Below are 48677 nucleotides of genomic sequence, written 5' to 3' on the forward strand. Positions count from 1 at the left end.
CTTTTGCTTCGTTTTCTTTGCACAAGCAAAGAAAATGAAGTCGCCCTTTAGGGCGAAACCTAAATTTTAGATAAGAAATAATTTAGCTAAAAGTTTTATAATTGACTTTGAGACCGCACATAATGTGCGGTCATTTTTTCCATAATTATTTAGTAATAACAAAAAACTATGAATTCAAAAACTCATCTCGGTCATACGGCACGTAAACGTTTTGGACAAAATTTCTTAAATGATGATCACATCATTCAAAGTATTGTGGCAGCTATTAACCCACAAAAAAGCGATTTTCTGATTGAAATCGGGCCAGGGCTTGGCGCATTAACTGAACCAGTTGCCGAACAAATCGATCATCTTACTGTTATCGAATTAGATAGAGATCTAGCGGAAAGATTACGCCACCATCCATTTTTACAGCAAAAATTAACGGTAATTGAACAGGATGTAATGCGTTTTGATTTTCAACAATTGGCAACAGACGCTAAACAACCATTGCGTATTTTTGGTAATTTACCATATAACATCTCTACGCCATTGATGTTCCATCTATTTCAATATCACGATGTAATTCAAGATATGCACTTTATGTTGCAAAAAGAGGTCGTTAATCGTCTTTGTGCAGGAGCAAATAGTAAAGCTTATGGCAAATTAACCATTATGGCGCAATATTTCTGCCAAGTGATTCCTGTATTAGAGGTGCCGCCAACAGCTTTTAAACCAGCACCAAAAGTTGATTCTGCGGTCGTGCGTTTGGTTCCTCATAAAGTGTTGCCACATCCAGTAAAAGATCTCTATTGGTTAAATCGCGTATGTACGCAAGCCTTTAATCAACGCCGCAAAACATTGCGTAATTCATTAATGGATCTCTTTACTGCAGATCAACTTACCGCATTACAAATCAATTTAACCGATCGTGCCGAAAATCTAACAATTGCAGATTACGCTCGTTTAGCAAACTGGTTAGCGGATAACCCTCCACAACACGCAGATGATAGTAAGGCGGAATTTGAGGAATAACGATGGAATACGTAACACTGATCGTGGGAATTGTATTTATTCTCTGGGGTGCCGATCGTTTTACTGATGGCGCTATCGCCCTTGCTCGTCGCTTCCAAATCAATGAATTAGTCATTGGTTTAACCATTGTTGCCTTCGGTACATCGCTACCAGAATTTATCACTAGTTTTTGGGGCGCTTTTAGAGGTAATTCTGGCGTATCCGTCGGTAACATTATCGGTAGCAATCTTTTTAATACCTTAGTGATTGTTGGTGCCAGTGCATTAGCGACACCAATTATCATTAAGGCAAGCTCTGTCAAAAAAGAGATTCCTTTTGCCCTCCTTGCTTCGATAGCTTTTATCTTGTTATGTTTCGATAAATGGTTAAATCAACAACCAATTGATTATATTTCTCGTGCTGATGGTTTAATTTTATTGCTCTTTTTTGCAATTTTCTTGAGTTACACCTTTTCTGCTGCGAAACAACAAGATGCGAACGAAGAAAGCGAAGTTCATACACCACCATTAACGTTAACAAAAGTCGCTTTTTATTTAATTATCGGTTTGGCTGTCTTAATCTGGGGTGGTGATCTCTTTGTTTCCGGTGCAATTCAAATCGCCCATAATTTTGGCATTAGTGAAGCTGTAATTGGTTTAACCATTGTTGCTGCCGGTACTTCATTACCCGAATTAGCAACATCTGTCTTTGCAGCAAAAAAAGGTAGTTCTGATTTGGCTATTGGTAATGTGGTAGGTAGTAATATTTTTAATATTTTCTTTGTTATGGGTGCTTGTGCGGCACTGTTCCCATTACCTGTTGGCGATATTTCTTACCTTGATTTTGCAATGCTAATTATCAGTACTCTCTTACTGTGGTGGTTTGCGGCAACAGGAAGAAAAATTTCACGTATTGAAGGCATTATCTTATTAGCGAGTTATGGTTGTTATCTCGCTTATTTACTCAGCACGCTTTAGGAGGTGTGATGGCAACCTATATTGTTGGCGATCTACAAGGCTGTTTTGACGAATTACAATTGTTATTACAACAAGTGGAATTTAATCCGACCGCCGATAAACTCTATTTAGTTGGAGATTTAGTTGCCCGCGGTGATCAATCGCTTGAGTGTTTGCGTTTCGTAAAATCACTCGGTGCTGCCGCGCAAACTGTATTAGGCAATCACGACTTGCATTTATTGGCGACTGCTTATGGTATTAAAAAAGTAAAAGCGAAAGATCGAGTTGATGCGCTGTTTGCAGCACCTGATTTCAACGAATTAATTGATTGGCTGCGCCATCAACCACTGCTAATTGATTGTTCTCAACAGCAAGGTTTTGTCATCACTCACGCAGGAATTAGCCCAGAATGGGATTTAGCTACTGCCAAACAGTGTGCGCATGAAGTTGAACAGGTGTTACAACAAGGCGATTACAAACAACTATTAACGGAAATGTATAGTGATCAACCAGATCATTGGGAAGATTCACTTTCTGGCATCGATCGTCTTCGTTATAGTATTAATGTGTTCACCAGAATGCGCTATTGTTTTACCAATAAACATTTAGAATTTGCTTGTAAATTACCACCCGCCGAAGCACCTGACAACTTAAAAGCTTGGTTTGAGCTAACTAATCCACTTTATCAACAAACCGCTATCTTGTTCGGACATTGGGCTAGTTTAATCGGTTACCCAACACCTAAAAATATCTATGCCCTTGATACTGGCTGTGTTTGGGGAAATTATATGACAATGTTACGTTGGGAAGATAAACAATTTTTTACGCAAACCGCAATAAAAGACTATATCAAGTAAAAGCAGAAAAAATAAAGCCGCTGATAATAAGCGGCTTTTTCATCATTTGTAATCTTACAAATTATTTTACAGCGTCTTTTAATGCTTTACCTGAAACAAAGGCTGGAACTTTAGTCGCTGGGATTTTGATTTCTTTACCAGTTTGTGGGTTACGACCTGTACGTTCTTGACGTTGGTTAACTTTGAATGTACCGAAACCAATTAATTGTACTGGGTCACCTGCTTTAAGGCTTTCTGTAATTGCTTCTAAAGTTGCTTCCAATGCTTCTTTAGACGCTTTCTTACTTAAGTTAGTGCGTTGTGCAATTACGTCAACTAATTCAGTCTTGTTCATAAATAATTACCCTCTATAAATTTACTATGGTTATAAATTGAATAGATTATCTCTGGTTCAATTTCTTTATCGAAAGCCGAGATAGCTTTAATTGGTGAAGATCCGTTATTCCACCCCAGCTCAAGCCTTGTCATGAGCCAACAGATTAATCTAACTTTCATCAGATTAAAAGCAATTTATTATTAAAATTAGAAAAAAGTCACATTAATTGTTTATTTCAACCCCGATATTACTGATTTTTGTGGCTCGGATCTCATTTTTTAGCCCATTAATCACCTCAACATCACGCTTTTCTAACGCATTTAAAGTGCGATAAATTTGCCATTGCACATCTAATTCATCAGTAATCAACGGATTTTCTTTTAATTCTTTTTCATCTAATTCACGATTCTCTTCTGTTTCTAATAATGCAACCACCGTTTGCAACGAAATCACACTTACTTTTACTGCTTGTTCTAGCGCTTCTCCCGCAATAATCGTGTGCAATAAATCTGATAGTGCTTCGCACGCATCCACCGCTGGTACAATACCAAAAAAGTCATAATCGTTAATATCGGGAATCACTGTTTCAAATTTCTCTAACTGATGTTCAAAATTAATTTTGGCATCTTTAACCGTTAAATATTCCCAAACTAAATTTAAAATATTGTGATAAACCTTTGCCTGCTGCGGTTGTTCCGTAATCTGACAAAACATTGCAAAATTTGGATACATACGTTCACATAAGCAAGCCATAAACACCATTTGCTGCCAACTTTCTAAATTGGCTAAACGTTTTTGAATCGGGTTTCTCATATGCTTTCCTTATACTGTTTTATACGGTTTCGAATAATGATGGATTGCATCAACGAACACTTTTGGACTTTCTACTGGTACATCTTGATGAATTCCATGTCCTAAATTAAAAACATGACCAAAACCTTGTCCGTAACTCGCCAAAATTTGTTTCACCTCTTGTTCTATACGAGCTGGCTCCGCATATAACACGCTTGGATCCATATTACCCTGTAAAGCGACTTTATCACCCACACGAGCTTTTGCTTGCGCAATATCAATCGTCCAATCCAAACCAATTGCATCACATCCTGTTGCCGCAATCGCCTCTAACCACAAGCCGCCACCTTTGGTAAATAAAGTAACTGGTACTCGACGCCCTTCATTCTCACGAATCAAACCTGCAACAATTTTCGCCATATATTGCAATGAGACTTCACGATATTCGTGATGTCCTAACACTCCACCCCAAGTATCAAACACCATCACCGCTTGAGCACCAGCTTTAATTTGTGCGTTCAGATACAAAATCACACTATCAGCCAATTTATCTAACAAACGATGCAATAATTGTGGTTCACAATAGAGCATTTTCTTAATTTTCGTGAAAGTTTTACTTGATCCACCTTCCACCATATAAGTTGCCAATGTCCAAGGGCTACCTGAAAAACCGATTAATGGCACTTCTCCCTGCAATTCACGACGAATCGTTCTAACTGCATTCATCACATAACCCAGCTCATCTTCAGGATCTGGGATCGGCAATTGCTCCACATCTGCCATCGATACAATAGTTTTCTCAAATTTCGGGCCTTCACCAGCGCCAAAGCTGAGTCCCAATCCCATTGCATCAGGAATGGTTAAAATATCAGAAAACAGAATCGCTGCATCTAACGCATAACGACGTAATGGCTGTAACGTAACTTCACAAGCTAACTCTGCATTCCGGCACAGCGACATAAAATCACCAGCTTGCGCTCTTGTGGCTTTATATTCTGGCAGATAGCGTCCCGCTTGACGCATCATCCAAACCGGCGTCATATCCACAGGTTGACGTAATAATGCACGTAAATAACGATCATTTTTCAATTCAGTCATAAATTTATTTTTCCTCAGCACAAAGTGCTAATGTTGCTTTAATTAGTTTGCGCGCAATTGTCCCTTCCGGCGGTAATTCTGGTAAAGCGGCATCATAACGGAACCATTTTGCATCATGAATTTCACTATCTTGTAAATGAATATCACCACTTTCATAATCCGCTAAAAAACCCACCATTAATGAATTAGGAAATGCCCAAGGTTGGCTACCAAAATAGCGGACATTTTTCACCTTAATGCCAACCTCTTCCAAAATTTCCCGATGTACTGTTTGTTCTAAGTTTTCACCGACTTCGACAAAGCCTGCTAATGTTGTGTACATTCCACCAATATGGCGTTGATGATTGGCAAGCAAAATCTCTTTACCACGTCTTACTGCTACAATAATCGATGGACAAATCACCGGATAATGGCGATAACCACATTTTGGACATTCCACTGCAAATTCATCCGTTGGCAAATAATTACGTTCCCCACATCTGCTACAAAAACGGTGAGTTCCATAAAAATAATTTAGGGCAACGCCACGATTTAATAGGTTAAATTCTGTTTCATCACGATATAGCTGAGCACGTAGGGAAACGTATTCTCGCTGCTGATCATTTGGTATTTCTGCAATTAACCATAAAGGTTGCTGACGAAATTCACCGATAACACAACCTTGTAAACCAACGACACTACACTCTTTAGCATTCCCAAAAGGCAATTCTCCTGCTTGTAAATAGAGTGCTGATCCCTGTGTTAATAACCAATAACCTTGATCTGTTTCTTGAATAGTCTGCATCATGATTTATACCTCTTTTTTTGATCAACGTGCGACCCTTCGTTAAGACGAATTTTTACCAGCGGTTATTATAGCGGAATTTCCTTTATTGCTCGGTATTTTTCACACCAATTTCTATATTCATTCAAGTTAAAAATAAGGCAAGGCAAAACAACATAACAAAGTATTAATTGCAACGAACGACTACAAATTATTCAATGCATTAATCACGCGAATTTCTTCAAACAAATCTAATTCATTTAACGTAATTGATCGCAACTGTAATAGTTGTTGATCTAATAATCTTTGTCGTTGTGTTCCTGCTAACAGCGGTGAATCAGGAGTAAACCATTCTCCTTGCCGTAACAATGCTAAATTACCAATACTGCAATCGGTAATTTTTCCTTGTTGAATAATCAAAATTTCATCTGCACCTTGTCGCTGCTGATACAGTGCATTTAATTGCTCGCGATTACAATATTTAAAGCGGTAATCCAACTGTTCACAAACTACAGGTTGAAAACGCTTAAATTGACGGCGTTGATAGGGATAAAAGGCGATCTGATAATCCTGTTGATTGTAATCAATACGACAACGCACTAACCCTTGTTGATATTGTGGCGGAATTTTTACAATATCCGCAAAATTAAATGCTTGATAATGAGTAGAGTAAAAATGTTGCAACGTGCGCTGATAACGAGCTTGATGGTAGGTCAGATTTTGGATTTCCCCATCTTGGATGGCTAACGTTTCAAAACATAAAAACATAAATCAGCTCTTTTTAGTTGGAATATACACTTTTGCCAATAATTCTTCATATTCACTTGCTAGCGTACTATGGCGAGTAATACCTCCACCGCTACGGAATTGCATGCCTGTCGCAGTCTGTTCAATATAACGAATAATTACCGCACTTTCTAAACAGTTACCATCAAAATAACCAAACACTCCAGTGTAAAAACCTCTTGGCTGCTGTTCTGCTTGTTGGATAATTTCAACTGTTTTCTCTTTTGGGGCGCCGCTAATCGAACCAGCAGGCAACATTCTCTTAATTAACGCCAATGGATCATCACGCCAATGCGGCGTTAAATCACCGCAAATTTCTGAACTCGTTTGCCAAATTGCTCCACGTTCAGTTTCAATTAATTCACTATAACGAAAACGTGATACTTGAATATTGCTTGCCACCATCGCTAAATCATTACGCAGCAAATCAACAATCGTATTATGTTCCCATTGTTCTTTTTGTGAGGATAACAATTGTGCCTGTGCATTAGGCAAACTTGCATCAATTGTCCCTTTCATTGGATAGGTATAAATTTTATCATCCTGAATACGCACAAAACATTCCGGAGAGAAACAGACAAACTTATCCTGATATAACAATTTATAAGGCGCAGCACTCGCCGTAAAAATATCCACTAAACTGTAATTGGTTTCGATTTTAGTTGGATAAGTGAGATTTAATAAATAACTGTTACCTCGTTGGATCTCAGACTGTACTAAATTAAATCCTCTCTGATAATCGGCGAAATTTATTGCTTTTGTTGCTAATGACAATGGTGCTTTTGGTTTCACAAAAGTATCCGGTACATTATTTACACCATGCAAATCAAAATAGATCCCTTGTTCTGCTGCCGCTGATAACGGTATAACAATCTGTTGTTGCTGTTCAAAATCGATTAAAAAGAAAAATGGCGCTGTCATAATCAACTAAAATTAAGCTAAAAAAGGAGCACAACACTGCTTAAATTTTTTACCAGAACCACACAAACAAGGCTGTTTCATTGTTAATTTTATTGGTACTGTTGGATCGAGGAAATACCACTGATTAGCGATTTTCACAAAAGCAGATAATTCATGATGATCCATACGTTTATTTTCTTGTAAATAGTAAGCTTTAAATTCAACTAAAGCATGAGCTTTATCTACTTCTGGAATAAATTTTAATACGTCTAAACCGTCCCATTTAGTATTAACTGACCATTGTTGCAATGCCTTACGATTTAACAATGCTTGCTGTGCTGGAACAGTAGTCGCTACGATATAATCAATTTCAGTTAATACAAATGCTGCATAACGCGAACGCATCAATTGTTCTGCATTTTCTGCAATCTTACTTCCTTGATGTAATGACTGACAGCAATCGACATAAGTTAAACCTGATTGACATGGACACTGCATAGCTGCTTCCCTATATGTTACTTATGATAAAAAGAGTGTGCGTAGGATACGGGAAATTCCAATGAAGAGAAAGGATTAATCTTGGGATAATCAAAAAAACAAAACCCCAGTCAAATGACTGAGGTTTTTAATGTTTCTAGAATAATTAGAAATTATTCTGCAACAATGATTACGTTTAATGAAGCAAACACTTCGCCATGGAATTGGAAACGAACTTCGTGTTCACCAAGGGTACGCAATGGGCCAGTAGGAAGACGAACTTCGCTCTTCGCAACTTCAACGCCTTTCGCTGTGATTGCATCTGCAATATCACGTGTACCAATAGAACCGAATAAACGTCCTTCATCACCTGCTTTAGAAGCGATAGTTACTGAACCTAATGCTTCAAGTTTTTCAGCACGGTCAAGCGCAGCAGCTAATGCTTTCGCTGCTTTTTCTTCTAATTCAGCACGACGAGATTCAAAATATTCTACGTTTGCTTTGGTTGCCATAACTGCTTTACCTTGTGGGATTAAGAAGTTACGTGCATAACCAGATTTTACATTTACTTGATCACCAACATTACCTAGGTGAACAATTTTATCTAAAAGAATGACTTGCATTACCGTATCCTCTCTTGTTAATTACTGATGATTGTCAGTGTACGGTAACAACGCTAAGTAACGTGCACGTTTGATTGCACGAGCTAATTGGCGTTGGTACTTCGCACGAGTACCGGTAATACGGCTAGGGACAATTTTGCCGCTCTCTGTAATGTAGTTCTTTAATGTAGCGATATCTTTATAATCGATTTCAACTACATTTTCCGCTGTGAAACGGCAGAACTTACGACGACGGAAATAACGTGCCATGTGGCTATTCTCCTAATCTATAAATTCGATTTGCTCGGCATGTAAGACCAATTGGTCTAAACCTTGACTAGTTTTATGTGAATGGATAAATCCTGATACACACACCTTACTGCCGACCGTAATGCCTTGAGTTTTACTTGTTAATTGATGACCACTAAGTTGAATAGGGATTTTGCACCATGCTTGCCTAGCTAATCCAGCTTCTTGCTGTTGGGAACGATGTTCCAGCCAAAATTGGCAATGCGCTATTCCACTTGGGCTTTGATGTCGTTTTGGTTGAGAAACTACTGTTCCAATCAACGAAAAACGATTATCAATCTTCAAATTACTCTTCAGCATCCTCAAAATCGTTGTTATCAACATCAGCTAAAGCTTTACGATCATCTTTTGCTTTAACCATTGGGGACGCTTCGGTTACGGCGTGCTTAGTACGAATAATTACGTTACGAAGAATTGCATCGTTGTAACGGAAAGTTGTTTCAAGCTCGTCGATGACTTCTTGCGGTGCTTCTACATTCATTAACACATAATGTGCTTTATGTAGTTTATTAATTGGGTAAGCCAATTGACGGCGGCCCCAATCTTCTAAGCGATGAATTTGACCACCAGCTTCTTTTACAGAACCTGTGTAGCGTTCAATCATGCCAGGTACTTGTTCACTTTGATCTGGGTGAACCATAAACACGATTTCGTAGTGACGCATTACTGCTCCTTACGGGTTAATCAGCCTCCGACTATAGACCAGTCGCCAATCTGCGGAAGCAAGGAACGAAAAAACGGAACGACTGTGAGGTCGCAAATTGTACTCAAATCCAATTAAAAAGCAAGTTAAAAAACTATTTTAATGCTAAAAGCTGCCACATTTTTGTAGCAACTTGCTCGGTAGTAATTTGCGCCATTAAATCTTTACCATACACCTTCGTACCCCACGCTAATTCTTGCCATGATTTGCGATATTGCTGCGCTGCATTTTCATCATAAACAGATACCACATTATCAACATCATAATATGGGCCAGTACGTCTTGGATTATGGCAAGCATAAAGTCCTAATACACGTGTTCCGGCCATTGTAGCCATATGTGCTGGACCAGAATCAGGCGTAATCACTAAATCGACTTCTGCAAAAAGTGCCACTAATTGCTGTAACGAAGTTTTACCTGCTAAATTTGTGAGAGGTAACGGACATAACTGACAGATTTGTTCTGCCACTTGCATTTCATGCTTACTCGGTGAACCAGTAATAATGACTTGGATATTTTTCTCTGCGGCTAAACACGCTATTTCAGCATAACGTTCTACCAGCCAATCTTTCTCTTTTTTACTGGAACATGGCGAAATAGCAATAGTTTGCCGATTAGTATCAATAAAGGTTCTTACATATTCTCGATCTACATTACTGATCGGAAAACGCCAACTCGGTTGTTGAATAGGCACACCGATGTATTCAGCAAAGCTCAAAAAACCATCTAACACGTGATAACCTTTAGCTTGCCCAACTTTTCTATTAGTGAATAACCATTGCCCTTCTTTAGCACGCTGACGATTAAAACCAATACGATATTTAGCACTAATACCTAATGAAAGAATAGAGGCGCGAATTGCTACCTGCATATCTAATAGCGCATCAAATTTATAAGGACGTAACTTTTTCCATAAGGCCAATACACCTCGCCATCCCTGCTTTTTATCAAAAATGACAAACTCAATGCCAGGAACATCTTTGAGCAATTGTGCTTCCACTTTACCAATCACCCAAACAATTTTAGTACTAGGATAATAGGCTTGGATCTGTTGCACTGCCGCTAACGCATTACAAACATCACCAATTGCAGATAAACGAAGAATACATAGTGATTGTGGCGGTTGAGAAAATAAGCTCATAGAAATTCTTCTCGATATGTTAAAATTGCCGCTTATTTTAATCCAAAAAAGCGATCGTTCGCAGTATAACGAGGATAAAAATGAGCCAAATTCACTATTTATTCAATGCCCATTTAACCGAAGCTCAATTAACACAGTATTTCTCACCACAATATTGGCAACAACAGCAAAAAATTTTAGGTTCTGCTAAAGGACGCGGTACTACCTATTTTTTAGACAGCCAGCAAGAATTGGGCTATCGAGCGGCATTACGCCATTATTATCGTGGCGGTTTATTTGGCAAGTTTATAAAGGATCACTTTTTATACTCACAATTGGCTAATTGTCGTAGTTTTGCTGAATTTACCCTATTACAACAACTGAAAGAGAAAGGATTACCTGTTCCTACTGCGATTGCTGCTCGTGTTAAACGTTCTGGATTTTGTTATCAAGCTGATATTTTGATTGAGCTCATTGAAAATGGGCAAGATCTGGTAGCAATTTTGCAGCAACAAACATTACCTGAAAATTTATGGCAGCAAATTGGGAAATTAATTCGTCAATTACATAATCAACAAGTTTTTCATAGTGACCTTAATGCTCATAATATTCTGCTGCAAACGATTGATAATCAACAAAAATTATGGCTATTAGATTTTGATAAATGCGGTTTTCGGGAAGGTAACGAATGGAAAGCCGCTAATTTGCAGCGGCTTTATCGTTCATTTCAAAAAGAGATCCAACGCTATCAAATTCAATTTAGTGAACAAAATTGGCAAGCGTTGCTAACTGGCTATCATGCCAATTGAGAGATTTTCGCAAAAACACTTGCTGGCACTAATTTTTGAATATCCCCTTTATGTAGCAAAATTTCTCGCACCATCGTAGAAGAAACATATGACCATTTTTCTGATGGTGGGAAAAATAAGCTTTCCACGCCGTTAGTCAATAAACGATTTAAATGTGCCAATTGTAATTCATAGTCAAAATCGCTCGATGTTCTTGCACCACGAATAATGCCCTGAATATTTTTTGCTAAAATTAAATGCGCCAATAGACCATCAAAAGCAATCACCTCAACATTAGTTAAATTCGCTGTTGCCGCTTGTACCATTTCCAAACGTTGCGCTAAGCTAAACATAGGCTTTTTGCTTGGGCTGGCCGCAACCGCTACGATTAATTTTGGGAATAATGCTGCAGCACGATTAATAATATCTAAATGACCATTAGTAATAGGATCAAAAGTCCCTGGATAAATCATTGTTATCATTTGCTATTCACCTAAATAAACATCCAATAAGTGTAATGTGCGCTGTAATGCACCCCGATTTTGCTGTAAAAAAGAAAAACCTTGCTTACCATAATGTTCGGCAATGGCAGGTTGTGAGAGATATAAAGCAACTTGCTGTTGTAATGATTCAATATTGCTTTCTACCAACGCGACACCTTCAAGTTCCGCTAGTTTTTCATAAATCTGTTTAAAATTAAAAATATGCTTTCCTGAAATCACTGGCAATTGAAACAATAGTGGTTCAAGCGGATTATGCCCACCACGCTCAATTAGACTCCCACCAACAAAGGCAATATCAGCCAACGCATATAATTTCAGTAACTCACCCATCGTATCACCAAACAGCACTTGCGTTGTCGTTGCCACCAATTGCGTTTGGCTACGTTTTTGATAATTAAATTGCTGTTGTTGTAATAAATTTTCTACTTCCGTAAAACGTGCTGAATGACGAGGCACTAAAATTAATAAGAGATTAGGGTAGCTCTCTAATAATTGACGATGCACTGCCAAAATCAATGCTTCTTCACCAGCATGGGTACTACCTGCGATCCATACTGGACGATCTGCTAGTAATAACTGTTTTTGCTGCCGATATTGAGTGATCTCTTGATCCGATAAATTCAGATCAAATTTTAAATTGCCGGTACAAACCACTTTATCATTTGCTACCCCTAGCTGGCGATAACGTTCCGCACTAAGTTCATCTTGTGCAGCAACCGCATCAATTCCTTGCCAGACTTCTTTTAAACTCGCTTGGAAATAGCGGTAATGTTTAGCTGATTTTGCTGATAAACGAGCGTTAATTAATAACGTTGGAATCTGCTGACAACGCAATTGATAAAGCAGATTAAACCACAACTCAGTTTCGACAATAATAAAGGCTTTCGGCTGTAAAATTGTAATAAAACGTCGTATCAATGGCGGCAAATCAAAAGGTAAATAACAATGTTGTACTTGATCGCCAAACAGCTTTTTTACTTGATATGAACCGCCTGGAGTAAAGGTGGTAATAGTGAATATTGTATTTGGATACTTCGCTAATATTTGACGTACTAACGGCGCAATCAGTAATACTTCACCCACTGAAGCAGCGTGAATAATCACACTCTCTTTTTGCAAATTTTTTATACAAGCAAAACGTTCACCCCAACGCTGTCGATAACCAATCTCTTTGCTGCCTTTAAAGAAAAACAGCAATAAAACAAATGGCAGTAAGAGATATAGAAATAATGTATAAACTAAACGTAACATTATGCTTTCTCAGCTAAAAAACGATCGACACCATTCTCACAATAGACAATTTTATTATTGATTGCTTGTGCTAATAATTGATCATTTTGAGGTAAGGCATCTCGTGCTTCTTCCTTATGCCATAAATGGTAAGCAATCGCTGCAAAACGAATATCTTTTCGTTTCATTCCTGCGTTGTAGAAACGAGCAACAAACTCACTATCCTCTCTTCCCCACCCAACAAAATCATTATTAAAACCATTTACCGCTAGCGCATCATCGCGGAAAAACGCCATATTACAACCACGAATCCCTTTGTAATAATCCTTCTTCTCTTTATGTAACAATCCATTTAACCAATAAAGATGAGCTGCTGAAAAACGCTTTTCAAAACGGGTTTCGATACCTGGTTGATACCATTTAATAACTGGATAATGATCAGGTGTGTTTAAAATTTCTACTGTTTTCTTCTGTGGTAGTGAAACGCGGCTACCTTGTACAAAGACAGAACGTTTTGCATAACGTAAATGATCTTGGATAAATAAAGGATGTAACACCATATCGCCATCGACTACGATAATATAATCACTTGTCGCTTTGGCTAATGCTCGATTTCTTGATTCAGCTAACTTAAATCCCTCATCTGGCTGCCAACAATGAATTAACGGTATTGGGAACAAGGCTTGATAGCGTTCAATAACTTTTGCTGTTTCTTCTGTTGAACCATCATCAGCAACTAAGACTTCCGTAGGCATTTGACGTTGTTGTAAAACCGAATTTAAGACAGCTTCTAACGCATCAGGTCGATTATAAGTCGTAATAATTAACGAAGTGGTAATACGTTGATTGTACTCTACTAACTTCACGTATTTATAATAAGCGCCCATTGCATTAGCACAAGAAATCACAAAACCATCTTGCCCATCTAAAAAGCCTTTTTTCAGAAAATAGTGTTTGATAAAAGAAGAAAGACTATGGGTAATGGCTGAAAAAATTGAAACTCGTTTACGTCCTTGCTGTTGTTCTGCAAACAAGGTGGTATATTGCTGCATTTTTTGAATTAAATCAGCCGCACCATCAAAAGAGTAATGCAAAAACGGTTGTTTTAATTGTGTTACTACAACATCTGCTGGAATTTCTAAAGATTCATGCACTAATTTCTGATTAAAACGTACGTACTGGCGGTGATACAAACGCGGTACATAATTCGGATACCAACCACAAGTTTTTATCGGTTTTCCTCGATAGTGATTTAAACGTGATAAAGAGTAAACACATTTCGCATTACTTAAGTCCAACTGACCTAACTCCGCAATCAACTCTTGCGGTAATACTTCATCACTATCAATATTTAAAATCCAATCATTCGCTGCATATTCTGCTGCAAGGTTTTTTAAGGGACCAAATCCAATAAAAGGTGAATGCTTAATCACGACATTACTAAATTTTTTGGCAATCTCAAGTGTATTATCGGTTGAACCATTATCTAGTAAAAGAATTTCATCAAATTGCACCAGAGAATTTAACACTTGCTCCAAATATTTTGCTGAATTTTTCACTAGCATCGTGACGCTAATCGGTAATTTTGCACTCATTCTTTTATCCTTGTTTCAAGATTGACTTTGCCCCTAAATAAAAATCCTCTTTACCTGACGGTGCAAGAGGATTTTCGTTTTCATTGTTAAGTGTAAATTAGTCCTTCACGCGTGATACATATTCGCCTGAACGAGTATCAACACGAATCACTTCACCAATTTGTACGAATAAAGGAACACGAACTACTGCACCAGTGCTTAAAGTTGCTGGTTTACCACCAGTACCGGCAGTATCACCTTTCAAACCTGGGTCAGTATCAACAACTTCTAATTCAACAAAGTTTGGTGGAGTCACAGTGATTGGGGTACCGTTCCATAAAGTTACGATACATTCTGCTTGATCTAGCAACCATTTATCGTTATCACCAACAGCTTTTGCATCTGCTGCAAGTTGTTCAAAAGTTTCGTTGTTCATAAAATGCCAAAACTCTTCATCTTTGTATAAGAAGGTTAAGTTAGTATCAACAACATCTGCAGCTTCAACAGTAGTACCTGATTTGAAGTTCACATCTAACACTTTGCCAGAAATAAGTTTGCGAATACGAGTACGAGTAAATGCTTGACCTTTACCTGGTTTCACAAATTCATTTTCTACAATTACACAAGGCTCACCGTCTTGCATAAATTTAAGACCTGGTTTGAAATCACTGGTAGAATAACTTGCCATAATATCCTCATTAATGAAAAAATAACGCCCTTATTTTAAAAATTCAAAGGCCCACATTTTTAAAAGTGCTTATGATAACCCAAAACCACCTGATTAGAGAAGTATCAAGTTGGACAGATTATCTCGCTACCGCTATTTCTGATCCAATAGAGTTAATAAAATACCTTGAGCTACCCGTTGAAAACTATCAACAAGACCTATCAGCACGCCGTTTATTTGCAATGCGTGTACCATTACCATTCGCACAGAAAATGCAAAAAGGTAATCCGAATGATCCTTTGTTTCTGCAAGTAATGACCAATCAAGCGGAATTTATTGCTGCTGCCGGTTTTGTAAAAGATCCGTTGCAAGAACAAGATAATCCTATCCCGAATTTATTGCATAAATACCATAATCGTGTTTTGCTGATGGTGAAAGGCGGATGTGCAGTCAATTGCCGTTATTGCTTCCGTCGCCATTTCCCTTACGCAGATAACCCCGGTAATAAAACAAACTGGCAACAAGCTTTGAACTATATTGTTCAACACCCAGAAATCGAAGAAGTGATTTTTTCTGGCGGTGACCCATTAATGGCAAAAGATCATGAAATTACTTGGTTAGTCAATGAGTTGGAAAAAATCCCTCATCTTAAAACTTTACGTATTCATACTCGCTTACCTGTCGTAATTCCTCAACGTATTACAGCGGAATTATTACAAACCTTAGCCGCATCGCCACTCAATAAAGTGATGGTATTACATATCAATCATGCGAATGAAATTGATCAGCAACTTGCACAGGCTTTAACACAGTTAAAACGACATAATGTCACTTTATTAAATCAATCTGTATTACTAAAAGGCATCAATGATGATGCTTATATTTTAAAAAACTTAAATGATAAATTATTTGCCAACGGTGTATTGCCTTACTATCTGCATCTCTTAGATAAAGTAGAAGGCGCTAGCCACTTCTGGATCGACGATCAAACCGCTTTAGCCATTTATCGACAATTAATTACCTTATCTTCGGGCTATTTAGTGCCAAAATTAGCACGAGAAATTGCCGGTGAAAAAAGTAAAACTTGGTATAGTTAAAAATATTCTGCGATAAATGTGGATTAGCCTTAGTAATACGCTTTTTTTTCCTTTAAAATAACAACCCTAATTAAGTGGATAACGCCTTGCGTTATTGCCAAGAATTTTGATGCAAGCTAATGACTAGCTTGCAGAGTCAGCGAACTATTTGCCATATTTAACAACTTGAGGTATATCGTGAGTAACATAGACAAGGAACAGCAGCCAGAACAACAAAATAACCAACAAAATGAACTCAATTTAGATTTTGATGAGTTCGAACCTATCACTCCTAAAAGAGCTGCTAAAGCCCCAGAAACAGCACCATCATTCTTCGATAAAATTAAAGGTTTATTAGCTAAAAAGTCTGCTAAACAAGAAGCACCAACTTTTGCACCAGCAGAAGAAAATAATCAATACGCTGAATTCGATACCGAACCGGTAACCACTAACAAAACTAGTGCAATTAAAAACTTACCAACCCGTTATCGCCGTTTAGCTATTAGCCTTGCCGTATTATTAATTATTATTTGTCTATTTATTTGGTTAAAACCAAATAGCCAACCAGTAGATAACCTCCAATCACAAGAGAATAATTTACCAATTGAGTTCCAACCAATTGATCCAAACGCAGCAGCAGAGGCTAATACACCACCACAACCGAATGCTACAGATGGTAATGCTGTTCCTGCTACTAATGAAACAGCGACTGCAAATGACGCCGCTACCACAGCTAACACGTTGACACAAGATGCTGCTGCTAATCCAGCTGCACAACAACCTGCTGTAGATAATACGCCAATTACAACGGATGCGCCTGCAGCAAATGCTGCACCAACCGTTGATAATTCAAGTACAGCTGCTCCAGCACCAGCTGAAAAACCAGCGCAACCAGCACAACCAGCGCTTACTCAAGAACAAATTAAACAAATTGAGAAAAAAGCATACGAAGAGGAACAGGCTCGTTTAGTTGCGCAAGCTAAAGCTCGTGCAGAACAACGTGCTCGTGAAGAGTTCAGAGCAAAACAGCAACAACAAAAAGAGAAAGAAAGCCGTAAAGCACAAGCTTTATTAAATGGTAAAGAGGTTCCTGTTGTTGAAGCAAAACCTACACCGAGAACGACCAACAAAACAACTTCAACTGCTGCCACTGGCGGTGCAACAAAAGTATTAACTGTGCCAGCAGGTACATCATTAATGCAAGTTTTCCGCGATAACAAATTAAATATCGCTGACGTAAACGCAATGACAAAAGCAAATGGCGCAGGCAATGCTTTAAGCAGCTTTAAACCGGGTGATAAAGTATCCGTTAATGTGAATAGTGAAGGACGCGTTTCTGAACTTCGCTTACCAAATGGCGATAAATTTATCCGCCAAAGTAATGGTAGTTATATCTATCAAAAATAAGTTAATTTCTATTTCTGATCATAGACCTATTACCTAAGGAGAATAGGTCTTTTTTATGTGCTATCTAGCTAATTAGAATAAAAAAGTCCAGCAACTGCTGGACTTATAAATCAATTAGTTAATTTTCAATTATTCAAAAGAATCTTTTAAACGTTCACTTGCACGTCTTGCTTCGCCTTTATGTTGTAATTTATTAAGTTGGCGTTCAAGTTTTTCTTGAACTTCTGAGATTGCTCGATACATATCTTCATGTTCTGCTTTAGCGACCAAATCGCCGAATGGTGTACCGATCATTGCTTCCACCCCAAATCCTTTTGGCAGTTTTTGTAAAATAAAATGAGGATTAATTAATTGGGTTTGCCATTTGCCTAATTTTGCTAAGCGTTCTTCAATGTGTGAACGGATTGCTGGGGTAATATCCATTTGTTTACTAGTAATATTTAGGGTCATAACATTTACCTCTCATTGTAAGAAGACTGTTTCCAGTCAAGAAAAAAATCCTGTTCTTGTTTAAGAACATAATGCCAGAAAATTTTCTTTTCAAGCCTTTTTATGTTTATTTTTCAGAATAGTGAAGTAAATCAAAAATACAAAATAAATCCATTTCGCCAACGAACTTAGCCTTTTTACATTTTCACTATCATTTTGTGTTAGAATGCCGCGCATTCTTTGGTACGGTTTAGGAAATTATGTTTACTGAATTCACGACAACAAACTATGCTGCGCAATTAGCAGAAAAAAAATCACGTTTAAGCCAATTATTCCAACCCTTTTTTAGTGAAGAATTAGAAGTCCACGCTTCTGAAATTCAACATTATAGAATGCGCGCGGAATTTCGTGTTTGGCATGATCAAGGTGAGCTTTACCATATTATGTTTGATCGTGATACAAAACAGCGTTATCGCATTGATCAATTTCCGATTGCGAGTCGTTTGATCAATCGGATGATGCAAGAACTGATTCCTTTATTGAAACAACAAGATCTACTTCGTTACAAACTATTCCAAATTGATTATTTAAGCACTTTAAGCAATAAAATTATTGTGAGTTTGTTGTATCACAAAGTCTTAGATGAGCATTGGTTAGCGGCTGCTAAACAATTAAAACAACAACTACAAAATCTAGACTTTGACGTACAAATTATTGGACGAGCAAATAAACAAAAAATCTGCTTAGGACAAGATTTTGTCGATGAAATTTTACCGATCAATGGCAAAAATTATATTTATCGCCAAGTAGAAAATAGCTTTACACAACCAAATGCTGGCGTAAATTGCCAGATGATCCAATGGGCATTATCTTGTACTGAAAATGCCAAAGGGGATCTATTAGAACTCTATTGCGGTAATGGCAATTTTTCGATCGCCTTAGCGCAAAACTTTGATAAGGTTTTAGCAACCGAAATTGCAAAGCCTTCAGTACAGGCAGCACAATTCAATATTTCAGCTAATCAAGTCAATAACTTGCAGATTATTCGCATGTCAGCCGAAGAATTTACGCAAGCTCTGCAAGGTGTACGTGAATTTAATCGTTTAAAAGGCATTAATTTACAGGGTTATCAGTGTAATACTATTTTTGTCGATCCACCTCGTGCGGGGCTAGATCCAGCAACATTACAAATGGTGCAGCAATACGACAATATTTTATATATCTCTTGTAATCCAGAAACATTAGTCGAGAATTTAGCCGTACTATCACAAACCCATCACGTGGTTAAAGCAGCTCTTTTCGATCAATTCCCTTATACCCATCATATTGAAAGCGGTGTGTATTTAGTGAGGAAATAATGGAAATTCAATTAATTAATGAAACTGAGCAAACGGAAAAATTTCAACAATTAATTGAGCAATGGCAGTTTGTGCATCAAGCAAATGCACCTTTTGCCCTTGTACTAACCGAACAACACTTGGAATTACGTAAAATTGATGAGCCGAAATTAGGTGCTATTGCCGTTGATTTTGTACAAGGTACGATGGCGCATCGTCGTAAATTTGGTGGCGGTCGCGGTGAAGCAGTGGCAAAAGCAGTAGGAATCAAAAAAGGTAAATTACCCAAAGTCTTAGATGCTACTGCAGGATTAGGACGTGATGCGTTTGTTTTAGCTTCTATTGGCTGTGAAGTGCAACTCGTCGAACGCCATCCTGTTGTCGCTGCATTATTAGCGGATGGTTTACAACGAGCATATCAAGATGCTGAGATTGGCGAGTTTATGCAGCAACGAATGAAGTTACTCCCCATAAAAACGATTAACGAGCTTGATCCACAACAACACTATTTTGATGTAGTCTATTTAGATCCAATGTTTCCACATAAAAATAAAAGTGCATTAGTGAAAAAAGAGATGCGAGTATTTCAATCGTTAGTAGGTGCGGATTTAGATGCAGATTTATTATTAGATAGCGCTTTGAAATTGGCACATCGAGTCGTGGTGAAACGTCCCGATTATGCCAACTATTTAGCTGAAAAAGTCCCTCATTTTAGCCAAACAACGAAAAATCATCGTTTTGATATTTATATCAACCACGAGCTTCCGTCACTTGGGCAAGATTAAGCATCGCTAATTTGCGCATAATTGCATTTAACACCACCCCATAAATCGGCACGAAGAATAGCAAACCAATAAATAATTTAAATAGATAATCGACAAAACCGATTTCTACCCAATTTGCTGCCATAAAAGGATCACTGCTTTGATAGAACGCAATCGCAAAGAACGCAAAGGTATCACATAAACTACCAAACACCATTGAGCTTGTCGGCGCAATCCACCATGTTTTTAATTGTCTTAAACGATTAAACACCAACACATCTAACAATTGCCCTAACACATAAGCGGCGAAACTCGCAAATGAGATACGAAACACAAACATGTTAAACGAAGCTAAAGCTGCTAATCCTTGATATTGTGAATCAGAAAATAGTGTTGAAATCACATAACTTACCACTAACGCTGGAAACATTACCCAGAAGATAATCCAACGCGCCTCTTTTGCGCCAAAGACACGTACGGTTAAATCGGTGGCTAAAAAGATAAATGGAAAGGTTAATGTACCCCATGTGCTATGAAAGCTAAAATCTAACCAGGTTAGATTAATTTCAAAAGGAATTTGCACAAGGTAATTGCTAATTGCAATGATAAAAATGTGGAAAAAAGTAAGTAATACTAAGGCACGACGTTTTTCGCGATCGCCGAAAATCGCTTGAGCTGAAATCATATTGTATCCTTTTTGTCTTGATTACATCGTTTGGGGTGAGGGAACCCAAGTAAAATAGGTCGGATATGATATACCGCTGATAAAATTTTTCAATAAAAAGCGTATAATGATTTTGCTATTTTTCATCAATAAGGAGCAAAAAATGAGTCAAAAAATCGCAGTATTATTAGCAACAGGATTTGAAGATGCAGAAGCATTAGTACCAACAGATTTATTTAGACGCGTCGAATTAGAGGTTGATCTCATTTCTATTGAAGATTCTGAAATTGTATCCTCTGCTCATCAAGTAAAAGTCATTGCTGACAAACAAATTAAACAAGTAGATTTATCTCAATACGACGTGATTATGCTACCAGGTGGTAAAGTAGATCCAAATAAATATATTGCGTTATCTGAAATTTATCAGCAATTCATCAATAACAACAAACGTATTGCCGCTATCTGTGCTGCACCAACTGTTTTAGCGAAATTAGGTTTATTAACCAATAAAAATGCAGTTTGTTATCCATCTATGCGTGATAATTTCTCAGAAAATAATGTTATTTATCATCATGTTCCTGCTGTGGTTGATGGTGCCTTTATTACTGGCAGAGGCCCAGGCGCAGCATTTGACTTTGCCCTTACCGTCATTAGTGAATTATTAGGTGTAGAAACAGCAGAAAAATTAAAACAACAGCTATACTACTAAAATGAAATAACAGGAGTGTTTTATGCAGAATTACGGCGTGACTATTAGTGAATTTGGTGAGGCGGATGTTCTCACCTTTCAAGAACATTTACCCTTACCCACTATTAACGAAAACCAAGTATTAATTGAAAATCATTATGCCAGTATTAACCCAGTAGATTTCAAAACTCGTAAAGGATTAGGTTGGGGAGCAGAAAAATTTAAATCTCAATTTCCAGCGATATTAGGTTTTGATATTGCAGGTATTGTTGTGCAAGCTGGTGCTGCAAGCGGTTTTAAAGTCGGAGATCGTGTAGCTGCTTTAACCTTTGAAGGCGGCGCTTATAGCCGTTATGTTGCGGTAAATGCAGAACTAGTGGCTCGTGTACCAACTAATGTTTCATTAGAACAAGCTGGAGCAATGCCAACTGTTGCCACCACTGCTTATCAAATATTAAAGCAAGCTAATATACAAACTGGACAACATATTTTACTTTCTGCCCCATTAGGCGGTGTTGGACATTTATTGTTACAACTATTAGCCAAACAAGCAGTCAAAATTTCTGTTATCTGTTCACCAGCAAAAAATGAAGCGGCTTTAGCATTAGGCGCAAATCAATGTTTTGATTATCATCACCCAGAACAATATCCTGATCTACAAGCTGATCTATTTATTGATTTAGTCGGCGGTGAAAGCGGTATTGCAGCCTTAAAAATGGTAAAAACTAATGGTCGGGTAATTTGTATTCCAACTATTCATGTACCACTACTGCAACAAGCTGGCGCGCAACAGCATTTGCAAGTCGAAAAAATGTTAGCTGTTCCTAATAGCGCCGATTTAACTACAATGCTAGGTTACTTGGCCGATCACTCATTAACCTTACAAATTGCGAAAGTTTTCCCAATTCAGGAAATTCAAACGGCTCATCGTTTATTAGAGAGCGGACGTACTCAAGGGAAAATCGTGTTAGCTCTAGATCGTGAGTAAATATGGCATTATCTGAACAAGAAAAGATGTTATTAGGATTACCACATAATCCTTATGACGAAACATTATCTTCTATGCGTAAGCGGACGAAACAGCTGTTGTTTCAACTCAATTACCAACTTTCCCCCTCACAACAGGAGGAAAGATTACAGTTGTTACAACAGTTATTGGGCTCTTATGGCAAGAATTTACACATTAATCCGCCATTTTTCTGTGATTATGGCTCTCATATTGATGTAGGTGATAATTTTTTTGCCAATTGCAATTGTACTATTCTGGATAATGGTAAAGTTACGATTGGCAATAACGTAATGTTTGCACCGAACGTGAGCCTTTATACAGTTGGGCATCCATTAGATCCCGAATTACGTCAGCAAGGTTTTGAACATACAAAACCGATTGTGATTGAAGATAATGTTTGGATTGGCGGTAATAGTGTCATTCTTGGTGGTGTCACTATCGGTAAAAATGCAGTGATTGGTGCTGGTAGTGTGGTAACCAAAGATATCCCAGCTAACAGCCTTGCAGTAGGTAATCCTTGTCGCGTTTTACGCCAGATAACGGAACAAGATCGCCTGGATTATCAGCAATGGCTGGCAAGTGCAATTTAGATATTTAGTTATTCTGTATAGAAAGCACTATACAAATATTGCTATCAGACTTTAAAATAAAAAAAGCCGCTCGTTAGAGCGGCAATAACCTAAGGAACTAATTTAAACAACCATTATGTTGCAGCTTATAAGACAAAGCTCGTTTCAAAAAGTTCAATTTAAATTTATAAAAATATAAGGATTTTTTTCATGCCATTATTAGATAGTTTTAAAGTTGACCATATTAAAATGAAAGCACCTGCAGTACGTGTTGCAAAAACTATGCAAACACCAAAAGGTGATCAAATTACTGTGTTCGATTTACGCTTCTGTAAACCAAATAAAGATAATATTAGTCCGAAAGGTATCCATACTCTTGAACATTTATTTGCTGGTTTTATGCGTGATCATTTAAACAGTGATAGCGTTGAAATTATTGATATTTCACCAATGGGTTGCCGTACTGGTTTCTATATGAGCTTAATTGGTGCTCCAACTGAACAACAAGTTGTAGCTGCGTGGACGAAAGCAATGCAAGATGTGTTAACAGTGGAAAGTGAAAAGCAAATTCCTGAATTAAATGAATATCAATGTGGTACTTATACCGAACACTCATTAGCAGATGCAAAAGCTGCTGCACAGAAAGTGTTAGATCAAGGTATCGGTATCAACAATAACCAAGATTTACTACTTGATGACAGCTTCTTAAATCAATAAATAATTCGAGAGCCAAGTTTTACACTTGGCTTTTTTATTTTGCACACAACAGAGGAAAATTAACTTATGACAACATTGGGTACACCACTTACGCCTGTCGCAACAAAAGTGATGATGTTAGGTTCTGGCGAATTAGGCAAAGAAGTCGTTATTGAATTACAACGTTTAGGCGTTGAAGTAATTGCGGTTGATCGTTATGCCAATGCACCAGCACAACAAGTTGCGCATCGTGCTTACACAATTTCAATGTTAGATGGAGCGGCACTCAAATCATTGATCGAAAAAGAAAAACCTGACTATATCGTACCCGAGGTTGAAGCAATTGCCACCGACACTTTAGTAGAACTAGAACAACAAGGTTTTACCGTTATTCCAACCGCTAAAGCGGTAAAATTAACGATGAATCGTGAAGGTATTCGTCGCTTAGCTGCGGAAGAACTCAAATTACCAACTTCACCATTCCGCTTTGTCGATAACTTTACAGATTTCCAACAAGCTGTAGCCGAAATTGGTTTACCTTGTGTTGTAAAACCTATTATGAGCTCATCTGGACATGGACAAAGCATATTAAAGAATGAACAAGATCTACAAAAAGCATGGCAATATGCACAAGAAGGTGGTCGCGCTGGTGGCGGACGCGTTATCGTAGAAGGCTTTATCCGTTTTGATTATGAAATTACGCTCTTAACTGTTCGTCATCGTGGAGGTACCTCATTCCTAGCTCCTATTGGCCACGTACAAGTTGATGGAGATTACCGCGAATCTTGGCAGCCACAAGCGATGAGTGAAACAGCTTTACAAAAAGCACAACAAATCGCTGAAAAAATTACTGGTGCATTAGGTGGTTACGGTATTTTTGGTGTTGAAATGTTCGTTTGTGGTTATGATGTTATCTTTAATGAAGTTTCACCACGCCCACATGATACAGGTATGGTCACCTTAATTTCTCAAGATCTCTCCGAATTTGCATTACACGCTCGCGCTATTCTCGGCTTACCTATTCCACAAATTAAATTACTCGCACCAAGTGCTTCTAAAGCCATTGTAGTTGAAGGAAAATCGACTCAAGTCAGCTTTGGTAATTTAGAAAATGTATTAGCTGAGCCGGATACAGGTTTGCGTCTATTCGGTAAAGGTGAAGTCAATGGACATCGTCGTTTAGGCGTTATTCTTGCCAGTGATGGCAACACTGAGAAAGCCAGAGAGAAAGCAAATCGAGCCTATGATAAATTGGTAGTCAAACTATAAGTTACTTTAAATGGCATAAAACCGAGGATCCTCCCTCGGTTTTATATTTCTTATTAACTTAACGAATTAACGTATTCTTACCAAACAAACTTTGCACTAATTCCACTGCAATATTTGCCGTCAAGTTCCGCACATCTAAAGCTGGATTAAGCTCAACAATATCTAATGATTCCATTAATCCAGTATCTGCAATCATCTCCATACATAACTGCGCTTCACGATAATTAACACCACCACGTACGGTAGTGCCAACACCAGGAGCAATTTCTGGATCAAGAAAATCAACATCAAAACTCACATGTAAATGGACATTATCATGCAAATCAGTTAATGCTTTTTCCATCACATGTCGCATACCAATTTCATCAATATGGCGCATATCAAAAATTTGGATACCTGCTTCATGAATAAAATGCTTTTCTTCATCATCCACACTACGAATACCGATCTGACGAATATTATGCGCCTCCAAGGTTGGCACATGCCCAGATAAATTGACTAATTCCAATGGCCCATGACCAAATAGACAAGCTACCGGCATACCATGCATATTTCCTGATGGGGTAATTTCAGCGGTATTAAAATCAGTATGCGCATCTAACCAAATTACTCGCAATTCTTTACCCTGTTCACGACAATAACGCGCTACCGCACTGATTGATCCTGCCGCTAAACAATGATCGCCACCTAACATAATCGGCATATGTCCACGCACCAACTCTTGATAAATTGCATCATGCGTTAATTGATTCCACGTAATCACTTCCGCAAAATTGCGATAGCCATTTATTGCGGCATGGCAAGGATTAGCCGGCCCATGTAAATTCCCTTGATCATAAACATCCAACCCCATGCCTTCTAACATCTCTGTAATTCCTGCAACGCGTAATGCCTCTGGCCCCATACTAGAACCGCGATGACCAGCTCCTACATCTGTCGGTACACCAATCAAACTCACTTTTCTACGCATGTTGTTTCCTCTCTTATCAAACAATTAATCTATAGTTATCGTACGAGCACAGAAAAATCACATACTTAAGGTTGAATATTACAAATTGATTACAATTTAGCAACAAAAAAAATAGCTATGTTTCTATAACACAGCTATCTCCTCAATCTTGGTAAAAAAATGGTGGTTAAACAATTTCAATATTTAATTCACCCAATTGATCAACTCCCACTTTAATTTTGTCACCTGGTACCACTTTACCCACACCTTCAGGAGTACCTGTAAAAATAATATCACCTGGTTCCAGTGTAAATAATGTCGATAAATGAGCGATCGTTTCTGCTACAGACCAAATTAAATCACTAATATCACTACGTTGTTTTTCGACATCATTCACCGTTAACCAAATTGCACCAGATGTAATATGTCCTACTTTACTTACTGGATAAATTGGACCAATCGGCGCAGAGCCATCAAAGGCTTTTCCAATCTCCCAAGGTCGCCCCATATTTTTCATTTGGTTTTGCAAATCACGACGTGTCATATCTAAGCCAACCGCATAACCCCAAATATGCTCCAATGCATTTTCTGCCGTAATATTGCTACCAGTTTTACCGATTACCGCCACCAATTCGCCTTCATAATGCAAATTTTGCGTTATTGTTGGATAAGCAAACGCATAAGTTTCACCTGGTTTGACTGGTCGAATGGCATCCGCAGGTTTGCAGAAGAAAAATGGCGGCTCACGATCAGGATCATGCCCTATTTCTCGTGCGTGCGCCGCATAATTTCGTCCTACACAATAAACGCGACGTACAGCAAAAAGCTGCTCACTATCAATCACTGGAATAGCCGCAATTGGTGGTGGTGTAAATACGTATGACATTATGGTTGCTCCTCTATAACTACGATACTTAGTCTCTTTATAAATATATATAAAACCACTGCTAGTTATAACTATATAATTTAATATAAAAATTTCAAATTACTTCAAAAATATAGAATTTATAATAGCAATCTTTTCAATCCTATCTAATACCAATTTCATTTAATATGAATAAAGTCTGAGTAGTAATATATTCTCAGCACTATCATGATTCTTACATAATAGGAGAGCTAATATGACTAACTATTTTTCTCGCCGTCAATTTATCAGTACAACAGCATTAACTGCTGCCGCTATTTCATTGCCGACATTAGCACAACAAAACAATGCATTTTCTAAAAAAACTTATTCCAAAACTCACAATGAGTATCTATTGAATAATATTTTGTTAGAAACCAACTTTGTTTATCACGACAACAAAGTTGTCGCAACACAAACAAAAAATGCTGCATTATATATTAAAGATGGAATTATCAAGGCTATCCTCAAAAAAGGAGAAAACCCTAATAATCTTCCAATCATTGATGGAGAAGGATTACTAGCAATTCCTGCATTACAAGACTTACATATTCATCTTGATAAAAGTTGGTATGGACTTCCTTGGCGTACCATATCTAGAAAAGGTTGGACTATTCAGGATATGATCGCTTATGAGCAAAAAATTCTTCCTGAACTACTAGAAACATCCATTAAAAGAACAGGAGAAATGATATCTTTGCTAAATCAAAAAGGGACAGTAATAGCTCGCAGCCATTGTAATATTGAGCCAACAAGCCAATTAAAAAGTCTTAAACACCTAGAAGAAGCCTTAGATCAGAATAAAAATAATCTAGAATGTGAAATTGTTGCCTTTCCTCAACATGGATTATTACGTTCCAATAGTGAAAAATTAATGAGAGAAGCGATGAAAATGGGAGCTCATTATGTGGGAGGTTTGGATCCAACTAAAGTTGATGGAGATATGAAAAAGTCTTTAGACACTATGTTTGCTATTGCATTAGATAATGGTAAAGGAGTAGATATACATTTGCATGAACCAAATCCAAGTGGCGGTGAAGCTATAAAATATATGATAGATTATGTTGCCAAAGAAAAAGATCTTCATGGAAAACTTACTCTAAGTCATGCTTTCGCTTTTATGAATATGCAAAATGATGAGGTCAAACAATTAGCTGAAAAAATGGCAGAATATGGAATAAGCCTTGCATCTACACTACCTTTTGGAAATGCTATGATGCCATTACCTATATTTCAAACTGCTGGAGTAAAATTAATGTCTGGTACAGATAGTATCCTCGATTGGTGGTCTCCTTTAGGAAGTGGTGATATGTTAGAAAAAGCTCGTTTATGGGCACAATTATATCGCCAAACAGATGAACTTGGATTATCAAGATCCTTATCCATTGCAACTGCCGGAATAACTCCTCTTAATGAAAAAGGAGATATGGTATGGCCAAAAGTAGGAGATAAAGCAACTTTTACTCTTGTTGCTGCGAGTTGTAGTGCAGAAGCAGTTGCTCGCTTGCCTGAACAAAGACGTGGCTTCTTAAATGGAAAACCGGTAATAAGTTAAAAAATACAACATAATAGTGATTAGATAATGTCTTGAAAATATCAAGACATTATTTTAATCTACCCATAAAAGTTAAATAGTAACCAGATAGAGTAAAACCTATATCTGTAGCCTATACTAAAATTTATGTAAATACCTACTTCTCAGATAATAACGTTAATCAGATAAGATATTTTTATATTACATAACCTACTTTCATGATATCCAGAATAAAAATTAACAAATCGTTATGTAAATGCTTGTTGGCCATAAAAAATCTGTGCATCTGTATGTCGGATAATGAGTCCAACTTTTAGAGCACAGATCATTTTTTAAGCCTATTTTATTACTCGTGTTCCAGCTTCACCTTCTAATGCTTCCAATACAAAGTTCATATCAGCAATGATACCAATCCCATTATTAACATTACTCACATAATCAATAATAGCATCTACTTTCGGTTGCATAGATCCTTTATCAAATTGATACGTTAATAGCTCCTGTACAGCTACCTGATCCAATTTCTGCTGATTTTCTTTACCCCAATTCAAATAAATACCATCACCATCAGTCAAAATTAAAAAATATTCAGCTTGAATTTCTTTTGCTAATAGTGAAGCAGAAGCATCTTTATCAATCACACAATCTGTATTAGATAATTGCCCTTCTTGCTGCGAAACCGGGATTCCACCACCGCCACAGCAAATTACGATATTATCTTGATCCAGTGCAGATCTAATAATCTGATTCTCTTGAATAGATAAAGGCTTAGGGGAAGCAACCACACGACGATAATATTGTCCGTCTTGTTTAATCTGCCAATGATATTGTTGTGCTAAACTTTCTGCTTCTTGCTTGTCATATACACCCCCAATAAATTTATTCGGCTCTAAGAAAGCAGCATCATTAACATCAACTTCAACATGCGTAATAATAGAGGTAACAGGTTGTACCACAAGTTTTCGCAGCTCTTGAATTAAAATTGTTGAAATCATTCCTTGCGTTTCAGCAACTAAACAACTAAGAGGATATGCAGGGACACTCGTATAAACATCATTTTGTTGTGCCAATAAGCCAACTTGTGGTCCATTACCATGTACAATCGCAATCCTATATTTATCTACTAATTTACTAATTGAACGAGCAACAATGCTAATATTCGCTAATTGATTATCATAAGACATCAGTTGCCCACGCTTCAGCAAAGCGTTACCACCTAAAGCAATTACTATTGTAGGCTTCATTTTATTTCCTTTTATAATGAAATAGATTTATAGACAAAAAGAATGTTTCAATTCTTTTTGGTATAGATAGTCTGAGAGGAGTACTCCCAGACTAATAAATGTTTTCTAACGAGAAACTAAGAATGTGCTTCTTTTGATTTATTTCGATCTAGCAAATATTTTAATAAAAATAGTGCCATTACCATTAAATAAGAAACCATAAACATCATTGGTGCTTCACCGCCAATAACAGGCTTCAATTGGTGAATAATCCCGAAGAAGGCTAATACTGCAGCTAATAAAGCACTAATTGCACCTTTTTTAGGCTGATTGGTAATCGCAAAAATTGCAATACATCCCCAAAGTAATGAAGATAATGGTGCACCACTTCCTAAATGATATAAACCAGTAAAATCAACACCATTCTTTTCTAAAATATCCCAACCTAATTTTCCTGCATTAGTTCCTGCACTTTTTAAGGTATTTCCTACTGTCGTTAATGCCCAAGCACCGATCCAAGGGAATAAACAAACAAAGATAACAGGGACTTCAAGTTTTGGTGTTTCTCTCACTACTTGGTTTGCAGTCACAATACCGATAAAGATTAGAATTGGAGCAATCGCTGCCATTGGAATTAAAGAGAGTAAGAAGCCACCTAATCCTAATAAACAGACTAAAAACATCACAATACCTGTACCAAGTGTATAACCGATACCAGCTCCCATCTCTTTATAAGCAGTATGACCAACATAAACGGTTACTGGGAATGGGTTTCCCATTAATGCACCAAACATTGTTGAACAACCATTCGCAATCATAACGCGACGAGTTGGGTATGGATCGCCTGCTGCGTGAGCACTTTCAATATTTTCTAAATCAAATACATAGTTAGCTAACGCTAATGGTACAGCTGACGCTAAATAAGGTGCCGCAACGGCAACACCATCAAGAAAATTGCTAATGTGTAATTTTGGTGGGTTAAAGCCCGCACTATGTAATGCTGCTCCAATTTTTGTGGCATCTTGTAAACCAAATACCCACGCTAAAATCGTTCCTACAATCAGTAATAATAACCCTGTCGGGATACGTTTAAAAATTGGCGAACGTCCAAACCAATTAATAAAAATTAATACTAGCACGACAAAAGATACGATTGGAGTATGAAATGCCTGTAGCATTGGATTCATTGCTAATAATAGAAGTCCTAATCCAGCTAAACAAGAAAGTAATACAACTCTAGGAACAGCTCTTCTTAGCAGATCTCCCATAAAAGAACCAATAAAAAGAATAAATCCCTCGACAAAACCCCAAACTAAACCGATACTTAACGCAAGTTCATAGTCTTGAGTTTGTTGATATACAGGTAATAACACCAAGAAGGTTACTGTAAAAATTGAAGGCGCACTTGGTCCTGATGGTAACGCAACAACGTCTTCTCTGCCTGATTGCTTCGCTAAGATTTTAGCAAAAACAACATAACAAATACTGGCACACAATACCGCTAATCCAAATGCTGGTACTACTCTCCCAAAAACAATTTCTGCAGGAATACCGACAACAACTGTTAATAAAGCAATCATTGTGAGTAAGTTAGTTAAATTATTACTAAATAAACCAAAGAAAGCTGCCCAGTCTCCTTTTTTCCAAAACTGTGTTTTCATTTTGTCCCCCTTATTTAGTATATTTATCTGCAAAAGCTAATAATGCTTTATTAAAAGCTTCAATTGGTGGATTAACTATACCGGCACCAATCATTCCAATACCAGCTTCCTTATGTGCTATCGCAGTATTAATCACTGGCAATACACCACTTTCAATCACTTTACAAATATCGATACCTGTTGGTACACCCATAAAGTTTAATGATGGAATCGTAATATTAGGATTATTTCCTACTGTAATTTGATTCATCGTCTTACTGTAATTCATTGCATCACTTACTGTACCGCCAACCAATGATACTATTGCTGGTGCAGCTGCCATCGAAAAACCACCAATCCCATAAGTTTCTGTAATTGCTGAATCACCTACATCCAATCCAGAATCTTCTGGTTTATAGCCTGCAAACATAGGGCCAATAACTTGTTGTGCTGGTCCTGTAAACCACTGATTAGGTAATCCAGAAACGCGAATACCAAAATCAGTTCCATTTCTTGCCATAGTAGTCAGAACAGTTGAATAAGGAATACCTTGTGCCGCATCTAACGCTGCTTTACAACACACCATCCAAGTTGGTCCAGAGAAATAATCTGACGATGCCACAAAATTAAACACGTCTTGTTTATCTTTATTACTAAAATCTGTTTCTAAAATATAAGGTGCTAATTTTTGGATCAACAACACTGTTCCTGCCACATTACGATTATGACATTCATCTCCCATATGCAAAGCTTGAGAGAGCATTAAACGTAAATCAATTCCCTCTTCACAATAAGACATTGCTTGAGCAAGAATCGGACCAAACACATCTCGCATCCAATTCAAACGATCAATTACACTTTGATCATTTGCTCCCATTCGTAAAATTTTCGCTAACTGCTCAGATAAATTGGTAAATGCAATATTATGATGTGTCTTATTTTCAACAATATGCACATACATAGAAGGGCTTGTTACCCCAGTCATTGATCCAACAGATTGATGCTCGTGACAAGGTGAAAACGTTATTTCACCACTCGCTGCCAACTCTGCCGCTTCTTGAAGATCTTTCGCCCACCCTTCAAAGACAATAGCTCCTGTTATTGCCCCTTTCATTGGACCATTCATTCTATCCCAGCCAATAGGAGGACCTGCGTGTAATAACATCTTATCCTTCATTCCAGGAATAACATCTTTAGCTTGTCCATATCCTATTAGTACAGGTTGAGCTTGAGTAATACGATGAAAAGCTTCTTGATTGGCTTGTTCTATTTTTTCTACCAACTCAGCTTGTTCCAAATGAGTTAATGCTGTAATTAATTCTGGATTTCCATTTGCAACAGGTTTCCAATCTAACTGAACAACATCAACTTGTTGATGAGCTAGGTCCTCAGCAAATTGACGTAGTCCAACATTAATAACATTTAAAGATTGATTAAATAAATACGTCATACCTTATTCTCCTTTTACAACAAACTCTCTAGCTAACAACCCTGCATTTGTTGAACTAGATGCGATAGTTATACCCACTTCTTCTAAAAGCTTAATCTGACTATTTACACTTGGTAAATCCAAGTCTGTTCCTAAAACATAAGCTAGAATTTCTAGATGTCGTCCTTCCTTTTTCGCTTCTTGCTTGACCTGAATTAATGCAGCTAATGTTTCTTCTACAGGTTTAGGATTCGCCCCAAAACCAACCACAAAATCCAATAATAGAACACCAACTTCAGGATCACGTCCTTCTTGTAATATACGTTCTATACGATAACTAGGATCTATCATTGGATGTGCTCGACCTTGTGTAAACTCATCATCACCAAAATCAATAAACGTATGTCCTTTTGACTTATCTGTTGCCGAAAGACGGTACGATTTATCTGGGTGAATATTTGAATAAACTTCACAATGTTTTTCTAATGCGGAGAATAAAGATTCATCACATAAAGTACCCCCACAGAACAAACCTCTAATATATTTCTGCTCTACAGAGAGTTTGGCTCTGACTTCTTCGATTAACGGCCAATTCAATGCGTGTTTATCAATGCTTTCTTCTGGAATACCAGACTCAATCACTGCAGCCATAGCCGTAGGCTTACTATGTGAGAAGATTTGAATATGTGGTGATGGATGTTTCTCACCTTGATAGCCTAAGAACCAGATAAAAATTGGTTTGCTTATCTGTTTACAAGTTGTTAAAATTTTTTCTGCAACTGATGGTGCTGGTGGTTTTGATACAATTACAATCACTGATGTTTGAGGATCTTCAGCAAGTAATTGCAAACCATCTAGCATCATTATTCCACCTATTTCTTCTGAAAGATCTCTACCTCCAGTTCCAATAAGTTGGGAAACCCCGCCACCAAACTCATGAACTCTAACAGATATTTCCTGTGCTCCTGTACCTGATGCAGCAACAATACCAATATTCCCTCGACGAACTTTATTTGCGAATCCTAAACCTACACCATTAATAATGGCTGTACCACAATCAGGTCCCATTATCAAAAGGTTTTTACTATGAGCTAATTGTTTTAACCGTAATTCTTGCTCAACTGGCACGTTATCAGAAAACAACATCACATTTTTATTTAGCATCAATGCTTTTTCAGCTTCTCTAGCTGCATAAGATCCATTTACAGAAACAATTACTAAATTACTTTCTGGATATTTTTCTGCAGCTGCTGTAATAGTATGGAATACTTCATCACTATTCTTTTGATCATTAACTGGTTTACGTATCAGTAATTGATCAATTTGTGCAAATACTTCATCAGCATCGATACCATCTTCCAATACAACGGAAATCATTAAATCAGATGGCACTGCATTACTTAATTCTTCCGTTAATAAGTTTGCTTCAGTTAAAACAGCTTTATTCATTGGACTACCCATTGCAACTTGTGCTTGAATAACGCCGTCAAGTTGATTGGTTGCAGTCGAAATAGCCATTAATGTAACTGAGTCAATGTAAGTATTTGTTTTTAATCGACTATATAAGGGCATAAATGTACTCTCTTTGTTATAGGGTGGGGAAAACCAGCTAATAATCCACTTAACAAGTCATAACCACTGCGATGCCCTAGCTGAATAACCTTTTGTATCACTGTAGGATCACAACTAGCACTTAATAAATTATGGATAAATAGCTGAACGGGATAGCTTACTTGTGATAAGCAAGCCTCTTGTAAAAAAACTATTGAGATAGGATTGGTGAGTTGTTTATTTGCTAGAATTGCTTGAACTAATGCTTCTCTTTGTATATGAAACGGACTTTGTGGTAAACAAAGTGCAATCAATAATCCACAGAGGAAGTCATCTCCACTTGGTGTTAAGCCACATCCTAATCCTAGTAAATTTTTAACTTCATTATGCAAAGACCTCTGTTCGCTCAATGCCTCTAATAAATTAGAAATTCCTTTCTGCAAATATTTCTGTGTAGTAATTTGAATAAGATCAATGGGTTGTTTTTGCTGCTCTATTAGTGTATGCCAAGATAAATCTAATAATTCAGCATTAAGCGAACCTAATGAATATTCTAAATCACAAGAAAATTGTTTTTTTGGTACAGTCGTAGAGAACATAAATTCATCTACGCTAGGAACCTTACCTAATATACGTAATTGGCGAGGTCCTTGAGGCACTGAAGAATCAACTAATGCTACAATTTGATGATTCCTTAGTTGTAAATTTAACACGTGCCGATGTCTTGAAAGAATCGTAAATTGTCCTTCAATCAGTAACGTATAAACTGGTGCAAGTTGCTTATCCATACTGTCTACCGTTACCCATTGCATATTTAACTCCTATTAAAGATACTCTTCAATAATAGCGGCTATTTCTTGATAGCCTTTACGGAGAGCCAGCTCTAACGGAGATACTCCCCACTCATCTGTCATTTTAGGATCTGCATCATTCTCTAATAACAAACGTACAATTCTTTGCATTTTTTCACTACCATCATTTAGAATGATTGCTTCAATTAATGCAGTCCAGCCTACGTTATTCGTTAAATTTACATTAATATCTGTATTCTCTAATAGAAAACGTACAATATCCTCATGTCCTTTTTCAGCAGCTGGTGTTAATCCATTACCACCGAATCGCGTTAAACGAGTTAAATCACATCCTAGTTCTACCATTAATTTCACTAGAGATAGATCATTATGGATACAACCATGAATAAATGGGTTAAAACATTTATTATCTTGAGCATTTATATCTGCTCCGTATTCAGCTAATAAACGAATAGCATCATATTGCTTATTTTGAGCAGCAACCAAAATTGGTGTACGTTTACCTTTATCAGTTGCATTAACATTTACCCCTTGCTGTGCTAACAGCTCTCTAATCAGAGAACAATTTCCCTCAGCAGCAGCCTTAAACAATAATTCACTCATATTTTTCTCCTTCAATATAAAGAATTAAATTAACCACTGTGTACGATATTCATCTGTACACAACAAATCTAATAAATAATTGATAATTGGACTATTTCTTTGATTTTGCCAAGCATAATAAACTCTAATTGGTTGTTTATGTTCAGCAATCATTTTTTCTACAACAATACCTTTTGCCAATGCAGACACCGCAAAACCTCTAGGAACAAACCCAATACCAATCCCAGCAATAATCATCGATAACACCATATTAAGATCTGTCACATAAATAATTTTTTGTCCTTTAAGAGCCCACGTTTTTTTTTGTTGTAAAGCGATTGATGAATCATGAACAACAATAGATGGAAATTGACGAAGTTTTGCTGCTTTTAGAATTTGTTCTTCATTTGCTAATGGATGATGAGGTGAAACTAAAAAGACCCATTCCACATCACCTAAATATTCAGTAGAAATATTGCCACGATTCCAGGGTGGGTTTTGAGGAGCACCAATCACAAAGTCAGCTCTATCTTCATAAAGTGAATCCCATGTACCATTATAAACTTCTGTACGAATAGAAAATTCTGTGGCAGGAAATTTATCCAACAACTTAGATAACAATTGAGAAACTGGCTGATGGCTAATTATATAGTTTAAAGCAATTCTGAATTGACTTTCAGTTCCTTCATTCAATCGTAATGCATCTCTTTGTAATTCTTGTAACCCCTGCAAAATCCAATCACCCTGTTCTAAAATATAATTCGCTACAGGTGTTAATTGTATATGCCCATTCCTACGTTCAAATAATTTAACCCCTAACTCTTCTTCCATTTTTCTGGCAGTGTAACCAATAGCAGAAGGGACTCTATGCAATACTTTTGCTGTTTCACTAAAACTACCTGTTTTACTAATAACCTGTAAAATTTTAATTGAATCAGAAGAAAATCCCATAATATCCTCCCTTTAAATCCCTTTAAATCTATACACCATTTTATACTGCCGTAATTAAGGGTAACCACTAGTTATCCACTAAATGAAAGTAAAGAAATCATATCAACAACACTGACTCGAACAAGCAAAAAAAATTGAAAACTATCAACAAGAAATTTGTCAAAAGGATGGTTTTCTTTTAATAATTCATCTATTTTTATTTACTTATATTTCAATTTCATTCTTATATAATTCTTTTATTTTTTGATCAGCTTCACAAATTTAAAATTTGGCTATTTTCAGTATGAAAAAACTTCTCTATCATTTTTATCGAAACGTTTCGATGACAATAAAATAGGAGTAGAAAATGAAAAAAGTAGGTATTTTAAATGCACACCTCTCTCACGTCATTGCAACTTTAGGACACACTGATCTATTAACAATTTGCGACGCTGGTTTACCGATTCCAAAACAAGCTGATTGCGTCGATTTAGCTTTGGTTCCTGGAATTCCTAGTTTTCTTGCATCATTTGATGCCGTTATTAGTGAATGTTTTGTTGAAAAAGTGATCCTTGCAGAAGAAATCAAACAGAAAAATCCTGAAGTGCATCAAGCGTTATTACAACGTCTAGCGCAATTAGAACAACAACAAAAAAATCAAATCGCGATTGAGTATGTTTGCCATGAACAATTCAAACAACTTAGCCAAAACAGCAAAGGTTTTGTACGCTCTGGTGAATGCACTCCTTACGCCAATATTATCCTTACTTCTGGTGTTCCTTTTTAATTGGAGAATGCTATGCAACCAATTCTTAAACTAGACAACATTTGCAAGTCATTCCCTGGTGTAAGAGCTTTATATAAAGCAGGCTTATCAGTTTACCCAGGCAGAGTGATGGCATTAATGGGAGAAAATGGTGCTGGTAAATCCACTTTGATGAAAATCCTAACTGGTATCTATAGCAAAGATGAAGGCACTATCCATTATCTTGATCAAGAAGTGACTTTTAAAAATCCAAAAATGTCGCAACTTGCCGGCATCAGTATTATCCACCAAGAATTAAACATTATTCCTAATTTAACGATTGCCGAGAATATTTTCTTAGGTCGTGAATTTACCAATCGTTTTGGTGGTATTGATTGGGCAAAAATGACTGCTGAATCAGAAAAATTATTACGCCGTTTAAAAATTAAACATAGCCCAACCATACCTGTGGCACAACTTTCATTAGGTGAGTTGCAAATGGTTGAAATTGCTAAAGCACTCAGTTTCAATGCCAAAGTAATCATTATGGACGAACCTACTGATGCACTTACTGATACAGAAACTGAAGCGCTATTTGATGTAATTCGTGAACTCAAAGCTCAAGGTTGCGGCATTGTCTTTATTTCCCACCGTATGCAAGACATTTTCACCATTTGCGATGATGTAACGATCTTACGTGATGGTGAACTCATTGCTGAGTGTACCCTCTCCAGTATCAATGAAGAACAACTAATCGAATTGATGGTAGGACGTAAACTATCTGAACAATATCCGCATATTGATTCACCAATCGGTGAGGTTGTATTAGAGGTGAAACACCTTAGCGGACATGGCGTTAATAACGCTTCATTCCATTTAAACAAAGGTGAAATTCTTGGCATCTCTGGATTGATGGGCGCTGGTAGAACAGAAATGATGAAATTAATTTATGGCGCCTTACATAAAACCAGCGGCGAAATTTTCTTACATCAAAAACAACTTTCTATCCATTCACCACAAGACGGTTTAAATAACGGTATCGTTTATATCTCGGAAGACCGTAAAGGTGATGGTTTAGTGTTAGGAATGAGCATTAAAGAGAATATGACGTTAACCGCCTTAAAGCAATTAACTGAACATTTTTCGATTAATCATAAAAAAGAAAAAATGACGGTAACCGATTTTATTGATCTCTTTAATATCAAAACGCCATCTATGGATCAAACGATTGGTTTACTCTCGGGCGGAAACCAACAAAAAGTTGCTATTGCTAAAGGGTTAATGACTCGTCCAGATGTATTAATCCTTGATGAACCAACACGCGGTATTGATGTTGGTGCGAAAAAAGAGATTTATCAATTAATTAATAAATTTAAAGAAGAAGGGATGAGCATCATCATTGTTTCTTCTGATATGCCGGAAATTATTGGTATGAGCGATCGCGTATTAGTAATGAATAACGGTGAAATCAGTGCGGAATATTTACGTGCTGATGTAACACAAGAAAAACTACTTACTGCGGCAATTACTCAAATTCATTAACCAAGAAAGGATGTATTATGGCTACCCCAACTACAACTTCACAATTCAATTTAAAAGAGTTTTTAATTGAACAACGTTCAATTATTGCACTATTGGTATTAATCGCCATTGTTTCTACGATTAGTCCACATTTTTTTACTATTGATAACTTGCTCAATATCTTACGCCAAACTTCGGTCAATGCGATTATTGCCGTCGGTATGACTTTCGTTATCCTAACAGCTGGTATTGACCTTTCTGTTGGTTCGATTTTGGCGTTAACTGGCGCTGTCGCTGCTTCATTAGTAAATTTAGAACTACCTATTTTTGTTGTTATTCCATTAGTTTTACTTTTTGGTACCTTACTTGGCGGCATCAGCGGTGTCATTATCGCGAAAGGGCAAGTACAAGCGTTTATTGCTACTTTAGTCACTATGACATTACTTCGTGGTGTCACTATGGTTTACACTGATGGTCGCCCTATTAGTATCGGTTTCTCTGATACAGCAGATTATTTTACTTTCCTCGGTACTGGCTATCTCTTTGGCATTCCTTTCCCAATTTGGTTAATGGTCATTATCTTCGTCATTGCTTGGTATTTACTAAAACATACCCCTATCGGTCGTTATATTTATGCACTCGGTGGCAATGAATCTGCAACACGTTTATCTGGTATCAATGTGAATAAAGTAAAAATCTTTGTTTATGCCGTAAGCGGTTTTTTAGCCACTGTTGCTGGTTTAATCGTTACTTCACGTTTATCGTCAGCACAACCGACAGCAGGTGTTTCTTATGAATTAGATGCCATTGCCGCAGTTGTTGTTGGTGGTACAAGTTTAATGGGCGGTAAAGGTCGCATCACTGGTACATTAATTGGGGCATTAATCATTGGCTTCTTAAATAATGCACTTAACTTATTAGATATTTCGTCTTACTACCAAATGATTGCTAAATCTATTGTTATTTTACTTGCTGTGCTTACAGATCATTTCTGTAGTCGTAAATCAGCATAACTTGTTTACTCAACCCCTATCAAAGGAGAAATCTTATGAAAAAACTTACTTTTCTTGCTTCTGCTCTCGTTTTAAGTTCACTTGCTAGCAATGTAGCATTAGCAAAAGACACTATCGCACTTGCAGTATCTACCCTTGATAATCCTTTCTTCGTAACCTTAAAAGAAGGTGCGGAAAAAGAAGCACAAAAATTAGGGTATAACTTAGTTGTATTAGATTCTCAAAACGACCCGTCAAAAGAACTCGCTAACGTTGAAGACATTACTGTACGTGGCGCAAAAGTGCTATTAATCAACCCAACTGATTCTACCGCTGTCGCTAATGCAGTACGTGTTGCGAATAAGAAAAAAATTCCAGTTATTACTTTAGACCGCGGTGCAGCACAAGGTGATGTGGTTAGCCATATCGCTTCAGACAACGTAGCTGGCGGTAAAATGGCGGGTGACTTTATTGCTGAAAAATTAGGTGACAAAGCGAAAGTTATCCAATTAGAAGGTATTGCAGGAACTTCTGCTGCACGTGAACGTGGTGAAGGTTTCAAACAAGCAGTAGCAGTACATAACTTCCAACTTCTTGCTAGCCAACCAGCTGATTTCGACCGTACTAAAGGTTTGAACGTAATGGAAAACTTATTAACTGCTCAACCTAGTGTACAAGCCGTCTTCGCTCAAAATGATGAAATGGCATTAGGTGCTATTCGAGCTATTCAAGCAGCGAATAAAAATGTTTTAATCGTTGGTTTTGATGGTACAGATGACGGTGTAAAAGCAGTGAAAAGCGGCAAACTAGCTGCAACTATTGCCCAACAACCTGATTTAATTGGCGCATTAGGGGTACAAACTGCAGATAAAGTTATCAAAGGTGAAGCTGTAGAAGCGAAAATTCCTGTACCTTTAAAAGTTGTAACAAAATAATTTCTATTAGAATAAACGGGTGGAAACACCCGTTTACTCACTCAAATCAGCTGTATTTATTTGAATCCAAGGAGTCGTATTATGTTCGCAGCCAAAACATTAACCGTTCTCGGTAGCATCAACGCTGATCACGTTATCCATGTTCCACATTTTCCACAACCTGGTGAAACCCTCTCTGGCAATCATTACCATATCGTCTTTGGTGGAAAAGGGGCAAATCAAGCCGTTGCCGCAGCTCGTTTAGGTGCTAGTGTTAATTTTATTGCTTGTATCGGTGATGATGATATTGGGCTGCAAATGAAAAAATCTTTTCAACAACAAGGTATCCATACTGAAAGCATTACCACTATTGCCAATGAAATGACTGGTATTGCAATGATTCAAGTAGCGGCAAGTGGCGAAAATAGTATTGTAATTTCAGCTGGCGCCAATGCTCATCTTAATACGCAATTAGTACAACAATTTAAACAGCAGCTAACAGAAGCGGATGCATTATTAATGCAACTGGAAACCCCGTTAGAGGCAGTTATCTATGCTGCAAAAACTGCTCGTCAAGCAGGGAAACAGGTGATCCTCAATCCAGCACCAGCCCAACCTTTACCAGACGAATTGTTATCTCAACTTACGATGATTACCCCGAATGAAACCGAAGCAGAGATCTTAACTGGGATTAAAGTGATTGATGAACAAAGTGCCGCGCAAGCCGCTGCTATTTTTCACCAAAAAGGAATTGAAACTGTCCTTATTACATTAGGAGCCAAGGGCGTTTTTGTCAGCCACCAGCAACAACAAGCAATTATTCCTGGTTTTCGTGTTACCGCAAAAGATACCACTGCAGCAGGCGATACTTTTAATGGTGCTTTAGTTACTGCGTTACTGGAAGATAAATCACTCGATCAAGCAATTCAATTTGCTCATGCTGCCGCAGCAATTAGCGTTACTCGTTTAGGTGCACAATCTTCAATTCCAACTCGTCAAGAAACGCTCGATTTTTTAGCTGCTACTAAATAAAATGGACTGACTCATTAAGCTGTAAGGAGCGATGTATGGCAACGATGAAAGATATTGCAAGGATTGCAAAAGTATCTACTTCCACTGTTTCTCACGTTATTAATAATAGCCGTTACGTTAGTGACGAAATGCGAGAAAAAATTATGAAGGTGGTTAATGAGTTAAACTACACGCCTTCAGCTGTTGCCCGTAGTTTAAAAGTCAAAGAAACAAAAACCATTGGTATGCTGGTAACGGCAACCAGCAACCCGTTTTTCGCCGAAGTAGTTGCAGGCGTGGAACAATATTGCAATCAACACCAATATAATTTAATTATTTCGAGTACCGACGGTAACGAAGAACGCTTGCAACAAAATATCCAAACCCTAATTCAAAAACAGGTTGATGGCCTATTGTTAATGTATTCGGACGCCAGAAATGCGATTGTTAAACAGCTAAATGTGCAATTACCGATGGTGATTATGGACTGGTGGCCTACCGCAATGAATGCCGATAAGATCTATGAAAATTCTGAATTTGGTGCTTATTTGGCAACCAAAACTCTAATTGAACAAGGTCACGAAAAAATCGCTATTATTACCGGTAAATTAGATAAGTCACTCGCAAGTAATCGTTTAATTGGTTATCAAAAAGCATTACAAGATGCCCATTTAACCAGCCATCCTGATTGGATTATCGAAAGCCATTTTGATTTTGAAGGTGGTGTCGAAGGAATGAAAAAATTGTTGCAATGCGCTGAAAGACCAACAGCTATTTTTGCTTGTAGCGACACGATTGCCGTTGGTGTTTATCAAGTTGCTTGGCAAAATGGTTTACGTATTCCAGAAGATATCTCTGTTATTGGTTACGATAATATTATGCTTTCCCAATACTTAACACCACCACTCACTACCATTCATCAACCAAAAGCAGAATTAGGTAAATTAGCAGTTGAAACGTTATTACAGCGAATCAAAGCACCAGAACAAGAATACAAAACATTAATGCTTGAACCACAATTAATTGAGCGACAATCAATTAAGAAACTTTAAGCCTTTAGATTATTTCATTCCTGACTAAATTGTGATCAACCCCACAATTCAAATCACACATACTTGCATATTTATGCAGTAACATTTATTTTACAATTTCATTTACCTTCCATAACACAACATAGGGATCACTCAATATGGCAAACTTTAAAACTCTTCTACTCTCCTCACTTTTGGTTTCTTCTGTCGCTCTTGTTGGTTGTAATGATGAAAAAGAAAAACCGGCAACCAATGCCGCGGCGAATACTTCAGAACAAGCAGCACCAGCTCCAGCACCTGCTGCTGAAAGTGCACCAAAATTAGCAACTAAATTTGTAACCATTGCAACTGGTGGCGCATCAGGCCCTTATAACATTATCGGCACAACTTTAGCTGAAGTTTATTCAACAGATTTAAAAGCAAACTCAAAAACACAAACTACCGGTGCTTCAGTAGAAAATATCAATCTACTTAACAGCAAAAAAGTAGAAATGGCATTCGTTATGCGTGATGCTCTAAGTGATGCTGTTAATGGTTTAGGTAGTTTCGAAAACAAGAAAATTACCACTGTAAGTGAATTAGCAGGTCTTTATCCAAATTTCGTACAAATCATTACTTCGAAAAAAACTGGTATTAAAACCATTGCTGATCTGAAGGGGCATCGTGTAGCGACCGGTGCACAAAATTCTGGTGTAGAAGTTAATGCACGTAAATTACTCGCTGGTTTTGGTATCACTTACAACGATATTACCGTTGATTATCTTGGTTATGCTGAAGCTGTTGATGCACTTAAAGCGGGACGTATTGATGCAGCGTTCCTCACCAGTGGCTTACCAAATTCATCATTAATGGAATTACAACAAGGCTTTGATCTCCAACTAGTGAGTATTCCAAAAGAAGGTGCGGAAAAAGTAATGCAAGAATATCCTTATTTCACTTCAATGGTTATTCCTGCCGGTACTTATAATAACGCTGAAGATGTGCAAACAATCGCTATTCGTAATGCACTAATCGTACGTTCAGATCTTAGCGATGATGATGTTTATCTTCTTACGAAAACCTTTTTTGAAAGCTTAGATAAATTAAAAGCTTCTCACCAAGCAGCAAAAGATATTAATTTGGAAGAAGCACAAAAAGGCTCAATTGCGCCATTACATCCAGGTGCAAAACGTTACTATGATGAAATGAGCAAAAAATAATAATGAAAAAAGTGTATAAGATCGCTGCTGTCCTGATATCTATTTCAGTTGTGATCTTTACTATTCAATTCGACACGATCTATCTGCAATTTGCTGAGAAATCGTGTCGTTTACCAACCAATCAGTTTACATTGCAGTGGAAACATTCCGTCGAAAAGCAATTATGGCAAGAACATTATTCACAACAGGGTAATGTGCTAGTTTTAGACAAAGTATTCCAACAAACTTTTGGTGCAGGCTCACCTGCTGATGGCGAAAAAATTCCAGCACCTGATGGTTTTGTTGGTTTTAAGAAACAGATCTTATTGCCAAAAATTGATTGGCTAGTTTCATCTAATATGCAAGGAGTCCTATTTTCTGACGATTTTATACTTCCCGTTTATCAACTCGTCCCTGATTACAGCGAGATAAAAATTATTCCAATAAAACAAAATCTGATTTCTTTTTTATTAGGAGTGAAATGCGATGTCAAACCTCGAACACACAACACCAACCAATAACTATCAAGAGATTCTCGAAAAATACGATAAAGAATCCGTCACCAAATCGGTCAAATCGCAATGGCAAAAATATATTATTACCATCATTGCTGTCGCTTATTCGTTATTTCATCTCTATATTACGTTTTACCCAATGCCAACTTTATTACAACGTGCACTACATGTTGGAATTGGGGCGTTACTGATTTTTCTGATCTATCCAGCCAGTAAAAAATATAGCAAAAACGGTATTATGTGGTTTGATTGGATTTTAGGAATTTTAGCGCTCATTACTGCTGGTTATCTCTGTTATGAATATGAAGCGTTAATGACTACTCGCGGCGGTATTCCTAATGAAAATGATATTATCTTTGCGATTATTACGACTTTAATTGTGATTGAAGCTGCCCGTCGGCTAACAGGTTATGTTTTAATTATTTTTGCTTTACTGTTTTTACTCTATCCATTTATCAGTTCAATGGATTTTATGCCTGATCGCTTACTCACACGTTATTACGACATTGGCGATATTTTCGGACAACTCTATTTGAAAACAGAAGGATTATACTCTTCCGCTATTGGCGCTTCGGTTAGCTTTATTTTCCTCTTTATTTTATTCGGAGCATTCCTTGCCAAATCAGGAATGGGGAAATTATTTAACGACCTAGCGCTTGCCCTCGCTGGTAGCCGTCAAGGCGGCCCTGCAAAAGTCGCCGTTATTTCAAGTGGTTTTATGGGAAGTATCAACGGTGCCGCAGTAGCAAACGTAGTGAGTACAGGCGCTTTCACCATTCCATTGATGAAAAAAATCGGTTATCAACCTAATTTTGCTGGTGCGGTAGAGGCAAGTGCTTCAGTTGGTGGTCAAATTTTACCGCCGATTATGGGGGCCAGTGCTTTTATTATGGCAGAAACGACTGGAGTAAAATACAGTACGATCGCATTAGCTGCTTTATTGCCAGCACTGCTTTATTACATCAGCGTCATTGCACAAGTCCACTTTCGCGCAGGTCGTCGTAATTTAAAAGGCTTAGCAAAAGATCAATTACCGCAACTGAAACTGGTAATGAAAGAGCGCGGTCATATGTTTATTCCGATTATTGCCTTAATCGTCTTCTTAATTGAGTCAGTACCAGTCGGTTATGCCGCGACCTATACCATCTTGATCACTATTGCGATTAGCTGGTTACGCAAAGAAACTCGTATGGGCGTAAAAGAGATTATTGAAGCGTTAGAAGATGGTGCTAAACAATCATTGCCAGTAATGGCGGCTTGTGCGGTTGTAGGGATTATTATTGGTGTTGTAAACCTTACCAGTTTCGGTACGGTAATGACATCTTACATCGTTACTTTCGGTGCAGGATCTCTATTGCTTACCCTAATCTTAACAATGTTAGCTTCTATTGTTTTAGGTATGGGGTTACCGTCAATTCCAGCCTATATCATCACTGCAACAATGGCAGCACCAGCATTAGCTGACTTTAACATTCCACTATTAGTTAGCCATATGTTTGTATTTTATTTTGGTATTTTCGCCAATATCACTCCTCCTGTGGCACTTGCCTCATTCGCTGGCGCAGGAATTGCTGGTGGAGATCCAATGAAAACAGGCTGGCAATCATTACGTTTAGCATTAGCCGGATTCATTATTCCGTTTATCTTCGTTTACAACCCTAGTATGTTGATGATTGATATTCATAATGCCGCGATTACTGCAAACTCATTCCCATTACCGGCTATTAGTGAAATTATCTCTGTCTGTATTACTTCAATTTTAGGGGTAATTGGCTTATCTGCCGCGGTTGAAGGTTACTTTAAACACAATATCAATCCAGTCTTTAGGGTAATTTTAGCTATCGGCTCGGTACTATTAATTTCCCCTGAATTTATTTCAGATATTATTGGTATTGTTATTTTGGCAGTGATGTTGTTAATTAATCTTAAGCAAAAAGCCTAAAAATCTAACATATAATTAATTGATACTATATCACCTAAATTTGCCAAAATTTAGGTGATTCACTAATAAAAAACCCTTTTTAATCATAAAGATAAGAAGGGTTTTAAATTAATTATACTCTAGAAAAAAACTATAAAATTTCTTTTGCTTTCGCTACAACGTTCTCTACAGTAAAGCCAAACAGTTTAAAGAGTTCTCCCGCCGGTGCAGATTCACCAAAACGGTTCATACCCACAACACGTCCGGCTAAACCAACATATTTGTACCAGAAATCGCTAATTCCAGCTTCCACAGCAACACGTTTTGTCACGCTGCTTGGTAATACGCTTTCTTTGTAAGCTTCGTCTTGTTTGTCAAAGACATTAGTGCTTGGCATAGATACCACGCGAACTTTATGTCCTTCAGCAGTTAATTGCTCTGCTGCTTTCACTGCCAATTCCACTTCCGAACCTGTCGCAATGAAAATCAACTCTGGTGTCCCTTCACAATCTTTTAAGATATAAGCACCACGTCTGACATTCGCTAATTGTTCCGCTGTTCTTGCCATTTGTGTTAAGTTTTGACGAGTGAAGATTAACGCACTTGGTCCTTCCTTACGCTCTACCGCAGCTTGCCATGCAATCGCAGATTCAACTTGGTCACATGGACGCCAGGTTTCAAGATTTGGAATTAAGCGTAATGCCGCAGTTTGTTCTACCGGTTGGTGTGTCGGACCATCTTCCCCTAAACCAATGGAATCGTGAGTATAAACATAAAGCACTCGTTGTTTCATTAAGGCAGACATACGAACCGCATTATGGGCATATTCCATAAACATTAGGAAGGTTGCACCATAAGGAATAAAACCACCATGTAAAGCAATACCGTTCATAATCGCTGACATACCAAATTCACGAACTCCGTAGTTGATGTAGTTACCATCTACCACATTCGCACGTAATGGTTTTGAACCTGACCATAAGGTTAAGTTAGACCCTGCTAAGTCCGCAGAACCACCTAAAAATTCTGGCAATAAATGCGCATAAGCTTCAATCGCATTTTGTGATGCTTTACGGCTCGCTATATTCGCTGGATTTGCTTGTAATTTTTCAATAAAGGCTTGAGATTCCGCTGCCCAATTCGCCGGTAATTCCCCCGCTAAACGACGGCTTAATTCTGCCGCTAATTCTGGGTAAGCCGCTTGATAAGCCGCAAAACGTTTATTCCATTCCGCTTCTTTCGCCGCACCTTGTTGTTTTGCATCCCATTCCGCATAAATCTCTGCTGGAATTTCAAATGGTGCATATGCCCAACCTAAATTTTGACGAGTTGCCGCAATTTCTTCTTCACCTAATGGTGCACCATGGCAATCGTGAGAATTGGATTTATTTGGTGAACCATATCCAATAATGGTTTTACAGATAATTAAACTTGGTTTACTGGTTTCTGCTTGCGCCGCTTCAATCGCTGCTGCAATCTCTGCCGCATTGTGGCCATCTACCGCTGGCACAACATGCCAACCATACGCTTCAAAACGTTTTTGTGTATCATCGGTAAACCAGCCATCTACATGACCATCAATCGAAATATTGTTGTCATCATAGAACGCAATTAATTTACCTAAGCCTAATGTCCCCGCTAATGAACACGCTTCGTGTGATACCCCTTCCATTAAACAACCATCACCTAAAAAGACATAAGTATGGTGGTCAATAATGTCATGACCTGGACGGTTAAATTGGCCGGCTAAGGTTTTTTCGGCAATCGCCATTCCTACCGCATTGGTAATACCTTGGCCTAATGGACCTGTGGTAGTTTCTACGCCCGGTGCATAACCATATTCTGGGTGACCTGGAGTTTTTGAATGTAATTGACGGAATTGTTTTAAATCTTCAATTGATAAATCGTAACCGGTTAAATGCAATAGGCTATAAATCAACATTGAACCATGAC

At 37.6% G+C, this 48677-nt stretch carries 51 protein-coding genes; 23 read left to right on the forward strand and 28 right to left on the reverse strand.

Features of this window, described 5'->3' with window-relative positions:
* Nucleotides 1-168: 168 nt before the first annotated feature.
* The 3 genes from rsmA to apaH are packed head-to-tail and all read left to right on the forward strand — an operon-like array spanning nucleotide 169 to nucleotide 2806.
* The gene (gene rsmA, locus QS62_RS01235) at nucleotides 169-1014 is read left to right on the forward strand and encodes a 16S rRNA (adenine(1518)-N(6)/adenine(1519)-N(6))-dimethyltransferase RsmA (protein WP_066104684.1); all 846 of its coding nucleotides are present in this window, start codon (nucleotides 169-171) and stop codon (nucleotides 1012-1014) included.
* A gap of 2 nt (nucleotides 1015-1016) precedes the next feature.
* The gene (locus QS62_RS01240; RefSeq protein WP_066104687.1) at nucleotides 1017-1970 is read left to right on the forward strand and encodes a calcium/sodium antiporter; all 954 of its coding nucleotides are present in this window, start codon (nucleotides 1017-1019) and stop codon (nucleotides 1968-1970) included.
* An 8-nt stretch (nucleotides 1971-1978) separates the two neighbouring features.
* Nucleotides 1979-2806 carry a bis(5'-nucleosyl)-tetraphosphatase (symmetrical) ApaH gene (apaH, locus tag QS62_RS01245; RefSeq protein ID WP_066104690.1) on the forward strand — a complete coding sequence of 276 codons (828 nt, stop codon included), beginning with the start codon at nucleotides 1979-1981 and terminating at the stop codon, nucleotides 2804-2806.
* A 61-nt stretch (nucleotides 2807-2867) separates the two neighbouring features.
* On the opposite strand, the gene QS62_RS01250 is transcribed toward apaH, so the two are convergent.
* The 12 genes from QS62_RS01250 to QS62_RS01305 form a co-directional block, all read right to left on the reverse strand.
* The gene (locus QS62_RS01250) at nucleotides 2868-3140 is read right to left on the reverse strand and encodes an HU family DNA-binding protein (protein WP_066104693.1); all 273 of its coding nucleotides are present in this window, start codon (nucleotides 3138-3140) and stop codon (nucleotides 2868-2870) included.
* A gap of 204 nt (nucleotides 3141-3344) precedes the next feature.
* On the reverse strand, nucleotides 3345-3935 hold the full coding sequence (locus QS62_RS01255) for a YjaG family protein (RefSeq protein ID WP_066104697.1): 591 nt from the start codon (nucleotides 3933-3935) through the stop codon (nucleotides 3345-3347).
* Nucleotides 3936-3944: 9 nt separating this feature from the next.
* A complete protein-coding gene (gene hemE / locus QS62_RS01260) occupies nucleotides 3945-5012 on the reverse strand; it encodes a uroporphyrinogen decarboxylase (protein WP_066104701.1) in 1068 nt (355 codons plus the stop codon).
* Nucleotides 5013-5016: 4 nt separating this feature from the next.
* Nucleotides 5017-5796: an NAD(+) diphosphatase gene (gene nudC, locus QS62_RS01265; protein ID WP_066104831.1), complete on the reverse strand. Its 780-nt coding sequence runs from the start codon at nucleotides 5794-5796 to the stop codon at nucleotides 5017-5019.
* Nucleotides 5797-5979: 183 nt separating this feature from the next.
* On the reverse strand, nucleotides 5980-6543 hold the full coding sequence (locus QS62_RS01270; RefSeq protein WP_066104703.1) for an aminotransferase class IV family protein: 564 nt from the start codon (nucleotides 6541-6543) through the stop codon (nucleotides 5980-5982).
* Between the two features lie 3 nt (nucleotides 6544-6546).
* A complete protein-coding gene (locus QS62_RS01275; RefSeq protein ID WP_066104708.1) occupies nucleotides 6547-7482 on the reverse strand; it encodes an aminodeoxychorismate synthase component I in 936 nt (311 codons plus the stop codon).
* A 12-nt stretch (nucleotides 7483-7494) separates the two neighbouring features.
* On the reverse strand, nucleotides 7495-7959 hold the full coding sequence (locus tag QS62_RS01280; protein WP_066104711.1) for a YchJ family protein: 465 nt from the start codon (nucleotides 7957-7959) through the stop codon (nucleotides 7495-7497).
* Between the two features lie 152 nt (nucleotides 7960-8111).
* Nucleotides 8112-8561, reverse strand: coding sequence for a 50S ribosomal protein L9 (gene rplI, locus QS62_RS01285; protein WP_066104716.1), 450 nt, complete (start codon nucleotides 8559-8561; stop codon nucleotides 8112-8114).
* Nucleotides 8562-8582: 21 nt separating this feature from the next.
* A complete protein-coding gene (gene rpsR / locus QS62_RS01290; RefSeq protein ID WP_005759927.1) occupies nucleotides 8583-8810 on the reverse strand; it encodes a 30S ribosomal protein S18 in 228 nt (75 codons plus the stop codon).
* 12 nt (nucleotides 8811-8822) lie between these two features.
* Nucleotides 8823-9149, reverse strand: a complete 327-nt coding sequence (gene priB / locus QS62_RS01295) for a primosomal replication protein N (RefSeq protein ID WP_066104719.1) — start codon at nucleotides 9147-9149, stop codon at nucleotides 8823-8825.
* Nucleotides 9136-9513, reverse strand: coding sequence for a 30S ribosomal protein S6 (rpsF, locus tag QS62_RS01300; RefSeq protein ID WP_065234351.1), 378 nt, complete (start codon nucleotides 9511-9513; stop codon nucleotides 9136-9138). Before rpsF ends, priB begins: the two co-directional genes overlap by 14 nt.
* Before the next feature lie 133 nt (nucleotides 9514-9646).
* Nucleotides 9647-10693, reverse strand: a complete 1047-nt coding sequence (locus QS62_RS01305) for a glycosyltransferase family 9 protein (protein ID WP_066104722.1) — start codon at nucleotides 10691-10693, stop codon at nucleotides 9647-9649.
* A 65-nt stretch (nucleotides 10694-10758) separates the two neighbouring features.
* On the opposite strand from QS62_RS01305, the gene QS62_RS01310 reads away from it, so the two are divergent.
* Nucleotides 10759-11481 carry a 3-deoxy-D-manno-octulosonic acid kinase gene (locus QS62_RS01310; protein WP_414146313.1) on the forward strand — a complete coding sequence of 241 codons (723 nt, stop codon included), beginning with the start codon at nucleotides 10759-10761 and terminating at the stop codon, nucleotides 11479-11481.
* Here QS62_RS01310 and coaD read toward each other — a convergent pair.
* The 4 genes from coaD to efp all read right to left on the reverse strand — a co-directional run bounded on the left by coaD (nucleotide 11469) and on the right by efp (nucleotide 15455).
* Nucleotides 11469-11942, reverse strand: a complete 474-nt coding sequence (gene coaD, locus QS62_RS01315; protein WP_066104728.1) for a pantetheine-phosphate adenylyltransferase — start codon at nucleotides 11940-11942, stop codon at nucleotides 11469-11471. The genes QS62_RS01310 and coaD overlap by 13 nt on opposite strands.
* Nucleotides 11943-11945: 3 nt before the next feature.
* Nucleotides 11946-13214 carry a lipid IV(A) 3-deoxy-D-manno-octulosonic acid transferase gene (waaA, locus tag QS62_RS01320; RefSeq protein ID WP_066104731.1) on the reverse strand — a complete coding sequence of 423 codons (1269 nt, stop codon included), beginning with the start codon at nucleotides 13212-13214 and terminating at the stop codon, nucleotides 11946-11948.
* Nucleotides 13214-14788, reverse strand: coding sequence for a glycosyltransferase family 2 protein (locus QS62_RS01325; RefSeq protein WP_066104735.1), 1575 nt, complete (start codon nucleotides 14786-14788; stop codon nucleotides 13214-13216). The genes waaA and QS62_RS01325 overlap by 1 nt, the downstream gene beginning before the upstream one ends.
* 97 nt (nucleotides 14789-14885) lie before the next feature.
* Nucleotides 14886-15455: an elongation factor P gene (gene efp, locus QS62_RS01330; RefSeq protein ID WP_066104737.1), complete on the reverse strand. Its 570-nt coding sequence runs from the start codon at nucleotides 15453-15455 to the stop codon at nucleotides 14886-14888.
* 65 nt (nucleotides 15456-15520) lie between these two features.
* Between efp and epmB the strand changes: the two genes are divergently transcribed.
* Entirely contained in the window at nucleotides 15521-16531 is a 1011-nt protein-coding gene (gene epmB / locus QS62_RS01335) for an EF-P beta-lysylation protein EpmB (RefSeq protein WP_066104740.1), read from the forward strand.
* A gap of 177 nt (nucleotides 16532-16708) precedes the next feature.
* Nucleotides 16709-17917, forward strand: coding sequence for a LysM-like peptidoglycan-binding domain-containing protein (locus QS62_RS01340; RefSeq protein WP_066104743.1), 1209 nt, complete (start codon nucleotides 16709-16711; stop codon nucleotides 17915-17917).
* A gap of 129 nt (nucleotides 17918-18046) precedes the next feature.
* On the opposite strand, the gene raiA is transcribed toward QS62_RS01340, so the two are convergent.
* Nucleotides 18047-18367 carry a ribosome-associated translation inhibitor RaiA gene (gene raiA, locus QS62_RS01345; protein ID WP_066104745.1) on the reverse strand — a complete coding sequence of 107 codons (321 nt, stop codon included), beginning with the start codon at nucleotides 18365-18367 and terminating at the stop codon, nucleotides 18047-18049.
* Between the two features lie 239 nt (nucleotides 18368-18606).
* Here raiA and trmA point away from each other — a divergent pair, with 239 nt between their 5' ends.
* Both trmA and QS62_RS01355 read left to right on the forward strand, forming a co-directional pair.
* A complete protein-coding gene (gene trmA / locus QS62_RS01350; RefSeq protein ID WP_066104748.1) occupies nucleotides 18607-19704 on the forward strand; it encodes a tRNA (uridine(54)-C5)-methyltransferase TrmA in 1098 nt (365 codons plus the stop codon).
* Nucleotides 19704-20468, forward strand: coding sequence for a class I SAM-dependent methyltransferase (locus tag QS62_RS01355; RefSeq protein WP_066104751.1), 765 nt, complete (start codon nucleotides 19704-19706; stop codon nucleotides 20466-20468). Before trmA ends, QS62_RS01355 begins: the two co-directional genes overlap by 1 nt.
* Here the strand turns inward: QS62_RS01355 and QS62_RS01360 are convergent.
* Nucleotides 20434-21132: a 7-cyano-7-deazaguanine/7-aminomethyl-7-deazaguanine transporter gene (locus QS62_RS01360; RefSeq protein WP_066104753.1), complete on the reverse strand. Its 699-nt coding sequence runs from the start codon at nucleotides 21130-21132 to the stop codon at nucleotides 20434-20436. The genes QS62_RS01355 and QS62_RS01360 overlap by 35 nt on opposite strands.
* Before the next feature lie 142 nt (nucleotides 21133-21274).
* On the opposite strand from QS62_RS01360, the gene QS62_RS01365 reads away from it, so the two are divergent.
* The 5 genes from QS62_RS01365 to purT all read left to right on the forward strand — a co-directional run bounded on the left by QS62_RS01365 (nucleotide 21275) and on the right by purT (nucleotide 25342).
* Nucleotides 21275-21820, forward strand: coding sequence for a DJ-1 family glyoxalase III (locus QS62_RS01365; RefSeq protein ID WP_066104757.1), 546 nt, complete (start codon nucleotides 21275-21277; stop codon nucleotides 21818-21820).
* Nucleotides 21821-21842: 22 nt separating this feature from the next.
* The gene (locus QS62_RS01370) at nucleotides 21843-22787 is read left to right on the forward strand and encodes an NADP-dependent oxidoreductase (RefSeq protein WP_066104761.1); all 945 of its coding nucleotides are present in this window, start codon (nucleotides 21843-21845) and stop codon (nucleotides 22785-22787) included.
* A gap of 2 nt (nucleotides 22788-22789) precedes the next feature.
* Nucleotides 22790-23398: a sugar O-acetyltransferase gene (locus tag QS62_RS01375; RefSeq protein WP_066104764.1), complete on the forward strand. Its 609-nt coding sequence runs from the start codon at nucleotides 22790-22792 to the stop codon at nucleotides 23396-23398.
* Between the two features lie 189 nt (nucleotides 23399-23587).
* On the forward strand, nucleotides 23588-24094 hold the full coding sequence (luxS, locus tag QS62_RS01380) for an S-ribosylhomocysteine lyase (RefSeq protein ID WP_066104768.1): 507 nt from the start codon (nucleotides 23588-23590) through the stop codon (nucleotides 24092-24094).
* Nucleotides 24095-24160: 66 nt separating this feature from the next.
* Nucleotides 24161-25342, forward strand: a complete 1182-nt coding sequence (purT, locus tag QS62_RS01385) for a formate-dependent phosphoribosylglycinamide formyltransferase (protein WP_066104771.1) — start codon at nucleotides 24161-24163, stop codon at nucleotides 25340-25342.
* A 58-nt stretch (nucleotides 25343-25400) separates the two neighbouring features.
* Here purT and rocF read toward each other — a convergent pair whose 3' ends face one another.
* Entirely contained in the window at nucleotides 25401-26312 is a 912-nt protein-coding gene (gene rocF, locus QS62_RS01390) for an arginase (protein ID WP_066104774.1), read from the reverse strand.
* A gap of 166 nt (nucleotides 26313-26478) precedes the next feature.
* On the reverse strand, nucleotides 26479-27177 hold the full coding sequence (locus QS62_RS01395) for a fumarylacetoacetate hydrolase family protein (RefSeq protein ID WP_066104777.1): 699 nt from the start codon (nucleotides 27175-27177) through the stop codon (nucleotides 26479-26481).
* A 235-nt stretch (nucleotides 27178-27412) separates the two neighbouring features.
* On the opposite strand from QS62_RS01395, the gene QS62_RS01400 reads away from it, so the two are divergent.
* On the forward strand, nucleotides 27413-28750 hold the full coding sequence (locus QS62_RS01400) for an amidohydrolase (protein ID WP_066104781.1): 1338 nt from the start codon (nucleotides 27413-27415) through the stop codon (nucleotides 28748-28750).
* A 317-nt stretch (nucleotides 28751-29067) separates the two neighbouring features.
* Here QS62_RS01400 and QS62_RS01405 read toward each other — a convergent pair whose 3' ends face one another.
* The 7 genes from QS62_RS01405 to QS62_RS01435 form a co-directional block, all read right to left on the reverse strand.
* A complete protein-coding gene (locus QS62_RS01405) occupies nucleotides 29068-29973 on the reverse strand; it encodes a carbamate kinase (protein ID WP_066104785.1) in 906 nt (301 codons plus the stop codon).
* Between the two features lie 116 nt (nucleotides 29974-30089).
* The gene (locus QS62_RS01410) at nucleotides 30090-31613 is read right to left on the reverse strand and encodes a xanthine permease (RefSeq protein WP_066104787.1); all 1524 of its coding nucleotides are present in this window, start codon (nucleotides 31611-31613) and stop codon (nucleotides 30090-30092) included.
* A 10-nt stretch (nucleotides 31614-31623) separates the two neighbouring features.
* Nucleotides 31624-33042 (reverse strand): YlbE family protein, encoded by a 1419-nt coding sequence (locus tag QS62_RS01415; protein ID WP_066104790.1) that lies wholly within the window; start codon nucleotides 33040-33042, stop codon nucleotides 31624-31626.
* A gap of 3 nt (nucleotides 33043-33045) precedes the next feature.
* The gene (gene fdrA / locus QS62_RS01420; protein ID WP_231923662.1) at nucleotides 33046-34539 is read right to left on the reverse strand and encodes an acyl-CoA synthetase FdrA; all 1494 of its coding nucleotides are present in this window, start codon (nucleotides 34537-34539) and stop codon (nucleotides 33046-33048) included.
* 32 nt (nucleotides 34540-34571) lie between these two features.
* Nucleotides 34572-35384, reverse strand: a complete 813-nt coding sequence (locus QS62_RS01425; protein WP_066104798.1) for an oxamate carbamoyltransferase subunit AllH family protein — start codon at nucleotides 35382-35384, stop codon at nucleotides 34572-34574.
* A gap of 12 nt (nucleotides 35385-35396) precedes the next feature.
* The gene (locus QS62_RS01430) at nucleotides 35397-35987 is read right to left on the reverse strand and encodes an ankyrin repeat domain-containing protein (protein ID WP_197496253.1); all 591 of its coding nucleotides are present in this window, start codon (nucleotides 35985-35987) and stop codon (nucleotides 35397-35399) included.
* A gap of 24 nt (nucleotides 35988-36011) precedes the next feature.
* Nucleotides 36012-36917 (reverse strand): LysR substrate-binding domain-containing protein, encoded by a 906-nt coding sequence (locus tag QS62_RS01435; RefSeq protein WP_066104805.1) that lies wholly within the window; start codon nucleotides 36915-36917, stop codon nucleotides 36012-36014.
* Nucleotides 36918-37263: 346 nt separating this feature from the next.
* Between QS62_RS01435 and rbsD the strand changes: the two genes are divergently transcribed.
* The 9 genes from rbsD (at nucleotide 37264) to QS62_RS01480 (ending at nucleotide 46745) form a co-directional block, all read left to right on the forward strand.
* On the forward strand, nucleotides 37264-37683 hold the full coding sequence (gene rbsD, locus QS62_RS01440) for a D-ribose pyranase (protein WP_066104810.1): 420 nt from the start codon (nucleotides 37264-37266) through the stop codon (nucleotides 37681-37683).
* Nucleotides 37684-37695: 12 nt separating this feature from the next.
* Nucleotides 37696-39183: a ribose ABC transporter ATP-binding protein RbsA gene (gene rbsA, locus QS62_RS01445; RefSeq protein ID WP_066104813.1), complete on the forward strand. Its 1488-nt coding sequence runs from the start codon at nucleotides 37696-37698 to the stop codon at nucleotides 39181-39183.
* A 17-nt stretch (nucleotides 39184-39200) separates the two neighbouring features.
* Nucleotides 39201-40175 (forward strand): ribose ABC transporter permease, encoded by a 975-nt coding sequence (gene rbsC, locus QS62_RS01450; RefSeq protein ID WP_066104816.1) that lies wholly within the window; start codon nucleotides 39201-39203, stop codon nucleotides 40173-40175.
* 35 nt (nucleotides 40176-40210) lie between these two features.
* On the forward strand, nucleotides 40211-41089 hold the full coding sequence (gene rbsB, locus QS62_RS01455) for a ribose ABC transporter substrate-binding protein RbsB (protein WP_066104819.1): 879 nt from the start codon (nucleotides 40211-40213) through the stop codon (nucleotides 41087-41089).
* An 81-nt stretch (nucleotides 41090-41170) separates the two neighbouring features.
* Nucleotides 41171-42100, forward strand: a complete 930-nt coding sequence (gene rbsK / locus QS62_RS01460; protein ID WP_066104821.1) for a ribokinase — start codon at nucleotides 41171-41173, stop codon at nucleotides 42098-42100.
* A gap of 35 nt (nucleotides 42101-42135) precedes the next feature.
* On the forward strand, nucleotides 42136-43131 hold the full coding sequence (locus QS62_RS01465) for a substrate-binding domain-containing protein (RefSeq protein WP_066104824.1): 996 nt from the start codon (nucleotides 42136-42138) through the stop codon (nucleotides 43129-43131).
* Nucleotides 43132-43268: 137 nt separating this feature from the next.
* Entirely contained in the window at nucleotides 43269-44309 is a 1041-nt protein-coding gene (locus QS62_RS01470; RefSeq protein WP_066104826.1) for a TAXI family TRAP transporter solute-binding subunit, read from the forward strand.
* Between the two features lie 2 nt (nucleotides 44310-44311).
* Nucleotides 44312-44809 (forward strand): DUF1850 domain-containing protein, encoded by a 498-nt coding sequence (locus QS62_RS01475; RefSeq protein WP_082966107.1) that lies wholly within the window; start codon nucleotides 44312-44314, stop codon nucleotides 44807-44809.
* Nucleotides 44775-46745 (forward strand): TRAP transporter permease, encoded by a 1971-nt coding sequence (locus tag QS62_RS01480; protein WP_066104828.1) that lies wholly within the window; start codon nucleotides 44775-44777, stop codon nucleotides 46743-46745. Before QS62_RS01475 ends, QS62_RS01480 begins: the two co-directional genes overlap by 35 nt.
* 130 nt (nucleotides 46746-46875) lie before the next feature.
* Here the strand turns inward: QS62_RS01480 and tkt are convergent.
* A partial coding sequence (gene tkt / locus QS62_RS01485) for a transketolase (RefSeq protein ID WP_066104836.1) occupies nucleotides 46876-48677 on the reverse strand: 1802 nt, incomplete at its 5' end.

The sequence above is a fragment of the Gallibacterium salpingitidis genome (assembly GCF_001678495.1).
Taxonomy (GTDB): Bacteria; Pseudomonadota; Gammaproteobacteria; order Enterobacterales; family Pasteurellaceae; genus Gallibacterium; species Gallibacterium salpingitidis.

Bases quoted from the DNA above. Each gene is read 5' to 3' on its own strand.
- rbsA (WP_066104813.1), top strand. From the start codon at position 37,696: ATGCAACCAATTCTTAAACTAGACAACATTTGCAAGTCATTCCCTGGT.
- QS62_RS01325 (WP_066104735.1), bottom strand. From the start codon at position 14,788: ATGAGTGCAAAATTACCGATTAGCGTCACGATGCTAGTGAAAAATTCA.
- coaD (WP_066104728.1), bottom strand. From the start codon at position 11,942: ATGATAACAATGATTTATCCAGGGACTTTTGATCCTATTACTAATGGT.
- QS62_RS01430 (WP_197496253.1), bottom strand. From the start codon at position 35,987: ATGAGTGAATTATTGTTTAAGGCTGCTGCTGAGGGAAATTGTTCTCTG.
- rpsF (WP_065234351.1), bottom strand. From the start codon at position 9,513: ATGCGTCACTACGAAATCGTGTTTATGGTTCACCCAGATCAAAGTGAA.
- rbsB (WP_066104819.1), top strand. From the start codon at position 40,211: ATGAAAAAACTTACTTTTCTTGCTTCTGCTCTCGTTTTAAGTTCACTT.
- QS62_RS01305 (WP_066104722.1), bottom strand. From the start codon at position 10,693: ATGAGCTTATTTTCTCAACCGCCACAATCACTATGTATTCTTCGTTTA.
- QS62_RS01375 (WP_066104764.1), top strand. From the start codon at position 22,790: ATGGCATTATCTGAACAAGAAAAGATGTTATTAGGATTACCACATAAT.
- priB (WP_066104719.1), bottom strand. From the start codon at position 9,149: ATGCTGAAGAGTAATTTGAAGATTGATAATCGTTTTTCGTTGATTGGA.
- QS62_RS01360 (WP_066104753.1), bottom strand. From the start codon at position 21,132: ATGATTTCAGCTCAAGCGATTTTCGGCGATCGCGAAAAACGTCGTGCC.
- QS62_RS01255 (WP_066104697.1), bottom strand. From the start codon at position 3,935: ATGAGAAACCCGATTCAAAAACGTTTAGCCAATTTAGAAAGTTGGCAG.
- rbsK (WP_066104821.1), top strand. From the start codon at position 41,171: ATGTTCGCAGCCAAAACATTAACCGTTCTCGGTAGCATCAACGCTGAT.
- rbsD (WP_066104810.1), top strand. From the start codon at position 37,264: ATGAAAAAAGTAGGTATTTTAAATGCACACCTCTCTCACGTCATTGCA.
- QS62_RS01275 (WP_066104708.1), bottom strand. From the start codon at position 7,482: ATGACAGCGCCATTTTTCTTTTTAATCGATTTTGAACAGCAACAACAG.
- QS62_RS01370 (WP_066104761.1), top strand. From the start codon at position 21,843: ATGCAGAATTACGGCGTGACTATTAGTGAATTTGGTGAGGCGGATGTT.
- fdrA (WP_231923662.1), bottom strand. From the start codon at position 34,539: ATGGCTATTTCGACTGCAACCAATCAACTTGACGGCGTTATTCAAGCA.
- efp (WP_066104737.1), bottom strand. From the start codon at position 15,455: ATGGCAAGTTATTCTACCAGTGATTTCAAACCAGGTCTTAAATTTATG.
- rsmA (WP_066104684.1), top strand. From the start codon at position 169: ATGAATTCAAAAACTCATCTCGGTCATACGGCACGTAAACGTTTTGGA.
- QS62_RS01410 (WP_066104787.1), bottom strand. From the start codon at position 31,613: ATGAAAACACAGTTTTGGAAAAAAGGAGACTGGGCAGCTTTCTTTGGT.
- QS62_RS01365 (WP_066104757.1), top strand. From the start codon at position 21,275: ATGAGTCAAAAAATCGCAGTATTATTAGCAACAGGATTTGAAGATGCA.
- QS62_RS01250 (WP_066104693.1), bottom strand. From the start codon at position 3,140: ATGAACAAGACTGAATTAGTTGACGTAATTGCACAACGCACTAACTTA.
- nudC (WP_066104831.1), bottom strand. From the start codon at position 5,796: ATGCAGACTATTCAAGAAACAGATCAAGGTTATTGGTTATTAACACAG.
- QS62_RS01270 (WP_066104703.1), bottom strand. From the start codon at position 6,543: ATGTTTTTATGTTTTGAAACGTTAGCCATCCAAGATGGGGAAATCCAA.
- apaH (WP_066104690.1), top strand. From the start codon at position 1,979: ATGGCAACCTATATTGTTGGCGATCTACAAGGCTGTTTTGACGAATTA.
- rplI (WP_066104716.1), bottom strand. From the start codon at position 8,561: ATGCAAGTCATTCTTTTAGATAAAATTGTTCACCTAGGTAATGTTGGT.
- QS62_RS01465 (WP_066104824.1), top strand. From the start codon at position 42,136: ATGGCAACGATGAAAGATATTGCAAGGATTGCAAAAGTATCTACTTCC.
- QS62_RS01240 (WP_066104687.1), top strand. From the start codon at position 1,017: ATGGAATACGTAACACTGATCGTGGGAATTGTATTTATTCTCTGGGGT.
- QS62_RS01355 (WP_066104751.1), top strand. From the start codon at position 19,704: ATGGAAATTCAATTAATTAATGAAACTGAGCAAACGGAAAAATTTCAA.
- QS62_RS01475 (WP_082966107.1), top strand. From the start codon at position 44,312: ATGAAAAAAGTGTATAAGATCGCTGCTGTCCTGATATCTATTTCAGTT.
- QS62_RS01400 (WP_066104781.1), top strand. From the start codon at position 27,413: ATGACTAACTATTTTTCTCGCCGTCAATTTATCAGTACAACAGCATTA.
- QS62_RS01395 (WP_066104777.1), bottom strand. From the start codon at position 27,177: ATGTCATACGTATTTACACCACCACCAATTGCGGCTATTCCAGTGATT.
- trmA (WP_066104748.1), top strand. From the start codon at position 18,607: ATGTTTACTGAATTCACGACAACAAACTATGCTGCGCAATTAGCAGAA.
- rocF (WP_066104774.1), bottom strand. From the start codon at position 26,312: ATGCGTAGAAAAGTGAGTTTGATTGGTGTACCGACAGATGTAGGAGCT.
- waaA (WP_066104731.1), bottom strand. From the start codon at position 13,214: ATGTTACGTTTAGTTTATACATTATTTCTATATCTCTTACTGCCATTT.
- QS62_RS01470 (WP_066104826.1), top strand. From the start codon at position 43,269: ATGGCAAACTTTAAAACTCTTCTACTCTCCTCACTTTTGGTTTCTTCT.
- rpsR (WP_005759927.1), bottom strand. From the start codon at position 8,810: ATGGCACGTTATTTCCGTCGTCGTAAGTTCTGCCGTTTCACAGCGGAA.
- raiA (WP_066104745.1), bottom strand. From the start codon at position 18,367: ATGACCCTAAATATTACTAGTAAACAAATGGATATTACCCCAGCAATC.
- luxS (WP_066104768.1), top strand. From the start codon at position 23,588: ATGCCATTATTAGATAGTTTTAAAGTTGACCATATTAAAATGAAAGCA.
- QS62_RS01405 (WP_066104785.1), bottom strand. From the start codon at position 29,973: ATGAAGCCTACAATAGTAATTGCTTTAGGTGGTAACGCTTTGCTGAAG.
- rbsC (WP_066104816.1), top strand. From the start codon at position 39,201: ATGGCTACCCCAACTACAACTTCACAATTCAATTTAAAAGAGTTTTTA.
- purT (WP_066104771.1), top strand. From the start codon at position 24,161: ATGACAACATTGGGTACACCACTTACGCCTGTCGCAACAAAAGTGATG.
- QS62_RS01280 (WP_066104711.1), bottom strand. From the start codon at position 7,959: ATGCAGTGTCCATGTCAATCAGGTTTAACTTATGTCGATTGCTGTCAG.
- QS62_RS01480 (WP_066104828.1), top strand. From the start codon at position 44,775: ATGTCAAACCTCGAACACACAACACCAACCAATAACTATCAAGAGATT.
- QS62_RS01435 (WP_066104805.1), bottom strand. From the start codon at position 36,917: ATGGGATTTTCTTCTGATTCAATTAAAATTTTACAGGTTATTAGTAAA.
- QS62_RS01425 (WP_066104798.1), bottom strand. From the start codon at position 35,384: ATGCAATGGGTAACGGTAGACAGTATGGATAAGCAACTTGCACCAGTT.
- hemE (WP_066104701.1), bottom strand. From the start codon at position 5,012: ATGACTGAATTGAAAAATGATCGTTATTTACGTGCATTATTACGTCAA.
- QS62_RS01415 (WP_066104790.1), bottom strand. From the start codon at position 33,042: ATGACGTATTTATTTAATCAATCTTTAAATGTTATTAATGTTGGACTA.